Genomic DNA, 43,879 nt, shown 5'->3' on the forward strand with positions numbered 1-43,879 from the left:
GCCACCGGCACCTTGACCATTGGCACCTAAACCGTTACCCGCGCCACCGGCACCTTGACCGTTCGCACCTAATCCATTGCCAGCACCACCGGCGCCTTGACCATTGGCACCTAAACCGTTACCCGCACCACCGGCGCCTTGACCATTGGCACCTAAACCGTTACCCGCGCCACCAGCGCCTTGACCATTATTGCCTATGCCAATCCCTGCCCCATCACCTTGACCGTTTGCACCTAAACCATTACCCGCACCACCTGCACCTTGACCGTTTGCACCTAAACCATTACCCGCACCACCGGCACCTTGGCCATTGGCACCTAAGCCGTTAAACGCCCCGCCAGCACCTTGACCATTGGCACCTAAACCGTTCCCAGCACCGCCAGCGCCTTGACCATTCGTACCTAATCCATTGCCAGCATCAGCTGCATCTTGGAGATTTGCGTCTAATCCACTACCCATCCCTTGGTTTCTACCATTCCCATTTAAGGCTAAGCCATTATTTCCGCTCAAACCGCTGGTATTTAAACCAGATGAGGAATTTTTATCACCAGTGTTTGTTCCTTCGTTTAATCCTAATACTGATGGAGGTAAATAAGTGGATTGTAAAATGGTTGGAATGGAACTATGGCCTGTTTTTAGTGCCTTTTCGGCAGCTTGCTGATTTTGCAGTGTTTGCAGTTTGGTATATTCTTCGGAAGCATTCGTGCCACCCGGGATCGAGCGAATATTACCTGGCAACGTCGTGATGCTTGAACTACCCCCAGGCTGAGTTAAACCGCGGTTTAGCACGATGAAACCAATAACAGTTGTTACGGCCAACACCAAAAAGGTAAAAATAATCACCACGCGGGTGCGGGTATTTTTAAATAGTCCTTTAATATTGTCTAATCGATTACCCATCTCAAAATCCTGATAAATGAATGGAAATTAATTTACCGTGATCACTCAACAGTACTGTCGGGGTGCGTTGCAATTCATAAACATGCGTCCCATCGCCAGAATTGACTGTAGTGATCCAGCCCGGTGAAATCACATTGAGTTGTGTCCGTAAATATAATTTTTTCTGAATTAACCACGCTTGCGCATCGGCGCCAGTGACTTCGAGTTCTTTACTGCCAACAGGAGCCACGCCACTAATTAAATTCAGTAACAAAGAATCTCCAGCCGCAGGTAAACCATCGCCATTAGTGGCTGGTTTCGCATCGGGGCCAAATCCGGGTATACGTAAATCGACTCGATAATCGATCGCTTGCTGATCGGGCACTAAAGTTAGCATGACGGGTGTAGCGTTTCCTTGTAATTTCACCATGAGATTAGCGACAGTGGATACCGTTAATGCCTGGATCATCATCATATTGTTTTTCTTGTTCCAACTAATATTAAAGGCACGCGGATTGCCTAAATCGTAGGCTTGAATAGGCCAAGGGGCGCCAGTAGCATCTAAAAATACTAAGGTTGAAATAAATCCCGCGTATAAGCGGATGACGGGAGGCGTGGAACCGGGAGATAAACTCACGTCCATCATTCGCGAAACCGGTCTCGGCGGTACGCCAGGAATGGTAGAAGCCGCACGTTGCGTTGCATTAAATAAATTATGCAATGTAACAATTTCTCGCGGAGACATTGGCAACGATTGCGATACTAAATTAGAAAATGCCGTATTGTGCAATTCTTTCGGATCAATTTTCGCGACTGGAGGTTTTTGCGCGGTAGAAGCGTTATTTTGTTGTTGAGCTAATTGGTTTTCGATATTGGTCATATTATCGGCAGAAGTCGTATCGCCCGAGGATAATGCGGCTTCTCGTTGTTGCAAACGCTGGCTAAAATATGGGCTAACCGTTTGAGCCACGGTGGGTGGTGGCGATTGATTACCTGAAATCCAACTCGGTTGCGCCATTGCACTGAATGGCGTGAAAAATAAAACGCTGAGTAGCAATGACTGGATTGCTTGGAAAATAGTAATGTTATTCATCGCTTTCATCATTCAGTGAGTCATCCTTTATGCTGATGGCATTCCTTCGCGTTGACTTGCAACAAATTGCGCGACAGCGACTCCATCGGGGTAATTCAACCGTGATTCGCGCACGACTAATAAGGTTACATCGTAGGCTTGTTGGATTTGTTGTCCTGAGCCGCTGTGTAATAATACGAGCATAGGCAACGATACTTGCCATCCGTAATGATCGCCCAAAAGTCCTTGTTGCAAAATTTGCGGACTCCCCGTAGCCACCGCACTCATAATAAAGTGACGATCAATAATCGCTTTTAAATTGTTAGAGGCTTGTAATCCTGCAACAAATTGTTTCCAACCATAAGGCGTAAAATTATCGGATAAGCGCGTTAACGCATCGCGATAATCAACATAGTTATACGAATACGCTTGCATTGCAACTTTGGTTGCCCATTGTGCGATGGCAGAATCGCTCAAGACCGGATCGGTTAAAGGTTGGAGTTTTACTAAACGACCATCTGCCGTTGTGGCAAAATAAACGGGTTTTGGCGGATGGGTTAACACATAAAACAGTGTACCCACTAGGATAATCACAATAAGTAAGGTAATTAATAACGCCAACGCCAGCCGACGATAATTATCGCGATAAAAATGATTACGAAGTCTTACAATTTCGACTGCATCATCTGACATTGCCCCAATGCCCTCTCGTTACGTATAAAATAGAAATCGTTACTCTACAAGATCTTAGCGAATACCTTTTCCTACTATATCAGACTGTGTTCAACATACAAAGCACGATTAAATGCTCATCTGCAAAATTTAGTTTTAAGTGTTAGAGGTTGATATGAAACGCGAAATTTCAATTCCTTTCGGATTCTCTAAGGTGGACACTTGGATAATGAGCAGTGAAACAAGATAGCTGGCAACGCGAGTTTCACTGGCACTTGTAATCGTAACTAAAATTGGCATTTGCACATGCCAAGTATATTGCCCATCGGTATATTCCCGCATATCTAAAATTGGCACCCCGCTCACCACCGCGGATAAAACCAATTTTTTATCTTCAATTTGACCTAATACACCGGCATTGGTAAGTTGATCTAAAAACGAAGTCCATCCGCGATCGGTAAACGAGGTTTTTATATCATCTAATTGAGATTGGTAATTAGCAAAATTTAAACTGTAGGCGCGGATGACTTTATCGATAGCCCATTTTAGCACGGTTGGATTGGATTGATTGGGTTTTAATAATTCCGTTAATTCGACGGATTGCGTTTTACGCGAAGTTTGATCGTACATTAAAGCGTAACTCGGCGCTAAAGACTGATGGGTCACGTGATATAAAAGAATTAATGCTAAAATTAATACTGTTAATAAACCCCCAATCAATCCCCGTAAAAATAAACGCTGTTGGTAATAGCGATATAAATTACCGATTTTTTCTTGTTTTGTCGTTTGGGTAGAAGGATTGGTTTTAGCCATGTGACTTCCTTAGCCATTAACTGGCTGGCATTGCCAGTTGGCAACACGATGGGAGTAAACGCAAACTGATTTCGATACGACGATTTTTTGCCCGACCATAGGCAGTTTGATTGCTGGCAATGGGATGAGCATCGCCATAACCTACTGCATACATCATTCGCGTATCCGTACCTTGCGCCCATAAATAATCGACTATGGCTTGTGCTTGTTGCGTGGTTAACGCCAGTGCGCGCTGCGCGGAAGGCGAAGGTGCGGTAAACGCAGCGACTTTTACTTCAACTTTGCGATAGCCCCGCAATAACGCAGCAATATCATTTAACAGAGGATCCATTTCACGTCGGCGATTGGGTGAGTTTTCATAAAAGAATTTATTCGCAGGCAAGATTAAAACAACATTGTCGCCAACGGCAATCACCTGCACTCCATTCGACATTAATTTTTCCAGTGTGGTTTGATGGCGTTGTAAAAAATGCCCGACCGTGGTGCCAATAATTCCCCCAGCAATCACGCCGATGCCCGCACCAAAACCTCCTCCAGTATAAGCGCCAACTGCTGCGCCACTTGCGGCTCCCACTAATGCCAAACGTTGGGTTTTTGATAAATACGTGGGTTGACGAAAATAGGTGTGCTCGTTTAAACATGCCGTGATGCTAAACGACAAGCATATAATCACGACGATTTTTAAATAGCGCCATTTGAAAGGTGATAAGTCTATATCGTAGAGCATTTTTGCTTATCCTTGCGACTTCGGTTGCAGACACAAAATAAGCTTTCATATTAGCATCAGTTTGATAACAAATAAAATTTCAAATTTATTTATAGAGTATGTTATAGTTATTACAATAGTATGACTTTCTAATTAAGATTAATTATCCATGCCAACCGCTAAACCATTTCCTACTGTTAATTTATTCAATCTAATGCGCATGACGTATCAAAACAAGGCCGATTTTATTGAAAAAGTCACCCAGCGATTTGGCGATATTGTGCAATTTTCCAGTTTTTTTGATCAAAATTATATTGTTAACACGGAATCTGGTATTCGTCATGTTTTATTAGATAATCAAAATAATTATACAAAAGAAGAAACGCATTACCAACGTCTGCGTTATTTTTTTGGGCAAGGTTTATTGACTAATGAAGGTGAGTCTTGGAAATCGCAACGTCATCAATTACAACCTTACTTTCATTCTCAGCAAATTAATCATCATGCTGAACTAGTGGTGCAAGAAACCCGTGCGCATATGGAAAAATGGCAAGACCTTGCTAAAAAAAATAAATCTTTCGATATGGTGCCAGAAATGTTAACACTGGCGTTAGTCATCGCGGGAAAAGTTTTGTATCACGTGGACTTAAATCAACAAGCAGATTTTATTGTACGTAATATTATGATATTAAATCGACACATCGTAAACACAGCCCCCTTTATTCCTTGGTGGCTTCCCACTTATCGCAATATTCGTTTTCGAATCGCTTTATGTCATGTTCAACGCACTATTCGTGAGATTATTACCACACGACGTTCTCAGCCAAATTCACCTGCTACTGATTTATTACATCTCGCGTTAAATGCTAAACAGCCGGATCAAGTTTCCCCTATCAGCGAACAACATATTTTTGATGAAGTATTAACCTTATTAGTAACAGGCCACGAAAGTATTGGAACTCATTTAATCTGGACATGGTTATTGTTGTCACAATATCCACGAGTACGAATTCAACTGCAAGCAGAATTAAAAAATGTATTAAATGGACAGTTACCTACTATTACAGACTTACCCAATCTTGTCTATTTGAAAGCAGTCATTCAAGAATCTTTGAGAATGTATCCGCCGATTTGGCTTATTTCAAGAAAATCAATTCAAGCCGATGAGATTGATGGTTATTATTTACCGGCAAATTCAAATGTATTAATGTGCCCTTTTCTCATTCAAAAACATTCTCAATACTGGGAAAACCCCCGACAATTTATCCCTGAACGTTTCTTACCGGATGCTAAGCCAAAATTTTCTAAACATATTTATTTACCGTTTGGAGCAGGGCCTAGAATTTGTATTGCCAGTCAATTTTCGATTGCACAAATCCAATTAATTTTAGCCACGATCGCTCAGCACTTTGAATTTGAACATTTGCTCGATCACCCCATCGTTGCTGAAAGTTTAGTGACGTATAAACCGCGAGAATTAATCATGCGCGCGCATTATCGACATCATTAAGCGTGCTTATCAGCCTTATTTATCCTCATCTTCCTCACGTTTTTTATTTTCTTCAGCGGTATTATCGTTAGGCATTTTAAATAAATCATCATCTAATAATAAATCATCGAAATTAGGTTCTGGTAAATCATCAATACTGAGATCGTTTAAATCCATTTCGTCAAATTTAGTTAATGTATCGGATTTTTTCTCGCTCGATTCATTAAGGAAATCAGGAAAATCCGGTAAATCGGGCAAGTCCGGTAAATCCAATGGCTTGAATTGCGAACTGGATTGTCCGCCGCCACTTCCGCCACTGCTAACAATGTTGCGCTGTTCGATAATGTGGTTACACACGTCATTCACAATTTCAGCAAGCTCACTGGCCGTCGGCATATTGGGAATAGGAGGTGGATAATACGTGGCAGTTTGCATATCTTTGATTACTTCTTCCGCAATATTAGTCGCATGTTTAGCCGCTTTACCGGTTAAGCGCTCAATAAATTCAATTTGTTCTCGCGTGGGTATTTTATTAATGATGGGTTCGGAGAAAATATCATATTCATTGGTTAAAATATCCGATTTTTTGCGGTGTCCTAAACGCATTTGGGTGAAAATATTTAATTGTTCATCAGCAATATCTTCTGCTTCTTCAGGATGCTCTTCAGCAATCGTATTATTATGAAACGCAATTAACGCATTCACACCACGCTCAATTGGCGCGACATCGGGATTTTCATTTAATTTTTTAGCGACTAAATTAATTTCTACATTTTCCATTTGCGTAGAAACAAATGTGTCTAAATTTTTATAGGCTTCTTCAAAACGAATTAACCGGCGTTCAAAATCAACTAACTTTTTCTTATCGGGTTTTTCCACTTTTAAAAATTGATTTAATCGCATGCGTTTGGTAGTGGGAGGATTGGCATAAAATAAATTGGCGCGCACAATTTTGGATTTGAAAAATACATGACCTTCACCCAAGCCTTGATCTTTTAAATCCAATAAATCAATTCTTGCACGTTTTTCAAACGAAGAACTGCGCGTATCCATGTAGGTGTTGGTAATACTATCTTGCTTAGTTTGAAAAGCATCGACTTTGGTCACATAAGCTTCGCCCGCCGTTTTCGAGAAAAACTCCCAGGTTTCAATGGGATCTTCTAATTTCATCGCAATTTTTATATTGGTGTTTGCACCAATGGATGCCGCTTCTTCTTTTGAGGCTTTTTGGAAAGCAGGTAAATCTTGTCCGGCAAATATTGTGGAAAATCCCAACGAACGCGCCTGTGCTGGTACCACGGCAAAACCTGGCACAGCATAATAACCGTACTCATCTAAAATACATAAAAATGACGTGGGCGAATTCGTCGGCTTACGTTGCACAATACTGTGATAATCACCCTCCACTTCATCGCCTAAGCCTGCTGCCATCATCGCTTTTAATGTTGCAATAATCACTTTACCCAAATTCGATAATTCATCGGGTGATTTTTCCATTGCGGGTAGTAACACGACTAAAATACGTCGATTTAACACGACGTCTTTCATGTCGACTTCGGCTAAATTGGTTCTGATAATGTGACCGTAAGTATCGGCAAGCGAAGTAAATACCCGCGTTAATTGCATGGTAATAAATCCATGCTGTTCTAGTACTTGCGGGCCTTGTTTACCTTTTTTATTTTTATCGTATCCGGGTAAATTGATTAAATAGTTGGTGATAGGTTCTAATACCACACTCGGCAAATGTTCTAAGCTTACAGGTTCCAAGCCACCATCGCGCGGAAACGATTTATCCATGACGATTTGCTCAAGGCGTTCTAAACTAAAATAATTTCGCACCGCATTGGCATCGAGCAGTATGGCACCTTGATCGCGCATAACAACTAAGACTTTCATTAATGCTTCCACAAACGAAATCGCGCGACCTTTCCACATATCGCCATCCGGCGATTGCGAAGATTGATCCATTAAACTAACGACTAATTGCGATAACATACTGGAAGAACCCATCGCAAACGGGTTCATGGTATTAGATAAACGTTTTTCTTGGGGACCCACAATATCGCGCGCACCGGTCATGAAATTAACTAACAGTAAATCATCTTCGCGCCCCATGGCACGCGTCATGGCGAAAATTTTAGAGTAAAGCGTATTATCGCCTTTACCATCGACGTAAATAAAACCACTGCCTTGCACTAACGCGTTATAGGCTAGAGAAATTAGCGCTTCGGTTTTACCACTTCCGGTAGAACCAAAAATTAACATGTGAGTGCGCATATCATCATTGCTAAACCACAGCTCTAGCCCCGTATCTTTTTCATTGCCTAAAAATAATATGCCGCGGGATTTTAGCGGTTTACCATTGCCTGGATTTAAATCGTTGTAGTCAAGGGTATTGGCGTGTTGAGGCATGCGAAAAGGCAGTGAATATTTGCGCGTGACGGTAAAACAAAAAGAAAAAAGACCAAATACCACCACAATATCAATAGCGGCAGGATAGACAAATATGGCGGCAGCACAGCATGTTAAGAGCACGCCAACACCTAGCGGATCGTAAAAAAAATCTTTAAATTTGCGCCCGAGTGTGCGCGTATCTCGCATGAGTTCGCGTGGATTTAATTCATCTTTGGTTTTAATGCCGCGCAATGACATGGCTGTTATTTTTCCTCGTCTGGAATATAAATGACTTCTTTGATTGCCAACTCTAATGCATTTACCGCTTCTTCAACCATCGGAGTTTTTAAGGCATGGCCAATTTCTTTTTCATTTACCCAGTGGGAAAAAATTCCGGCGACTTCTGGCAACGGTGTTTGACGACCCACCATGTTTAACGCATACCACAAGGTGCGATCGATGGGCTTAAGCCAAAGAAAATCGGCAGAAGCAAACACCCCATCTTGTCGAGCAAATTCGAGCATACTCATCATCACGGTAAACACATATCCATGTTGTTCTAAAATTTTTTTGACGGGTTTGGTATCAGCATATTTAGCGAGAAGATGTTCAGTACCCTGATAATTTAATTTTCCGCCACGGGCTGTAGATTCGGCGATGGTTAATAATAATTTTCGAGCGACTTTATCATCTCCATTGCCTTTTGCCGCAAATGCTGCAAATAACGCTTTGATATGTTCGGGTAACGGTTTTAGACCTTGCCAAGGTTTACCTAATTGCAAGGCAAACACTCGAAAAGCCGCACCTTTAATCACGCTGACGGTAGGACGTTGATCGCGCAGTAACATCCCATCAGTAATCGATTTGCGTTCTTCTTTGAGTAACTGATGTTTTTTAGCAAATGCCATGGGTTGCAAGGACATAGCCCAAGGACCTTCGTCGATATCTTGTTTGACTAAATTTAAATTGGCGATGGGCGTGATTTGCGGCCAAATTTTTAATTCGGCGCGAAACAAAGTTTTCATGTTATACCGAGAACGAAAACGAAATGAATCTGAACGCAAAATTAACACAATACCCAAACCTAAAATCAGCGCAGCAAAAGGATAACGCAGATAATCGCCCACCACTTCACACACCGCTAATAATGTACTAAAACTTACGTTAGCGGGATTCACTTCGTGAATAAATTTTTGCAGCCTAAGCAGGGTTGGGGAGTTTTGTACGCCACCAATGACTTTGCCAATCAGATCAATTTGCCAAGCTTTATAATCAAAAATGGTTTTAATGATTTGGGCTGAGAAGAAATACCAAATCAATCCCAATACAATAAAAACCAAGATCATAATCCATAATGGTGCGAGTGAATTATCTGCTTGTTGCCCTTGGGATTGACCCGTCATAGTGTATTTGACTCTCTAAGATTAATGGGTTATGCCTGTTCTTAATTACACAAGCAATCGGTTATCTTATCGATGATCGATGCGCTTAGCCTTCGTTAAGGATAAAATACCACACTGCTCATTTTCAAGTGCGTTTTGTCTATCTAATTACCTCAATCTAGCATTATAACCATAAAATTGCTGAGGTATAAAAATATTTCATCTTGCTGTAAATAGCAGTGACTTATACTGCACGAAGGGATGATTTTTTCAGTCAATCATGCTATAAATAACCCAAATTTTCTTGATGTAGCTATACCCAAGAAAATTCATCCGTCTGTATTGTTTGACATTTTTATTCAACTCATTTTTTAAATTTAGTTGAACCATCTATTGAAGAGGTAATTTATGATGAAAAAATTATTTTCGCTAACACTCACTTCTACTTGTTTAATTGCCGCATCCTCACTGGCTTTGGCAAACGCTCCCGCGGCAAAAACGTTAAGCTTACACACCAACCCCGATGCCAAATCGGCTGTGGTAAGCCAAATCAAACCTACCCAGACCTTAGTTGAAATTTTTCAGAAGAATGGTTGGGTAAAAGTAGGTAATCCTGAGAATGGTGACACCGGTTGGATTAAAGCAAGCGATCTGAACGCCTCTACCCAACAACAAGTAACTCAACAAAAGCTCATCATTCCTCATTTTAGTCAAACCATTATTACCGCCGTAACAGATAAAAATGGTCATACCACGTATAAAGTCGAACAATCGAATGATCAGAAAAAAATCTCACAAAAAGAGGCGGCCGATTTATTTAAACATATCCAAGAACAACAAACGCAATTTCAAGCGCACATGCAACAACTGATGAATGAAAGTTTTGCCACGTTTAATGATCCGTTTTTTACCCAGGCGTTTCCTCATGTTTTCAATCCACAACCCGTGCAAATTGTTGTCGTGCCACCGAATAATCATGTGACGATCACGCCAGAAACTAAAAAAGCAGCGGATAAACAATAGGCTGCCAAATAAAATAACCGCGATTTTTAATCGCGGTTATTTTATTTGGGACATAGTTTATTTTTTTCAAACTTATAATGAGTGACGGTGACGCCATTGTTATGAATAAATTCGTGGATATTTTCGGGCTTAATCGCACCTTCGCGAATGGTTAAGAGCTGGTTGCCCGAGCGATCGCGCGGATGAATTCCGCCTAAGGGAGGGATAATATCTTCTTCACGCACGTACAGTGCCACATACGCATCGCGACGGGGTTCTGCTTTTGCGCGGATCACGGCTTGAATATCGCGTTCGCTTTCATACACCGGACGGCCTATGCTTAAGCGCGTAATATTGGTGAGCAAGGCTTGCCATTTATTAAAATTATTACCATCGGCTTGATACAAAGACACATAAACAATTTTCATTCCAGCGCGTAGTTGAGAAGACGCATTGTCTAGATTGGGATTTAAAAATTCGGTGGCTTCGTTTAAGGTTTGGCGAATTTCATCGCGCATGGCGCGAATACGATTGCCAATGCCTTGAAAAAATAAGCTTATCGACCAATCAGCACTGCGAAAACATTTTTCAACGACTTTTAGTAAATTGCGATAAATACGGATTTTTTCTTGTTCGATTTCTTCGGGTTTGGCTCGCATGCGATCGGCGAAATTCAATTGTTCTACGGCGATTTCGATCGCAACATAATAATCACGGGCACATACCACGCAGATTTTTCGTTGTCTCATTTCTTCTGGAGTATATTCTCGCATCTTTTGACCACGATGATGTTCGGCGTCTAACTTGCGTTGCCCGTTGATAATGCTAGCTTGACTGATGGTCACGATAGCCTCCGTGATTTTTATTCGCTAGAATTAGAAAGAGAAGGTGTTGAATAGGGACCAGCAGCATGTGAAGAATTTGGCATCGAGTGTTCTAACATATGACTTCTACTCGAATCATTGCCTAGATCACGAAGACCCGCAATAGTGCTCATTTGTGACAAAACACGAGGCGCTTCATCTCGAGCAATTGCTGCTAATTTTTCTTGTAAGTTAGATATTGACATAACCTCTGAACCCAAATTACCAATGTTTTATTGCCGCACATTTATATAGTAATGCGAGTTCCTTGGCAATTTAACTTGCTCACAGGTCCTTTCGTGAACGCCCATATCGACTGTTTGAGTGAGAATGAAATCGTTACCTTGCACTAAACTCAAACACATTGTCATTACTTGTATTCTATACTAACTTTACCAAAATGTCTCGCACTTTTTCTTATTTCTTAGTATAGATGATTTTCGTCGATTTGCTTGGATAATTATTCATTTTTCAATTAATTAAGTTTAATCATACATTAATTCGTCTAATGGAGTAACATCCATCGAAGCAGCCGACTTCATCAATTCATACAATACATCCGCAATACACAAATAACGTAAGACATTGGGAGTAACTTCATCGAAAATCACGCGCACACCCAAAACCGATTTATCAGCCTCTTCAAAACTAATTCCAATCCCATAGCCCAAACACAGCGAACAGAGTTGATCGGCGCGGCGGGCGATGGCTGGCAATAAGCCGGTATCGGCAAATACTTCACGATGGGAAATCGGTCTATCGTTTAAGGTGAATTTAGCATTCAACACTTTGGCGAGTTTGACTAATTTTGCCGACATATCCATGTTCAAATCCACCAAGGCCGTGATTGTTTGCGTGGACCGGCGATATAAGTGCGTAACACGCGGAAAAATACGGTTACCGTATAACCGCGCCGATTGAGCATAGTAAAAAAGAATGTCGCAACAATAGCCAAGCAAATCGTCCAGACAGCAATATGAAGCAATGCAAATAAAATAGGAAAGCACGCATTCGCATCGAAGACCCAAAATCGCGCACTGCGCGCGGAATCGCGCCAATGGGTATCTGCTTTAAAACCGCCTGCCATGGTGGGTTCCTTGATAAAGTGAATTATTGTTATTAGTTTACCTAACTTGACAAAAGCTTACCATTCCTGTTTCAATGGATTTTGCTTTATTAACTAACGCTTAGGTAAGGGTAATATGACCATTGGCAAATTGTGCCTTTGCATGGCATTCGTGCTGAACATTGCAGGTTGCGCAAGCGTACCACCACCCCCGCAACAAGGAACAGATCCGGCAGCGATTAAACTTGCCGAAGCGGCCAGTAATGTGAGTCATTCATTAGTCGATTTGGCCGCTATCGAGCAAGCCGCCAATCCTCAAGCTCGTTTAAAACCTCCACCAAATCCCAGCAGTTATGGAATGGGCGATTTAACTTCCATCGATTGGTCAGGGCCGATTGGCCCCTTAGTCGCGAGAATTGCGCGCGCCACCAATTATCGTTTGCAAATTTTAGGCACTGAACCCGCGATTCCGATTGTGGTCACCATTGCCGCTGAAAATACACCACTGGGTGATATTCTCAGCGATGCCGGTTATCAAGCGGGTAGTCGTGCGGATATTGCGGTGTTCCCAAGCCGTCGGATTATTCAGCTACGCTATACGCCGGCCTAGACATTTAGGATTCATGTATGAAAATTCGCATTGCCACGCGCAAAAGCAAACTGGCGATTGTTCAAACTCAATTAATTATACAAAAACTGCAACAAGCACATCCCTCTTTAACTTTCGAAATGCGCGAAGTTCAATCGGCAGGCGATCAAATTCTTGATCAGTCATTAGCCGAATTAGGTGGTAAGGGTTTATTTGTTAAAACCTTAGAAGAAGAATTACTCGCCAACCGCGCCGATATCGCCATGCATTCATTAAAAGATGTGCCCCCAGAATTAAATCCACAATTCACTCTCTGTGCGGTGTTAGCACGGCATTCTCCGCATGATGTGTTAGTGAGTCCACATTATTCCAGCCTTGCGGCACTTCCCGCAGGCGCAAGTGTGGGCACCTGTAGCGTGCGCCGCAAAGCCGCGCTATTACATCAACGACCCGATTTAACGGTAAAGATGATCCGCGGTAATGTGGATACGCGTCTTAACAAACTGCACGCCGGCGAATTTACCGCTTTAATCCTTGCGGAAGCCGGTTTGACACGCCTGGGTTTAGAGTCACATGTTCAAGAAGTGTTGCCTATTAACACTTTTACACCATCGGTGGGACAAGGTGTTATTGCCATTGAATGTTTAAGCGCACGCCAAGACCTGTTAGCCATTGTCGACAAAATTCATGATCCCGAAACTTTTACCCGAATTTGTGCTGAACGAGCACTGAATCGGACGTTACAAGCGTCTTGCACGTCTCCCGTCGGAAGTTTCGCTCAAATGATTGAAGGATCATTGCAGCTGATGGGGGTGGTGTGGAATGCCAATGGCACCCAACGCATCGAAGTGCAGCAAACGGGAAATAGTCATCACCCCGAAGCCCTCGGCATCGCCGTGGCTCAAGCGTTATTGCAAAAAGGCGCTGCTCGTTTATTGCAGGAATAGCTATTGACTTTAAAGTAACATCTTGTTTCAATGCAAAGTAATTGTTTAATCTAGGTTCACTCTTTGCAGTCGTTGCCAGCAATCAGCAACGGAATCTAAAGATTAAATCCATGCGCCGTTTCCTTGACCAAAGGTATAGCTTAAATCATGCGATTAGTCCTTTTCACATTGTTAATCGGTTTTATTCTCACTGGGTGCTCGCGCACTGAAACCATTGATACCCTGAACTTAAATCAACTCCAACAACTCAGTGAAAATACCGTGATCCCTGCGAGCGGATCGTTAAACGATATGCGTTATGCCATGGTACGGGATACCGCGTTAAGCGTGGGCGCTCGTTCAGGTCTTGCTTGGCGTTCACGACAAATCGATAGCATTCTTAATCAGCACCGTAACGAATTAGAACGCGCATTTAATTTTAATGGCTTATTACTACCCCATAATGTTTTACCACCGGTCTTAGCAGAAGGTCGCGATAGTTTGCATTTAGCCGATACTCAAACCATTCGTTTAGCTCAACGCACCTATAAAATTATTACTCAAGCACGCTTTGTGACCGCTGCCCCCAATTGGCGTGAATATATCTCCATGGATTATCAACGCCCACCCGTTCCCGATCGCAGCTTGCTACCCAAAAATCCTGCTGAGGTGCGCGTATGGAAATATTATATTCAACAAGGTTGACGCAAGGAATTAAGCAAGCCAATATGATTTATAACGATAATTTAAATCGCTTACAACGCGATTATCGCGGCATGGTGCTCTATCGCAAATTGCTCGCTGAAAATATGGTAAGCCTACCTTATGTCGCGCAAACGGATTTAGGTATTACTAATGAAAACGGTGAAATGCGAGTGAACGATCAAGTACTAAGAATCACCGCGTTGCCAAATTTACAAAGTAATAGTCAAACATGGAATCCGGTAATCGTAAAAAATTGGCAGGACGAGCACAACCGCGCGCAACGGTTTAATTTCTCGGATATCAAATGAGTGAACCGCATTTTTTATTGCCAGACGAACCAACGCGTTTTCGCGAACGGGATTTAGAGCGTTTACTGTTACATTGTTTTCGTTTCAACGCTTCCGATATTACATTGCAAACGAACGAACCCATATTTGCTGAAATATATGGTCGTTTAAAACGCATTACCAATAAAAAATTAACCAACACTGAAGTCAGTGAATTGTTAAATCATATTTATGGCCCTAATGGTACTACGCAAGTATTATCGGGTGTGGATGTGGATACTCATTATGAATTTCGTCCTAATCGCGCAGAACGTTATCGTTATCGGGTCAATGGGGTGGGCTGTGAAGTGGAAGGCCAAGAAGGAATTCAAATTACCATCCGCAGTATTCCAACCGATCCACCTCCCTTATCAACCATGCAATTACCGCAAAGCATTCTCGATGCTTACGCACCACATCAAGGTGTGGTGTATGTGACGGGTGCTACGGGTTCTGGTAAAAGTACCTTACTGGCCTCAATTATTCGTGAAATTGCCGAAGATCCCGATAGCGATCGCAAAATTTTAACCTATGAAGCTCCCATCGAATTTGTTTATGATTCCGTAGAAATGACTTCTGCCATTGTGAGTCAAAGCGAAATTCCACGCCATTTACCGTCCTTCGCGGCAGGTGTGCGCAATGCGTTACGGCGTAAACCGCGATTAATTTTAGTGGGGGAAGCGCGTGATCCAGAAACCATTAGTGCTGTCATCGATGCGGCATTAACGGGTCATCCGGTTTATACGACCTTGCACACTAATGGTGTTGCTGAAACGATTCGCCGCTTAGTGACGTCATTTCCTGCTGAAGAACGTCATGGACGTTTAATCGATATTATTGAAACGGTACGCCTGATTATTTGGCAACAATTAGTGCCCACGATCGATGGTAAACGCGTGGCTTTGCGCGAATATTTAGTATTCGATGAAGCCATCCGCGATGAATTGTTAGAATCCGATCTCGATAATATTACCGCCACCACTCGACGTTTAGTGCGCGAACGTGGCCAACCCATGATTATCGAAGCACAACAAAAATTAAAAGAAGGAATCATTTCCGAACGAACTTTCCGCATTATTTCGTCGGGGGCAAAAAATATGGATCGAGATGCCGGCCTTGCAGATTAATTCAAAAGCACGCTGGCTCGGGTTACTGGCCAATGCCCCCATCACGTTTTTAGCCCTTGCGCTTGCGGTATTTCAACCCGATATAGTGTTAAATGCTCAATATTTCGGTTTAATCGCCGTGATTATTTTGGCTATTTTATTAATATTTCGTCGCGCGCTGATTTTCCCCAGCTATCGCTCTTCAGCTTATTTTTGGTGGATAAGCATTGGCGCACAGTTAATGAGCTGGTTTTTTTTATTAAGTTTATTGCTGATCTTCCAGCATTATTTGTCCAACCCCGTCACATCAGAAAAAATAGATTATCATCAACTTTTTATGCAATTTAATTATTTGCAACCCTTTGCTATTACCACCTTATTAAGTTTAGTGATGTCTGAATGCGCATATTTACGAAAAAAAACACCCATCTTAAATAAGCTATTCCAACCCTTATTAAAAAAATACACTAATCAGGCTATTGGCTATGGGATTTCTAATTATTTTCCACTGTCGATTTTTTTTCTTATTACTTTTTTAGCCAGTTTAATTATTTTATTAATCTACTATTTTATAATACGGTTATTACCTATCCCTTTATTAACGGGCATTTCTTTACCGACCTTATTACTCTCCAGCTTGTTAATCGCCCCCATCACCTCGACTTATAGTCAACGCCTGATCCGCCATGCCAAACTTAAACATTGGCCAAAGAGCATCCTGATTTTATTATATGTTTTTTATAGTTGCCTGTTAGTTTCACTGTTTACTTTATTGATTTTTTGCATTCATCACTATGCTCTAACTCATTTTTTTCCACTGCATAGACTTGATTTTTCTCTATTCCATTCTGATAAAAATTTATTATTATTGAGTTGCTGCTGGTGGTTAATCATAACACCCTTACAAAGCAGTTTACTGGCAAACCACACTTTACAGCGTCGAGTGCAAGATATTATTGTTGCTCAATTCTTCATTCCTACCCTGCTCGCCTATGGTTATTTTTTTCTATTAGCGCAGTATCCCTTATTAAAAACAACGAATCACATTTTTTTAATCATCATCGCAACTCTCGGTTTTTTATTTTACTTTTTTTTACTCACGCGCCTAAAAACTCTGCGCGGATATTTCGTCGGTTTTTTTAACTCCCGAATTCAAACTTATTTTCGACCACAAGCAACCTCACTATCCGCAGAATTCACAGGCATTGGACTCATCACCAGCTTATGGCTATTTAATGGATTAAACTTGCTAAGTGTCTTACTCTATATTGTGGCATTGCCCCTACTCTTGATTTTAATCTTAGTTTATATTACTTCGATAATCCTTTTTTTCCGCAGGCAACAATAAATGAAAAATAATCAATCCACGCAGGAAAACCACGAAAATGATCGGTTTCTCGAAGAAATGAATACCGCTTTGCAAACAATCTGGCATTACTATGGGATCTTAGTTCAGCGTTTTTTTAGCGATCATCATGCACACCCTCAAACCGGCTTAATGGAACTTCAGCGCTTATGGCTGACTTTTCAAAAAGTGCTGTGGGCGAGTTATTGGGATATTTTTAACCATCCACAGCCCCTTATTCAACAAGGGATATTTTTTATTGAACAACAGCAATTATTATGTCGCGACATTATTCAGCAAGTATTAACGGGGAAAATCGCCAGTAACATTAAACCCGCGCCTGCGGATCGTCGATTCAAACATCGAGGATGGTCAGAGCAAGCCTTATTTAATTATCTTAAACAAACCTATTTATTAACAGAACAATGTTTAACAACAATTTATGATAATTTAGCTAGTCTCGACAAACTCGCGCTTAAACAAGCCCAATTTTATCTGCGTTTAACCTTAGAAACATTTTCTCCCAGTAATTTTTGGCTTACAAATCCTGACATCCAAGAATATACATTTGAACAACGCGGCTTAAATCTTTTAAAAGGCTTGGCTCATTATTTAGAAGATTTAAGTTTATGGCAGGGTTATGTGAATTTAAAGAAAACACCATTAAATGCTTTCAGAGTGGGAAAAACCTTAGCCTATACCAAAGGAGCGGTGATTTTTGAAAATGAATTAATTCAACTCATCCAATATCAAGCAACAACACCTCAAGTCTATCCCGAACCTTTATTATTTGTCACGTCGTGGATTAATAAATATTATATTTTAGATTTGCGTCGCTCGAATTCATTAATTCGTTGGGCTATCGATCAGGGTTATACCGTGTTTGCTATTTCTTGGGTTAATCCACAAGTCGAGCAAAATCATTTTAACTTCAGTGATTATGTGCAATTAGGCGTTTACCAAGCCTTAAAAGTCATTCGCCGTCGATGTCATAATGAAACAATTCACACCTTTGGATTTTGTTTAGGGGGAACGTTATTAGCTGCTACCTGCGCGTATCTTGCCGCGAAACAATTCGATTGGATTAAAACTTTGACGCTCGTGGGAGCCTTACTGGATTTTCAAGAAAGTGGATTTATTCAATATTATAGTGGCGACGATCAAATTGCTTTTTTTGAACAGAGCATGCAGTTTGATGGTTTGTGGGATGGTCGCAAAATGGCTACCGCGTTTAATACGCTAGAAAGCAATCAGTTTATTTGGCCTTATTATATCAATCAATATTTACGTGGTCGTCAACCGCTGGCTTTGGATTCTTTGTATTGGTCGATGGATATTACTCATACACCTCACGGATTATTTTTATTTTATTTACGCGAATTATTACAAAAAAATTCATTAAGTAACCCTAATACTATTATTATCGATGATTGTGATTTGGATTTAACGAAAATAAGCGTGCCTTGCTATACGGTGGCTATGAGAGATGATACGATTTCGCCGTGGCAGGGATGTTATCGCAATACCCAATTATTAAGCGGTCATCATCACTTTATTTTAGTGGAAGCAGGACATGTGGCAGGCGCAATTAATTCTCCTTATAAACAAAAATACGGTTATTTAAAAAACACTCATCTCACATTGGATGCCAATGAATGGGAAAAAACCGCGCAACGTTATTCAGGATCGTGGTGGCCAGATTGGATGGAGATGCTAATCAAGGCCAGCGGTGATATCATCCCCGCACGCGAAATTTGCGACGCACTCACCACAGCACCCGGGCGTTATGCTTTAACTCAATTAATTCCACCGAGCGAATATGGAGATGATTCATGCTGATTTTTTCGCATTAGTGAGGAATAGTATTTATGGCCACTCGAAAATTAAAAAATATTCATCCAGGCGAGATTTTACTCGAAGAATTTTTGATCCCAATGCAAATAAGTCAAAATAAAATTGCCCGTGAAATGGGTGTATCGCCACGGCGGATCAATGAAATAGTTCATGGGTTACGCGCCGTGACTGCAGATATTGTTATATTTAAAAAGCAACTTTGAAAAACCAGTGATTTACTCTTTTTTATCGTCTCCAGTAACATTAATGTTAGCACCTTTACCTTTTTTCGCATCCCAGGCTTTACGAATTTTTTGTCCTTGTTCGGTACCCGCTTCATAAGCACCTTTGGATGCTTCGCCGCCAATTTGTGAAGCTTCACCACCCATTTTGCCAACACTGCCCGAAACAGCGCCTTTGACTTCTTCCATCGGTGCGCTGGAATCGCCTAATTGTTCTTGTCCGCCTATCCAACGTAAGACTTTGTTGGGAACTTCAGTAATTAATGAAAAGGCTTTATTAATAATTAACATCACTAGCGCGCAATAAATAACAACCATCGCCACGTTTTTAAAAGCATCCGACCAACCACTACTACCGGATTCACTGATGTACTTAACCGCATTAGAAAATCCTAAATTTAAAATTTCTACGCCAATATACGACAATAAAATGCCGCAAATAAACCCAATAATCATTAAACTAGGACGCAAGAAAATATTCACAATTAACATGACCGCAGGCTCAGCACGGCCAAATATTTCGTGTTGTCCTTCGGGGTGTGCCACGCCTAAAGCAACCAGCGGTGCCGCTACCATGGATTCAATCACGCCTAAAAACCATCCTAACGCGCCAAATAAAAAGAGAATATACGGCACTAAGGGCACGTAATACGCTAGCACGGCACCAGCCGCAAACATTAAGGTCATGATCGTGGTGGCGAGCGGAATAAACCACATAATAAACGCACTGAATGCCCAAAATCCTGGATTCATAGACGAACAAATCCCGGCCACTAACGATATGAAAAATACCACAAAACTTAATGACACCCATAGCCAGGCGACGGTCGTAATAATGCGATTGCCTAAATAAACCAGAGAAGCAATCGGATCGACCCAATGTTGGCCGTTATTCTCAAATACATTCGCCCATAAATCGATGCCAATTTGGCCTAAACCACCGGTAAAAATATTGACTACACCCATGGCTGCGCCCGAACTAGAGCTTCTAGGGAAGGTTTCGAGATTGGCATTATTAAACTGATCTTGAGGGCCTGTGAGTAAGCCATTACCGGCAGCCGTCACTAAATCTGGAGTCACGGTACTCATCATCGCGGCGACTTGTAACCAATGATCATGACTGATGCCTCGATCTTTATAATTGCCTACATCATTAAGCGGAGCGTAATTTTGAAATAAATTGGATGCAATAGTTTTACGTTCCGAACTAGTACCCGCAATGGCTTCGTAATAACTGCCCGCACTCATCCAACCTTGTTTAGACGTATCCGCAAATTGACCTTGTAAATTTTGTTCGGCCAGTTGATTTATATCGTGGATGGTGGGATCCATGATGGCAATATAATCTAGAGTAGCATCTTGAATGGCCAGCACGGCTTGTTTATAAGTACTGTCGTCAGTAAATGCACTTACACCTGCGTGTTGAACAACTTGCGTAGCATACGGTTGCAAATCATTTAAGACTTGCCACACAGCGCTGCTTTGTGCATTATCCCACGTTCCCGATTTATCCCGCGTATTGGGTTGAAATACCAGATATCCGCAATCAGTAGGCGTGATATTATGAAGATTGTTTGTGGGGATAGTATTGGGATCGGGAAAAAAAGTCATGTAATTTTTATTAGTTGATCCGGTTAATTTAGGATAAGAAGGTTGTAAATTCACCGTATTATTAGGATATTCTATATTATAAAAATGATTTTCGCCGGCTAGGCAAATTTGACTTTGAAATGCACTCCCTACTTGTGTAACTAAGGGGCGTAAATTTTGCGCATTAATGGTAGCTGGTAAAAATGTACCTGCCTGTGTAATATATTGCAAAGTTGCATTCCATAAAGAATCGGCCGCTGCCACGCCTTGGATCACGACCCACATAATAAAAATTTGGATCATGGAATAACCCGAGGCTTTGGGAATTAATAATGCCGTACCAATTGCCGTGCGCACCGGGATCCAAATAGAACTCCATTTACGACCTAAATATTCGCCTTCATTCGCGGTATTCAAGGTAGCCACCACCACCGTGTAAATAATGACTATGCCACCCACGCCAATGACTGCCGCATTAAAAATAGTAAACATAGCGCCTAACACTTGACTGCCATAGCCATGCAATACGCCATCCACGCCACCAAACATTTGCCCAAGAAATAGTATCGAAACATCGGTGCCATCGGTAATCGCCTGTGGTGCAAAAATATCCCACACATTGCCTTGGGCATTTTGCGCAAACGCTACACTTTTAAAAAGTGTTAACACGGTGGCGAGGAGTAAGAGAATTTTCCACTTGAACGAGATTTTATTCATACGTTTTACCTTGAATATCGGCGCTAAACCATTCACGAAACGATTGGCCAAGCCGTCGAGTTTTAATTTGAAAATAGCGAAAACGTGCGCGAAAGGCATTCGCTAACATATAAGCGCTGATCACCACGGCTAATAAGCCACTAAAAAAAGCCAAGGAAATAAAAAGATAAATGGCATAGCCTAAAACGATTAAGGCTAAAACAAAATAAACATGGGCTAGACGATAGAGGGATTGCATTTGGGAATGAAGCATTTCATCGGTTAAGCCGAGGCGCCTGACTGCTTGGTCAAAGGTTTCGCGGCGACTGGATTTTTGAATGGAAAATAAATTTTTTGCCGCACGGGCGATATATTTAGTGTTATCGGCAATACCGCGATAATCAAGCCAACGTGGCACATCGACAAATGGTTTTACTACACGACCAAAGCCTCGCCAAAAACCCATCGCATTACTCTCGTTAGTTAGGCAGTTTATCGTTCAGCTTACGTCTTACAACAGACTTAGCTGTTTGGACGTGATGATTGATAAACTCACCGTGTTCGTTACTTTCCCACCGTTCAAGAATACTGAAAATTCTTGTAAAAGCAAACGCTATCCGTCGTTTGTAGTAATAAAAAATGAATCGTTACGTTTTTCGCTTAATGATTATCAAAAATAATGCTTGATCATTAACCTTATTTAGAGTACACATATTGTATCGCGAATAAGATAAAAAACCAAGCCCTGAGTATATTTTAATCGCAAGCTAATCAGGAATAAATTCATTTGATTTTGACTTAGGCAGCAGATTAAAGTGTAATGAGTATTTTAACCGAAGAGTAAGCGTATATGCCTGATTTAAGTCGCAAAGGATCGCTGCAATTTTGGAAAGACTATCAAGACCCGATGATTTATCGAGTCATTGCTTTTATGGAAGGGGTTGAAGAATGGGCTTTAGCCGATGACAAAGAACTTGAAGCCAGCATGGAAAAACTCGGCAACGAATTAGAGGATGTGAGCAATATCGAACTCGGGCGCGAGGACCAACTCATTCGCATCGCCGCCTATATTCACTCCAGCCGCACCCTACGTTTGTTACAAGCCATCGATACCGCTCATCCTGGCTCTGCTTCAAAATTATTAATTCACGCCGAAGAAGTCAGCCAACATGAAGACGATCCGGCGGGCATTTTTTTAAGACGAAATATTGTCTTTGAACGCCTGCGTTTATTAGGGCGTGTTTTTTCCGCAGAACGTATTTCACTGGCATTAAAAGCGTTGGAGGAAGATGATCATGAATAAATTTTTGCGTTATTGTGCGATAGTATTTTTAATGATTCCTGGGTTAAGTCTGGCTGATACTCCGCCATCGGCACAATCACTAGCGTGTAATATTATTTTTAGCGAATGTTGTCCTTCAGCTTGTGTTCAGCATTATCAACACGATATCGATAATAAATATTCCGCCACAGAAAGTGTGGCGTATAAAAAACTCATGCGAACTTTAAACGCACAGATCCCGATTTATCGATCACCTCATAAAAACAATGATGATACGTTAGGCGTTGATTCATTTCCGGCATTTTCACAACCCATCACCAATAAAAATACTCAGCCAGCACCGGGGAACACGATAAATAATCATTTCAATACCCAACGTTATCCCAATCCACAACCCGTCACCGCGCCTCCACCGTCTGGCGGATTTAACGTCGATAACGACAATAATTTTAGCAATCCGCCACAACCTGGCACGTATCAATAACCCCGATTTTTAACTAAGGAGTATTCAGATGATTCCTAGAAAATTATTATTACCCGCGCTCTTAACGACCAGTTTAATCACTCTCCCACTGCTCGCTAACGCCCAAGATATTTTAACCTATTTAAAAAATACGGCGCATGCTGTTACTTATTTAGCCAAACAATTAAATCCCACGTTAAAATTTATCCAAAGCCAAAATTATCAAGCCCCTAAAGATGCGGGTAAAGTGATTTCTGCTAATATGGGTATGATAAATGCGCAAACCTTGGTGAATCAAAATGTGCAAAATAGTTTGAATCAACAAGTCAAAAACACCTTGAATAATGCCAGTTTTTATACAAAATTACGCGACTATATGGCAAACATTCCCGATGTGGATAGTCCTCCAAAAACCATAAGTGATGCTGACCAACAAAATTCGTATAATACTGCAGCACCTACCAATAATTTCAGTGTTTCTTCATTATTAGGCACCACTTATTATAATTATTTTGGTAAAGATACTACGTTAGGTCAATTTCCAACCTCAAAAGACGGTTTTCCTGATACTAAAGACCAAGCCATGACATTTATTATGTCATTGAGTGGGCTTAGTAATCCGTTTCAAACGGTCGACTATAATAGTTTATATCAAAGCATTCCTCAACAAAATGGCACTAATCCCAATTTAGCGATTACCCAGTTGCAAAATAGTGACGCGATGAAAAATTATTTATTAACCATGCGCTCTTATGCTGCGATGAGAAGCATTGCGTTGGATAATTTACTCCACATGTATTATCAACGCGTACCCATTCAAAATTTAGGCCAGCAAGCGGGGATCCCTGAAAGTGCTAATCCCATTGCTCCTAATGCGAGTTTATTACAAGTTGATGAATATCGCGCCAGTCGCCGCCTAACCCCAGAATGGTATCAAGAAGTCAATCAGGAACCGCCAGCCACCGTCGATCGTCAAATTTTATTGGTATTAGCAGAAATGCGTTATGAACAATACGAACAACGCTTAGCGACTGAACGTTTAAATGCCACAATGTCGGCGTTATTATTAAGCTTAACGCAAACCGCCACCGGTAATACCGATTCATTGCGTGAATTACGCAATCAGTTGAGTACTACTCTTAATCCCAATTCTAATCCCACTAACGTGGGTGGCGCGCAAAACATGCCAACTATGAATATGAATTGAAGATCAGTTTAATACGTCAACACGACTGCGGGTGAATTTCATGCGCTCGCAGTGGTATCCAAAGCCCGTTAGAGTGTCTTACTTTCTTCAGTATTGATTGATAAAATAGGTATAACAATAATAATAGTGGGGACGTGTTTAATAATGCTTGGGGATAATGGTTCAGATTCTACAAATTCCATAGCGTCACTGATTAAACAAATTAGTGAACTAAATTTAAGTACAGATACTGATTTAACTGATCAAACTACAAAAAATAAAATCACAACTTTATTTGAACGTTTAAAACCTAACCTAACTCATGAATTCATAGAAAAACTTACGGATGAACAGTTTCAAATTTTCTTACCCTTTTTTAAAGCGCAAATTCTTATCGATAGGATTGATTCTAGTGGTGTTATTACGGATGCTTCACCCCTTTCAGCAGGAGATTTAAATACTGGATCCGCCCCTAATGATGAAAACAATATTAAAGGGCTTGAACAACGCCGTTCTTCACGTTCGAAAAGCATAATACATTGCAGAGGCACGAAGCCAGCAAGCTTAGAATCATTACTTGCATTAATCAATTCTGAAACGTTAAAAAATAAAATTTCTGCTTTTATAGCAACAGAAATTGACGCAGAAGATCATAATATTAATTACACTAAATTAAACCCTATTTCTTTAATGACTTTTAAGCAATTTTATAAGGATAAGCAAATTTCAGAGAATAGCGTTAATAATTTTATTAATATTCAAGTTGATTATTATAAACAAAAAATCGCTTCAATTCTTGAGTTATTTAAGAGTTATTTAAATGATTTATCCACAAGACAACTTGATATATTGTTGGTATACCTCGAAACAAATACGACAACCTGCGAAGATTTTTTTAATCTGCAATTAGAACACCATCAAAATGATGCGTCGCTCACTCAGCTTCAAATGGTGTATAACCAATTTTCCTATATCTTTTTTAATCGCATCATCAATCCTTCCCTAAGCAATAATCAGGATAGTGCTAAATCTTCAACTTGCCTTATCCTGTCACAGATTATAATGGCTCTAGCGGCATGCACAATCCCTCACTCTATAAAAGATCAATATTATATCAATATATGTCAGCATCTGGGAGTTGAGAAGTTTCAAGAAACTTATAATCATTTCCTATTAGAAAACTTTAGTGATTTTTTCGAGGGATTGATTAAACTGAGTAGTAGCATAAAAACATCAAACGATACAAACCAAATAACTATCGATTCAGATAATGCGTTAACATTATTTAAAAAAAAATATACTGAAACCTTAATTGAAATACAACTTGCTCCATTATTAATTGAGAGTTTAAAACACTATATTTTTAAATTAGCCATCGAAGTGGGTTTTATTGCGCAATCAGACCAATCGACCTTTCTCAAAATATTTTTACATTTCAATATTGGATTTAGCCAATTCATTGAAATACCACACCAAGGAGCAAAAAAACCCGTCGCCGCTCCGAATTATATTATTAATATAATCGATACCTTATTGAAGAACGAAGCACCTGCAACTATGCTTTCAAGTATTCAGCAATTCTTATTAAAAAGAGCGGCTAGCAAATCAAATAGCCATAGCTCCACAAATCTATTACACGATCGATTAAAAGGCGCGCTGGGTGTTGCTGATAATGCAAGTAATTTAACGCTCGATCAAATAGCCAAGGCTATCAATGATCTTGATCAGTGGTCACAATTTCAGCGACAGTCGGATCAAAATGCTATTGAATTTTATGGCGCTCACTTCAGTGCTGCGCATCCGTAATTGTAGCCAGAAATTCCTGTTACTAAATATTGTCAATTTTCCAAGTTTTTTTATTCGCTTTTAGACGATCAGTAGATGAAATTCTGGTTTATTTAGTGAACTTAGAAAAACAGCCCTAGCGGGTGTTAATACCGGCTAAAGCCACCCATACTCACATGATGAGAACAAGCCTTACCCTCAACTTCCCTTTTGCTCGCACTCTCAAAGCAAAACTCGTGGCACTGGTTTGTAACTCGCCGCTAAACCCAGCGAACTGCTGTGGCTTGCAACGCGATTGCAAACAAAATTCTTGTTTTTTGTCAGCCCTAACCTTGACAGCCCTCCAAGAAATCGCCAAAATGGCCGACTCTGTGGCTATGTAGCTCAGCCGGTTAGAGCGCGGCACTCATAATGCTGAGGTCGGTGGTTCGAGTCCACCCATAGCCACCAGGTTCCTCCACTCTAAAAATATCAATAAATTTTCGCACTAGTTTAATCTCAAGCATTATTTGGTAGAATTTGCATAAGTTCACAGCTACCAAAATCGTGATGATCAAAATAGATCTACTCTTAAAAATACCTTGTGTCATTGTAGGCTCTGCACTTGCCTATTATTTTTCATCGGGCTTTGGTGCCATTTGGTATTTAAGTTGGGTTGCGCCCATTTTAGTACTGGCATATGGCTATCGCGAAAATCTTTTCAAACTATTTATAGTGGCGCTTATTGTGGGTTTAGCGCCAGGTTTAAATCAAATTATTGGTTATTGGCCAACGCATATCCCTCATTCTGCATTTATCTTTGATGGAATTTTGCAAAGTGTAGAGTGGAGTATTGTCGTATTATTAAGTTGCTATTTCGTCCAAAAAATAAAATATCCTATCAGCATACTCGCTTATCCGACGTTTCTATGTTTATTGGAATGGTTACAATCATTCACCATCACCGGAAATTACAATACGCTCGCTTATAGTCAATTGCATTTTTTACCGATAATGCAATTAGCATCGATAGCCGGATGTTACGGGGTGACATTTTGTGTGTCATTATTTTCGTCTGCTGTCGCGTATTTTATTATTTTTAGCAAAACCGATAAAAAAACCTGGCTAGGTTTTTGCGTGAGCATGGTGTTTATTATCACTTGTTTAATTTTCGGTTATTGGCGCATTCATGCATTTCAAACTAAACACTCATCCCGATTCACCATTGGAATCGCTTCGATTAATTTGCCGATTAAAATCATAAGCGATCCCAAAAACGCGTTACTATTGATAAACCAATATCGTGTTTTAATATCACAATTAACACAACAAGGTGCAACTATAATCCTGTTGCCAGAAGAATCAATCAGTGTAAATGATGAGAATATATCTGCTATAAAAAATAAAATTTCCAACATCGCAAGCGATAATCATCTTACTTTAATTATGGGAGTTAGCGAACAATTATCACAAGGTCGATTTAACAGTGCATGGATTTATGATCCCACTGGAAAATTAATTGGTTATTATAAAAAACAACATCTCGTTCCCGGATTGGAAAATTCAATTATTCCAGGCCAAGGAATATTGCAACCATTTTCACTCTCTAATCTGCAAGCAGGAATTGCAATTTGTAGAGATCTAGATTATCCCAATCCCGCGCATGCTTACGGAAAACTAAATACGAATATGTTATTTGTTCCGGCTTGGGATTTTGATGTGGATGCTTATGTTCATGCCACAGGCGCTTATACACGCGCGATCGAAAATGGATATACGCTCATCCGTGCGGCTCGAAATGGTTTTCTCAGTGCTGTTTCACCGACGGGTGAAATTCTTGGTTCATTGCTGGCCATAACCCCAGGAAATTTTAAGCTCCTCGTTCACGTGCCTGTATGGAAGGGCAATAGTTTTTATGCAACACACGGAGATTGGTTTATTGTTGGATTATGGGGTGAGTTATTCATTTTATTTTTAATTGATATTTTTTACGAATAAAAAAGTAGTCACACGCGTCGATCTGCTTTATCAAAGCTCTTAAATGATCTTTTTTATTGGTGATAGAAGACAGTAATTCCAGACATTCTATTTGCCCAAGTATATCCGCTTGTGTCATATAAGCTTGCTAAGCGTTCAATTGATATCATTTTACTCACCCTCTTAACATTGTTTATCACCATTAATAATTTTCCCATTAATAGCACTGCTGTTATCACAACAAACATGACCGGGATTACCACTAAAAATAACATTTCCAGTAATTTTGGATTGCTTAGTCAATATTAAGCTGGGTGATTTGCCTTTATCGGTATAGAGTATTGTTAAATTGCCATTGATTTTTGATGCTATAAAACTTGAGTCTTCTGCATTTAAATTAAGATCACTATTAAAATTTGTGTAACTAAATTTATCTTTCCCCGCTGTTAAGTCAACGACACCATTGAAACTTGAATTGGAAAATTGTATATAACCTGCCTCAAATGTTACTTGCTCTTTAAATACGGTTGATTTGCCATTTATGCTACCTGCTACTAAATTATTTACCTTGGATAAAACGGTAGTACCATTCAGTGATACCGCGCCATAATTTCCTTCAGGTAAATTAGCGATACTTCCTTTACCACATAACAATACTCCGGGAAATATATTACATACTGTCTTATTCGATGCATAAAGTAAATTAGATAATGTTAATAGGGTGATTAATAATGACCATTTTGCATACATGATAATATCCTTTAGGTTTGCTTAATGCTAAGCAGATACTGTATTGCAGTAAAAACAATTATTCAATGCTTTTATATTAGTTATTGATATATTTTTATTCTTTTCGGCATTATCTTGGTTTATTATTTCATCGCATATCTCAACTGTCTCTTGGCGAGGAGCAATCAAAATTGGGGTCAAACCGGATGCACGTATCGAATGGTTAATAAATGCTTCGTTTTCAAGATCCAAATGACTTGTTGCTTCATCTAAAAATAATATCAATGGATTTGAATATAATGCTCGAGCTAACAAAACATGTTGTTTCTGCCCTCCTGATAAAAACGTTCCCATGTCACCTATCAAGGTATTAAACTGCACAGCAATTCTAGGTGAATGTTAACTGTTTGATAATTAAACCTAATTCTAACCTTAGAAACATATTTTTTCGTATAAAGAGAACAAAAAAATACCTAAATTGTGTATAAAAATTGGTATTAATATTTTGCTGAAATATTGAAGTCACAAAGGGTTGCACTCAGAGTTGTGCAAATAATATTCACCGTGAATTGCCGATCCTCGCGGCTTCCTCGCGCCATTTCCAAAATTAAATTGTCTTTATTTGGTTAAAAATTTTAATTTACTTTCAAACATGAATATATTGATCACTATTAACAAGCCAACGCTGAATTAAATATTCAATATCAATGGTAGTGTCCTGCATTAATTTTTGCGCGAGTTGTTGTACTGTTGGTAACAACGCTTGATCGCGTTGTAAATCGGCGAGGCGAAATTTTACTTCGCCAGTTTGGCGGGTACCTAAGACTTCGCCAGCGCCACGTAACGTTAAATCGTGTTGAGCAATCGCAAAACCATCGTGACTATCGCGTAATACTTGTAAACGGGTTTGCGCGGTAGCTGATAACGGTGATTGATATAAAAGCACGCAATAACTTTCTACTGCCCCACGCCCGACGCGACCACGCAATTGATGTAATTGAGATAACCCTAAACGTTCTGGATTTTCGATAATCATTAAAGATGCATTAGGCACATCGACGCCGACTTCAATCACGGTTGTCGCCACTAGAATTTGAATATGGCCTGCTTTAAATTCTTGCATGATGGCATCTTTTTCGTGTGGTTTCATCCGCCCATGGATCAAACCGATTTTTAAATTAGGTAATGCTTGTTGTAAATCGTCTGCGGTTTTTTCGGCGGCTTGACATTGCAGTAACTCCGATTCTGCAATTAAGGTACAAACCCAATACGCTTGACGTTGTTGCTCACAAACTTCTTTTACACGAGCAATCACCTGATCACGTTTTAAATTTGGCACCACCACCGTTTGCACAGGTTTACGACCCGGTGGTAATTCATCAATAATCGAACAATCTAAATCTGCATAAACTAACATCGCCAACGTACGAGGAATTGGCGTTGCCGACATGACTAATTGATGAGGATGAAAATCGGCAAATTGCCCTTTTTCGCGCAAGGCTAACCGTTGATGAACACCAAAACGATGTTGTTCATCGATGACTAATAATCCCAAGCGTTGAAAATTAACGTGTTCTTGAAATAAGGCGTGTGTGCCAATAATCAATTGCGCTTGCCCCGTTGCTATAGCAGTTAATACTGCTGTGCGCGCTTTTCCTTTAATTTTTCCGCTAAGCCAGGCCATGGAAATGCCTAAAGGCGCTAACCATTTTTGAAAATTATGATAATGTTGTTCTGCTAAAATTTCGGTGGGTGCCATCAATGCCGTTTGAAAACCACTTTCTATTCCTTGCAACAGTGCAATTGCCGCCACTACTGTTTTTCCACAGCCCACATCGCCTTGCACTAAACGCAACATGGGCAATGATTTTTGTAGATCTAATAATATTTCTTCGCTGACGCGTTGTTGTGCCGTCGTTAATTTAAAGGGTAATTGAGCTAAAAATTGTTGACGTAATTGTCCTTTCGATACCATGGGCGCACTATGATGCGTTTGCAACAATTGACGCAGCCGTAATAAACTTAATTGATGAACTAATAATTCTTCAAAAATTAAACGTACTTGCGCTGGGTGTTTTCCTTGATTGAGCAATTCAATTGACTGATCAATTGCAGGAGCATGAATAACGTTAAGGGCAGAAATTAAATCAATAAGTTGAAATTCATCGCGAATGCTTTGCGGCAATAATTCAGTTAATGAATTATCTTTGGCTAAAATTGATAAGGCCTGTCGCATTAATTCTCGCCATCGAGCTTGCGAAATACCTTCTGTGCTGGGATAGATAGGAGTGAGGGCATTATCCAATTTAAGCTCGCGATTAGGCATTATTTTTTGCCATTCAGGATGGATCATTTCTAATCCCATTGCGCCATATTTAATTTCACCATAACATCGTATTTTAAGATCTTCACGCAATTGTTGTGTTAGATTAGGATAAAAATGAATAAAACGTAAAATAATAATTCCGCTATCATCTTTCACGTAGCATAATAAATTTTTACGTCCACGTTGTTTAATTTCTGTTTTAAGTATGGTTCCCTCTATCACGCAATGATCGCCTACCAAGGTATTGGCAATGGCGGTTATGCGTGTGCGATCCTCATAGCGATAGGGCAAGTGAAATAATATATCTTTAATCGTAACAATATTTAACTTTGCTAATCGTTGCGATAATTGCGCCCCCACTCCCGTTAACACTGAGCATGCGCTAGATAAATGAGTGGATGCCATATTGATTTTCACCGTTACTCCTAGTTTTTATGAGAATAAATGACGACAACCGATTTAAAAAAATATTATGAGCAGTCAGCTTTCTGATAAAAATACTTCCGAGCTGGCCTGTGCTTATCTTTGATAATTTCAATGATAAATCCTGTTTAATTTTACAAATTTAACAACTTGATGAGAATTTCGTAATGCTTTTACTCTGCAAAAAACTCTGAAGTTACTTTACAAAAATTGCTTCAGAGTAAATTGCAGACCTCTTAATCTCTCCCCCGAACAATACAAACCATTTCAATAGTTGACTTTATTTCTCAAGTGATAAAAACTTGGTAATCTCTGCTTAATTACAATTTGAAATCATCTTTACAGATGAAACACACTCACCACTAACCCAATCAATCCACCAAATACACCACCCCACACCACCAACCAGCCTAAATGTTTACGGATCATGTCTTGAACGATAATTTTAATCATTTGTGGTGTTAATTCTGCTAAACGCCTCTCGACAATTTGTTCAACCTTATCGCGGATTTTTTCGGCATCGACTTGGCTGATATGAGTGGCAATGGCTTTTTTAAAGGGTTCGCCTTCTGCAACGTGTAAAATTACTTTTTTTAAACGTTCGATAATCGGTTCTTTTAAGGGAATTAAGGCCTCGCGTCCACCGAGCATACTGAGCATAGAACCAAATTTAGATTCCATAATCGCATCGATGAGGGAATGATAAATTTGCTCAAAATCAAAACTTTCTAATAGCGGTTGAATATTAACAGCCACACTTTCGCTGACATTGCTTTCCATAAAAAAACGATCAATATTTTCTGTCGTGAAAAATTGATCCATAATTAAATTTTTAATCCCGAGTTTAAATTCACGGAATCGACTGGGAATGACGCCTGAGCCGTATAAAAATGGCACTTTTTCAAATAACATGAAAATAGCAATCCAATTAGTAATTGCGCCTGACAAGGCATAATAACCAATTTCTTTTAAATATTCTTGATTAAAAACCAAGCCTAATACCGCGATTAATACGGAAATAAAGTTGGTTAAAAAACTTTTATTTAACATTGAATTCATTATTGTCTTCCTAAACGTTGCCATTGCCAATTGCAGTTTTCAAAATTGGAGCGAAATGGATTAATGTCTAAACCACCACGGCGGGTATAACGCGCAAATACCGTTAATTTTTCTGGTTGACATTGCCGTGAGATATCCATAAAAATTCTTTCGACACATTGTTCATGGAATTCGTTGTGTTCGCGCAAGGAAATAATGTATTTTAATAATCCAGCGTGATCAATTTGTTGGCCTTGGTAATGTATCCACACACTTCCCCAATCCGGCTGGTTGGTGACTAAACAATTCGATTTTAATAAATCGGAATAGAGTGTTTCAGTCACATTGTTCTGTCGTACCTGCAAATATTGAGGTTGGGGTTGATAGGTATCAATTTCGATGTCTAACTCATCCAAACAAATTCCTGAAAATTGGGTTAATTCACATTGTAAAAATTGTTGTGGTGAAAATAACTCAACGTGAATATCCATGCCAACGGCCAAAGAGATATCTCGTTCCAAAATATTTTTCACACTGTCCCATTGATCAAATTGAGTTTGATTAAATGAATTTAAATATAATTTAAATGACTTTGATTCAATCATGCATTCAGAATCGCTATCTATTGTAAAAAATCCGATGGCAATTTGCGGTTTGCCTTTGGAATTAAGCCAAGAAATTTCATACGCTGTCCAAAGATCACAACCATGAAATGGCGCATTGCCGACAATTTCAATTTCTTGTCGTTTACGATAACGTGGAATAGGAAATAATAAATCGGCATCATATTGCGTTTTATAGTGGCTTTTTTTTCCAAGCTCTGTTTGCTGCAGTTCTTTCATCGGTGTTGACCTCGTGTATTTGGAAATTTTAAACAGGCTCTCAGAAAGTTAATATGTTTCCGACAGTTTACTCTGTGGAATTTTATTCAACTGGGTGTGATTTTTTGTAGTTGACGACCCACGGCAAAAAACGCGCCGCCTAGTCCTAGCAACGTGCTTATTACTAATAAAATAATGACATTATGTTGAGTTAATCCAACCAATTCAAATTGACTGGCATATAACGTTGCTAAATGATGAACCGGACCTCGCAATGTCCAGAGAAATAAATCCGTGAGTAGCCACGCCAGTAAACCACCGCATAATCCATATAACATGCCAGCATGTAAAAATGGACGACGAATAAAACTATCGGTGCCGCCAACTAATTTCATCACTTCAATTTCATGATGACGGTTTTGAATAATTAAGCGAATGGTATTGCCAATAATCAGTAATACCGCTAGTGCTAATAAAATACCAAGCGCATAAATCGCTTGTTTACCCAAATTTAAAATGCCAAATAAACGTTTCACCCACGCCATGTCCGCTTGCACGGTATCTACATTGGGAATGGTTTTGAGTGAAACAATCAGAGCAGATAAATTTGCGGGTGTTTGCTGGGCGACGCGAGGCTCCACTTCAATCACCCCAGGTAAAGGATTATTCGGCAATTCTTTTAGCATATTGCTAAAACCAGAACGCTGCTCAAATTCTTGTAGGCCTTGCTCGGGTGAAATATAAGTTACCTGTTCAATGCGAGGATCTTGGCGCAACTGTCCAACAACAGCGAGTGCTTGTTGATTAGTAAGCGAGGGATTTAAAAACAAAGAAATTCGTGATCCCATATCCCAGGCTGAACTCATCACTTGCACATTTTGCAACATTACGATCAAACTGGCAGGTAAAGCTAGAGCAACGGCAATGACCATGATGGTTAAAAATGTCGATAACGGCGTGCGTAATAAGTGTGAAAAGCTAGCAAGGCCAGCGTAACGATGCCGCGCAAAATAATGCAAAAAGCGTGAGCCGCTTTGTTGGGTGGCATGTTGTTTAGAGCGCATGCATGACCTCCTGCTCAGCATTTGTAATAATTCTACCGCTACTGAGTTTAATAATGCGTTTATCAAATTGTGAAATTAGCGCAATATCGTGTGTTGCAATTAATACTGTGGTACCCACTTGTTGAAATTCGCTGAATAATGTCATGATTTCTAGCGATAATTCCGGATCTAAATTTCCCGTAGGTTCATCGGCTAATAAAATAATGGGTTTATTAACCACCGCACGCGCAATCCCCACGCGTTGCTGCTCGCCACCCGATAAAGCATCTGAATAATATTTTTCTTTGTGGAGTAAGCCAACTTTATCTAACGCTGCGCGCACGCGCCGTTTCATTTCGGTTTGACGTAGTTGACCGGCAATAATTAAGGGTAAGGCGACATTATCGAAGACGGTTTGATCGGGTAATAAATGGGGATTTTGAAACACAATGCCAATTTGTCGACGCAAATAGGGAATTTTTTTCGCCGCTAACCGCGTGATATTCTGATGATTAATAATAACCTGTCCGCTTGAGGGACGTTCGATGCCATTCATTAGTTTTAATAAGGTGGTTTTACCAGCTCCTGAATGGCCTGTTAAAAAAACCATTTCACCCGCTTGCACCGCAAGGTTAATTCCACTTAATCCAACGTGGCCATTGGGATAACGTTTCGATACATTTTGCAAATGAATAATTACATCCATCATCCAACTTCATCCTGAGTAAATAACGCATCGACAAAATCGTGGGCATTAAATTCGCGCAAATCATCGATACTTTCGCCCACGCCAATAAAACGTAATGGTAAACCTAATGCTTCGGCGATAGCAAATATTATCCCGCCTTTGGCGGTGCCATCTAATTTAGTGAGTGTGATACCGGTTACCCCAATTGCTTCGTGAAACTGACGAGCTTGCACTAAGGCATTTTGACCAATGCCGGCATCCAACACTAACATCACTTCATGGGGAATTGCTGCGTCGAATTTTGCCATGACTCGTTTTATTTTTTGCAATTCTGCCATTAAATGATGTTGAGTGTGTAAACGTCCTGCCGTATCAGCAATAACAACATCCATCTTGCGCGCGTGCGCAGCTTGAATTGCATCGTAAATAACCGAAGCACTATCACTACCTGAATGCTGTGCAATCACCGCGATTTGATTACGCTCTCCCCAGATTTGTAATTGTTCTACGGCGGCGGCGCGAAAGGTATCGCCAGCGGCAAGTAATACCCGTTTCCCTTGTTCTTGGAATTTTTTTGCCAATTTGCCAATGGTGGTAGTTTTTCCTGCACCATTAATTCCAACCATTAAAATGACATAGGGTTTGGCGCGGGTTACCTCTAGATTAACTTGGCAAGGTTGTAAAATTTCTAATAGAATTTCTTTCAAGGTTGATAATAACACGCTGGAATCGTTTAATTGTTTACGCCCTAAACGTTCCGTCAATTGTTGAATGATTTTTTGCGAAGCATTAACACCAATGTCCGCTGCCAGCAAATGCGTTTCAAGTTCTTCGAGCAAATCGTCATCGATAGATTTTTTGCCTAACACTAAATTAGCTAAACCCTTCGTCAATCCTTGTCGCGTACGTTGCAAACCTTGGGTTAACCGTTTAAAAAAACCATTTTTTTTAGGCTCTTCCTCAGATGAAGGAGCTGGAATGTTGTTTTGCTGTGGATCAACTACCACCACCTCTTCTTGATTTTTTCGCTTTAAGAATTTCAACATAATAGGAATTACTCTTCAAAGATGACGCTGTCATTAAAATCAGTTATTCTATCACTCTTTTTCATTAAAAGGACATGCCATTCATGCGTTTTTGTCGCTCTCTGTGTTTATTCATGGGTTTATTCTTGCTAAATCTAGCCATTGCCGATCATGCTGTTAAGCATTACCAATTAAAAAACGGGTTACAAATTTTTGTCAAGCAAGACACTCGCGCTCCAGTCGTCGTTGCGATGGTTTGGTATAAAGTCGGTGGCGCCTATGAATATCGTGGCCTCACTGGAATTTCGCATGCTCTTGAACACATGATGTTTAAAGGCACTCAAAAATATGGTCCAGGCGTCGTATCACGAATGATTGCTGAAAAAGGTGGACAAGAAAATGCATTTACTGCTCAGGATTACACGGCTTATTTTCAGGAATTAAGCGCCGATCAATTACCCTTTAGCTTTGAAATTGAAGCCGATCGCATGCAACATTTAACCCTGGCGGCGAATGAATTTGTCAAAGAAATTCAAGTCGTTAAAGAAGAACGCTACATGCGCACGGACGATAATCCACAAGCGCTCACCCTCGAGCGCTTCTATGCCGCAGCCTATTTAGATAATCCTTATCACAATCCTGTGGTAGGTTGGCAAAACGATTTGGATAATTTGACCGTGGAAAATCTACGTGATTGGTATCACGCTTATTACGGACCTAATAATGCCATCATTGTAGTAGTGGGGAATGTAAAACCCGATGATGTTTTTGCTCTCGCCAAAAAATATTATTCTTCTCTAAAACCCATTCAAGTTCCAACATTAAAACCCGTGGTCACTCCACCAAATTTAGGTTCACGCACGGTTAATGTCGAAGCACCAGCAAAATTACCTTGGGTCATCCTTGGATTTAATGTGCCTGTAGTAAAAAATGCCAAAACCACTTGGGAGCCTTATGCCTTGGATGTGTTAACTGGCATTTTAGACGGTGGTGATAGCGCACGCTTACAAACAATGTTAGTGCGCAAAAATCAAGTGGCTAGCGATGCGGGCGCTGCGTATTCACCCTTTAGTTTATTTCCCAATTTATTTATTCTAGAAGGCACACCCGCCGAAGGACACACCATCCCCGACGTAAAAAACGCCTTATTGGATCAAATTAAGCAATTACAAACTCAGCAAGTTTCTCAGGCAGAATTAGATCGAGTGAAAGCGCAAGTCATTGCACAAAAAACCTTTGATAAAGATTCGATTATGGGGCAAGCCATGCAAATTGGCGCGCTGGAAGCAGTGGGATTATCTTACCAACTGGGAGATGATTATGTAAAAAATATTCAAGCGGTCACACCGCAGCAAATTCAAGCGGTTGCTAAAAAATATTTAATCAGTACTCGTGAAACTACAGCGATATTGCATCCATTGCCATTAAATTCATCACCTAAATCATCGCTTATTCCCGCTGTCGAAGGAGCTGCTCATGTTCGTTAAAAAAAGTTTTATTCTTTTAAGCTGCGTTCTTTTTTCTTTAACGAGTTTTGCCAATAAAGTATTAGATATCCAGCATTGGACAACTAAAAACGGAGCACAGGTTTATTTTGTGCAAGCGAAACAAATTCCAATATTGGATATTCGAGTGGTGTTTAATGCCGGATCGGCGCGCGATGACAAATTTCCAGGAATTGCCTCATTAACTAATAATTTATTAAATCAAGGAGCAAGCGACTTATCTGCCGATGAAATCGCTAACGGTTTTGATAGGCATGGCGCTATTTTTTCTAGCGACGTGTCGCGCGACATGTCGATTTTAAGTTTGCGCAGCTTAACTCAAACGGATTTACTTAGCCCCACCTTAAGTTTGTTTGCAAAAATCATTAATCATCCAACATTTCCCCAAAATGCGTTTTTACGCCTACAACGCAATACCATTTCTGCTATCAATGCTCAACAACAAAATCCTAATGCCGTTGCCAATGATTTATTTTTTGCAAAATTATACGGTAATCACCCCTATGGTCATCCGGTATTGGGTACTATGGCAAGTATAAAAGCGTTGAAATTAACTAATATCAAAGCGTTTTATCAACATTATTTTGTGGGCAATAATGTCACCGTGGCCTTAGTGGGTGATATTGATCTTGCAAAAGCACATGCCATTGTCGATGAAATAGTAGGCCAACTACCACCAGGAAAAGCGGCCGGTGATTTACCAAAAGTAGCAAGTCTGGCACAGAGTGAAGAAAAAACTTACTCATTTCCTTCGAAGCAAACCCAAATTATCATGGGTCAAATCGCTATTAAACGCAGCGATCCGAGTTATTTTCCATTAATGGTTGGTAATTTTATTTTAGGTGGTAATCCATTAACGTCGCGCTTATTTGAAAATGTCCGCGAAAAACATGGTTATGTATATACCATATATAGTTATTTTAATCCGTTATTGGATAATGGCACGTTTGCCATTGCTCTGCAAACCCAGCACTCACAAACGAAGCCTGCATTGAATATTACACGCAAAACGTTAGCGGAATTTATTCAATCTGGAATTTCCACAAGTGAATTAACGACTGCAAAAAATAGTATCGTGGGTGGATTTCCTCTACGCTTAGACAGTAATCGTGCTATTGCAGATGCTATCGCGGGTATGGGTTTTTATCATTTACCGTTAAATTATTTGGATACTTATTGCGATAAAATAAAAGCGATTTCTCGCGAGGATATTATTCATGCATTTCAACACCACATTTATCCCGAGCGCATGCTCACCGTATTAGTGGGCAAGGTGAATGACCCAACATAATAATCAACAAGTCAGAATTATTGGTGGCAAATGGCGTGGCAGAAAATTGAATTTTCCTGCAGATAAAGCCATTCGCCCTACCAGCGATCGCATTCGTGAAACTGTGTTTAATTGGTTGCAATCTACTATTGTCGATGCTAATTGTTTAGATGCATTTGCCGGAAGTGGCGCGCTGGGTTTTGAAGCATTATCACGGGGTGCAAAACAGGTAACGTTTATTGACAGCAATATTCAGACCATCCGATATTTGCAACAAGTCGCCCAACAATTAGGCGCTGAACACAGTCAATTCTTTCATGCGCAATTGCCAAATGGATCCTTACATTTAAATAAGCCCTTTGATATTATTTTTCTCGATCCTCCTTTTGCCAGCCCACTACTAATGCAAGTGCTCGCTTGGATCCTTAAAGAAGATCTACTTGACACCTCTGGTATGCTTTACCTCGAGTCCTCAATCGACATCCAGTTAGATGATTTTATTGAATACCGTGCGAAAAAATCGGGACAAGTGTATTATAAGTTATTAACATTGAAATAAGTGAGTGATGGTATTATGTTATTTTTTTTAGCAGCATTAATTATTTTTTCGATTACATTAATCGCCGGTTGGTATCCGCTGTATCGAAAAAAACGCGATAACCATCACCCAGAATTACCATTTGCAGAAGCTTTCGCAGCCGGCGTATTTTTAGGTGCCGGTTTAATTCATATGCTAAGTGATGCGCAAAGTGATTTTACTCAGTTAGGCGCGCACTACCCCTGGGCATTTTTAATTAGTGGTATCACGTTTTTATTTTTGTTATGGCTAGAACATTTAGGCCAAGAATATTATGAACACTTAGGTTCAAACAGCAATCATTTTGCTCTGCTCGCCACAGGATTATTGTGCTTTCACGCCTTATTTTTAGGCGCTGCCTTAGGCTTAGCCCTCGACACCTCCATGTTTATTTTAATTTTAATCGCAATTCTTGGTCACAAATGGGCAGAAAGTTTTTCACTTGCCGTACAAATTAGTAAGAGCCAATTTTCATCGCGATCATGTAATTATTTATTTTTATTTTTTTCATTGATGACACCATTAGGCATTCTGATTGGTCAAGTAATTTCTCATTCACATTCTTATCTAAGCGCCTTAAGCCCGATCGTCAACGCCATTTCCGCCGGAACTTTTATTTATTTAGGGACTTTACACGGCTTAGAGCGTGCCACAATGATTTCTCGTTGTTGTAACCTAAAACAATTTAGTTTAACCATTTTTGGATTCATGCTGATGGCACTGATTGCTGTATGGACTTAATTAATCACCCATGAAAAATTGTTACATCTTTACCAGGAATAATTATTGTAGCGCTTTTATTATTTATTTGGCGTCTCAATAAAATTATTCACAACCGCTCACTATGTAAACGTAACCATTGTAAGGCAATAATCGCAGGAGAGTTTTTAAATTCATTATTGTCTAATTTAGCAAACGCTTCTTGCAGTGGGATTACGTGAATTTTAATATCTTCAACTTCATGCGTGTTGCCAGCATAAGCAGCCACGCGAGTGGCATCGATTATTCCTAAAAATAAATGGATGCATTCAGACGTACAACCTGGTGATGGCCAGTACGATAATATCGGCTGGAGGGATTGGATGGGCAAATGGGTTTCTTCTAAAGTTTCACGGATGGCCACGGTGGATGGGGTTTCATCGGGCTCAATCATGCCAGCGACAATTTCGAGTAACCACGGATTCTCGGCGCCATCGGCATAAGCACCAATGCGAAATTGTTCAACCAATACGACTTGGCGCTGCACCTTATCGAATAATAGTACGGCCACTGCTCCACCATGCTCAAGTACTTCACGAGTAATGGTTGCCCCCATTTCGCCATTGAATAAGCGATGGCGCAATTGATAGCGTGCTAACTGATAAAATTTTTGATGGCAATACGTTTTCTCAATCACTTCGACATCGTCACGGTGCATAGTATTTCCCCAATTTCAAATCGCCAAAACTATGATACTATGCGTAGTTGCGCTGAGACTCAAGTTTCTGCTGACGTTTCACCCCCAATTCGGGTACAATAGCGATTTTTAGTGATTAGGGTTTTCAAAATAGGGTTACCATGGATATCGAACACGCTCGTGATAATATGATTAAAAACCAAATTAATACTTGGAATGTTTTTGATGAAAAAATTCTTGATTTATTTTATCAAACTCCCCGCGAACTGTTTGTGCCGGTGTCTCAACGTCATTTAGCGTTTACCGATACGCAAATTGATTTAGGTCATGGCCAAGCCATGTTCACTCCTAAAGAAGAAGCGCGCATGCTGCAAGAATTAGCGATTAAGCAAAGCGATCATATTCTAGAAATTGGTACTGGCTCGGGTTTTTGCACAGCCTTGTTCGCCCGTTTAGCCATGAAGGTAGTTAGTGTCGATATTTTCAAAGAATTTACTCAAGATGCGCAACACAAGTTACATCAGTTGCATTTAAATAATGTAGAATTGATCACTGCCGATGCGAGCCACGGATTGAATTATCCTGCATCCTTCGATGTGATTGCCATTACTGGCTCTTTATTAAAATTACCACCACGTTTTCAAGAAAGTTTAAAAATTGGTGGCCGTATTTTTTGTATTTTAGGTGATGGCGTTGCGATGAACGCTACTTTATTAACTCGCATCAGTAAACAAGAATGGCAACGGGAAAGTCTTTATGAAACCGTCACCCCACGTTTGTTGAATGCGCTTGAACCTCAACGTTTTGTTTTCTAAAGGGATGCAAGGCCAATGAAAAAATATTTACTGGCATGTTTGGTAATGTTCAGCACCTATTCGGTATCAGCTGAAAATTTAATGCAAGTTTATCAACAAGCATTGCAAAGCGATCCGGTTTATCAAAATGCTTTGGCGAGTTTCAAAGATCAAAGCGAACAAGTGCCGCAAGCCTTAGCTGCTTTGTTGTTGCAATCCAACGTTGTATTAAATACCACCTATAATCGCACGAAGCCGCGTATTGAAACACCCACTGTCTACGCACAAAAATTCAATACTCATGGCTATCAACTCAACTTAAATCAACCGATTTTTAATTTTACTAACTGGGCACGCTTAGCCTCTGCGCAATATTCCGTACGCGCCGCTTACGCCGATTTATTAGCTGCTAAACAAAACTTAATGACTCGTGTGGCTCAAGCTTATTTTAGCGTGCTTTTAGCCCAAGATAATTTGCGTTTCACCTTGGCAGAAAAACGCTTTATCGCGCAACAGTTAGAACAAACTCAACAACGTTTTCGCGTCGGTTTAGATGCGATTACCGCCGTCTATGATTCTCGCGCTTCCTACGACGATATCATTGCGACAGAAATTAAAGCTCGCAACGATTTGCGTAACTCTCGCGAAGCCCTGCGCGCCATCACTGGCGTTCTCTATACACAGTTATCTGGATTAAAACGTCATATTCCTCTAGTAACCCCCATTCCCGATGATCGCGATAGCTGGGTTAGCAATGCCGAACGACACAGTTACCAAATCTTAGCCGCCCATTATTTAGCACTTTCAGCAAGAAATAATATTAAAGCCGCTTTCGGTGGACATTTACCCAGCCTTGCCGCGGTGGGCACGTATACGTATAGCGACAACGATAATATTACCAGTTTTGCTGGCGGTGGCGGTGGTCGTACAACCACAGCAAGCTTGCAATTAAATATTCCCGTGTTCAGTGGCGGCTTAGTAACATCACAAACACGTCAAGCCAATGCGCAATATGTAGAAGCCGAAACCTCATTGGAAAAAACACGACGCGATGTTACCACCAATTTGCGTCAAACCTATAACAGCATTATTTCAGGCATTAGCCAAATCCGCGCCGATCGCCAAGCGATTATTTCGCGTGGCGCGTCACTTGAAGGTACACAAGCTGCTTTTAAAGTGGGAACGCGCACGATTGTGGATGTATTAAACGACCAACAAGAATTAACTCAAGCGCAACAACAATACGCTCAAGATCAATATAACTATATTAATAATACCTTGGCACTAAAAGAATTAACGGGAATTTTAAACGAAGACGATTTAGCGACGATCAATTCTTGGTTAAACGATAAAGAAATTCGTGTGGATGCGCCGCAACGCGATTATCACCAACTCACGAATTCACATTCATTAAAAGTTCCCGAGGAAGAGTTGGAAAAGCATTCCGTAGTTCCCGAAAAAAAGGAATCTGTGCAACCACAGACGCCAGAACAAAAACCTAAAGCTAACACTGCAACGCCACCTGCTGCGCCGGAAAATAAAGCTACACAAGGATCAAGTGCCAATACTGCTCCCGCAAAAATTACTCCTTCAAAAATCATTCCCGTACAACAGACAACCCAAGCACCAAAATACACCATTCAACTTTTAGCTGCGCAAACCCAAAAAGAAGCGCAAGATTTTATTGAGCATTATCAACTGCAAAATCAAGCCTCTTATTATAAAGCTCAACGAGGTGCTCGCACTTGGTATGAAGTGGTGATGGGAACATATATTAATCCTAAAGAAGCCCAAGCCGCCATTACCCAACTCCCGAACGCATTACAAAAATTAAATCCATGGGTAAAAAATATTCGCTCGTAAGATATCAGGTAGG

At 40.3% G+C, this 43,879-nt stretch carries 43 protein-coding genes and 1 tRNA gene; 22 read left to right on the forward strand and 22 right to left on the reverse strand.

Annotated features, from left to right (window positions below; all coding sequences use genetic code 11):
• The 5 genes from KIT27_08085 to KIT27_08105 all read right to left on the reverse strand — a co-directional run.
• The coding region (locus KIT27_08085; GenBank protein MCW5589603.1) for a hypothetical protein at positions 1 to 900 on the reverse strand (900 nt) is incomplete at its 3' end.
• Position 901: 1 nt separating this feature from the next.
• Positions 902 to 1,984, reverse strand: a complete 1,083-nt coding sequence (locus KIT27_08090; GenBank protein MCW5589604.1) for a DotH/IcmK family type IV secretion protein — start codon at positions 1,982 to 1,984, stop codon at positions 902 to 904.
• A 15-nt stretch (positions 1,985 to 1,999) separates the two neighbouring features.
• A complete protein-coding gene (locus KIT27_08095; GenBank protein MCW5589605.1) occupies positions 2,000 to 2,644 on the reverse strand; it encodes a type IVB secretion system apparatus protein IcmL/DotI in 645 nt (214 codons plus the stop codon).
• Positions 2,645 to 2,779: 135 nt separating this feature from the next.
• Positions 2,780 to 3,436, reverse strand: coding sequence for a DotI/IcmL/TraM family protein (locus tag KIT27_08100; protein MCW5589606.1), 657 nt, complete (start codon positions 3,434 to 3,436; stop codon positions 2,780 to 2,782).
• 16 nt (positions 3,437 to 3,452) lie between these two features.
• Positions 3,453 to 4,163, reverse strand: a complete 711-nt coding sequence (locus KIT27_08105) for an OmpA family protein (GenBank protein ID MCW5589607.1) — start codon at positions 4,161 to 4,163, stop codon at positions 3,453 to 3,455.
• 148 nt (positions 4,164 to 4,311) lie between these two features.
• On the opposite strand from KIT27_08105, the gene KIT27_08110 reads away from it, so the two are divergent.
• On the forward strand, positions 4,312 to 5,652 hold the full coding sequence (locus KIT27_08110) for a cytochrome P450 (protein ID MCW5589608.1): 1,341 nt from the start codon (positions 4,312 to 4,314) through the stop codon (positions 5,650 to 5,652).
• A 15-nt stretch (positions 5,653 to 5,667) separates the two neighbouring features.
• On the opposite strand, the gene KIT27_08115 is transcribed toward KIT27_08110, so the two are convergent.
• Both KIT27_08115 and icmP read right to left on the reverse strand, forming a co-directional pair.
• Entirely contained in the window at positions 5,668 to 8,283 is a 2,616-nt protein-coding gene (locus KIT27_08115; GenBank protein ID MCW5589609.1) for a TraM recognition domain-containing protein, read from the reverse strand.
• Between the two features lie 5 nt (positions 8,284 to 8,288).
• Positions 8,289 to 9,428, reverse strand: a complete 1,140-nt coding sequence (icmP, locus tag KIT27_08120) for a type IVB secretion system coupling complex protein DotM/IcmP (GenBank protein ID MCW5589610.1) — start codon at positions 9,426 to 9,428, stop codon at positions 8,289 to 8,291.
• A gap of 387 nt (positions 9,429 to 9,815) precedes the next feature.
• Between icmP and KIT27_08125 the strand changes: the two genes are divergently transcribed.
• The gene (locus KIT27_08125; protein MCW5589611.1) at positions 9,816 to 10,430 is read left to right on the forward strand and encodes an SH3 domain-containing protein; all 615 of its coding nucleotides are present in this window, start codon (positions 9,816 to 9,818) and stop codon (positions 10,428 to 10,430) included.
• A gap of 41 nt (positions 10,431 to 10,471) precedes the next feature.
• Here KIT27_08125 and icmQ read toward each other — a convergent pair whose 3' ends face one another.
• The 4 genes from icmQ to icmT all read right to left on the reverse strand — a co-directional run bounded on the left by icmQ (position 10,472) and on the right by icmT (position 12,359).
• Entirely contained in the window at positions 10,472 to 11,254 is a 783-nt protein-coding gene (gene icmQ, locus KIT27_08130; protein MCW5589612.1) for a Dot/Icm secretion system protein IcmQ, read from the reverse strand.
• Positions 11,255 to 11,271: 17 nt separating this feature from the next.
• Positions 11,272 to 11,478, reverse strand: coding sequence for a hypothetical protein (locus KIT27_08135; protein MCW5589613.1), 207 nt, complete (start codon positions 11,476 to 11,478; stop codon positions 11,272 to 11,274).
• A 279-nt stretch (positions 11,479 to 11,757) separates the two neighbouring features.
• On the reverse strand, positions 11,758 to 12,102 hold the full coding sequence (locus tag KIT27_08140) for a type IV secretion protein IcmS (protein MCW5589614.1): 345 nt from the start codon (positions 12,100 to 12,102) through the stop codon (positions 11,758 to 11,760).
• On the reverse strand, positions 12,099 to 12,359 hold the full coding sequence (gene icmT / locus KIT27_08145) for an IcmT/TraK family protein (protein ID MCW5589615.1): 261 nt from the start codon (positions 12,357 to 12,359) through the stop codon (positions 12,099 to 12,101). The genes KIT27_08140 and icmT overlap by 4 nt, the downstream gene beginning before the upstream one ends.
• Before the next feature lie 115 nt (positions 12,360 to 12,474).
• On the opposite strand from icmT, the gene dotD reads away from it, so the two are divergent.
• The 8 genes from dotD (at position 12,475) to KIT27_08185 (ending at position 19,392) form a co-directional block, all read left to right on the forward strand.
• Positions 12,475 to 12,948, forward strand: coding sequence for a type IVB secretion system lipoprotein DotD (gene dotD, locus KIT27_08150; GenBank protein ID MCW5589616.1), 474 nt, complete (start codon positions 12,475 to 12,477; stop codon positions 12,946 to 12,948).
• A gap of 17 nt (positions 12,949 to 12,965) precedes the next feature.
• On the forward strand, positions 12,966 to 13,874 hold the full coding sequence (gene hemC / locus KIT27_08155) for a hydroxymethylbilane synthase (protein ID MCW5589617.1): 909 nt from the start codon (positions 12,966 to 12,968) through the stop codon (positions 13,872 to 13,874).
• A 147-nt stretch (positions 13,875 to 14,021) separates the two neighbouring features.
• Entirely contained in the window at positions 14,022 to 14,558 is a 537-nt protein-coding gene (locus tag KIT27_08160; protein MCW5589618.1) for a type IV secretory system conjugative DNA transfer family protein, read from the forward strand.
• Complete coding sequence (locus KIT27_08165; protein ID MCW5589619.1) at positions 14,531 to 14,866, forward strand: type IV secretory system conjugative DNA transfer family protein; 336 nt, start codon at positions 14,531 to 14,533, stop codon at positions 14,864 to 14,866. Before KIT27_08160 ends, KIT27_08165 begins: the two co-directional genes overlap by 28 nt.
• Positions 14,863 to 16,011, forward strand: a complete 1,149-nt coding sequence (dotB, locus tag KIT27_08170) for a Dot/Icm type IV secretion system ATPase DotB (protein MCW5589620.1) — start codon at positions 14,863 to 14,865, stop codon at positions 16,009 to 16,011. Before KIT27_08165 ends, dotB begins: the two co-directional genes overlap by 4 nt.
• The gene (locus KIT27_08175) at positions 15,992 to 17,338 is read left to right on the forward strand and encodes a hypothetical protein (GenBank protein ID MCW5589621.1); all 1,347 of its coding nucleotides are present in this window, start codon (positions 15,992 to 15,994) and stop codon (positions 17,336 to 17,338) included. Before dotB ends, KIT27_08175 begins: the two co-directional genes overlap by 20 nt.
• Entirely contained in the window at positions 17,339 to 19,174 is a 1,836-nt protein-coding gene (locus KIT27_08180; GenBank protein MCW5589622.1) for an alpha/beta fold hydrolase, read from the forward strand.
• A gap of 29 nt (positions 19,175 to 19,203) precedes the next feature.
• Positions 19,204 to 19,392 (forward strand): HigA family addiction module antidote protein, encoded by a 189-nt coding sequence (locus KIT27_08185; protein MCW5589623.1) that lies wholly within the window; start codon positions 19,204 to 19,206, stop codon positions 19,390 to 19,392.
• A 12-nt stretch (positions 19,393 to 19,404) separates the two neighbouring features.
• On the opposite strand, the gene KIT27_08190 is transcribed toward KIT27_08185, so the two are convergent.
• Complete coding sequence (locus tag KIT27_08190; protein ID MCW5589624.1) at positions 19,405 to 21,717, reverse strand: DotA/TraY family protein; 2,313 nt, start codon at positions 21,715 to 21,717, stop codon at positions 19,405 to 19,407.
• Positions 21,710 to 22,162 (reverse strand): type IVB secretion system protein IcmV, encoded by a 453-nt coding sequence (gene icmV, locus KIT27_08195; protein ID MCW5589625.1) that lies wholly within the window; start codon positions 22,160 to 22,162, stop codon positions 21,710 to 21,712. The genes KIT27_08190 and icmV overlap by 8 nt, the downstream gene beginning before the upstream one ends.
• Before the next feature lie 384 nt (positions 22,163 to 22,546).
• Between icmV and icmW the strand changes: the two genes are divergently transcribed.
• From icmW to KIT27_08225, 6 genes are all read left to right on the forward strand, one after another.
• A complete protein-coding gene (gene icmW, locus KIT27_08200; protein ID MCW5589626.1) occupies positions 22,547 to 22,999 on the forward strand; it encodes a type IVB secretion system protein IcmW in 453 nt (150 codons plus the stop codon).
• Positions 22,992 to 23,462, forward strand: coding sequence for a hypothetical protein (locus tag KIT27_08205; protein ID MCW5589627.1), 471 nt, complete (start codon positions 22,992 to 22,994; stop codon positions 23,460 to 23,462). Before icmW ends, KIT27_08205 begins: the two co-directional genes overlap by 8 nt.
• 28 nt (positions 23,463 to 23,490) lie before the next feature.
• Positions 23,491 to 24,648, forward strand: coding sequence for a hypothetical protein (locus KIT27_08210; GenBank protein MCW5589628.1), 1,158 nt, complete (start codon positions 23,491 to 23,493; stop codon positions 24,646 to 24,648).
• A gap of 144 nt (positions 24,649 to 24,792) precedes the next feature.
• Positions 24,793 to 26,433, forward strand: a complete 1,641-nt coding sequence (locus tag KIT27_08215; protein ID MCW5589629.1) for a hypothetical protein — start codon at positions 24,793 to 24,795, stop codon at positions 26,431 to 26,433.
• 352 nt (positions 26,434 to 26,785) lie between these two features.
• Positions 26,786 to 26,862: transfer RNA gene (locus KIT27_08220), tRNA-Met, on the forward strand.
• Between the two features lie 96 nt (positions 26,863 to 26,958).
• The gene (locus tag KIT27_08225) at positions 26,959 to 28,389 is read left to right on the forward strand and encodes a hypothetical protein (GenBank protein ID MCW5589630.1); all 1,431 of its coding nucleotides are present in this window, start codon (positions 26,959 to 26,961) and stop codon (positions 28,387 to 28,389) included.
• Between the two features lie 162 nt (positions 28,390 to 28,551).
• On the opposite strand, the gene KIT27_08230 is transcribed toward KIT27_08225, so the two are convergent.
• The 8 genes from KIT27_08230 to ftsY form a co-directional block, all read right to left on the reverse strand.
• Entirely contained in the window at positions 28,552 to 29,118 is a 567-nt protein-coding gene (locus tag KIT27_08230) for a hypothetical protein (GenBank protein MCW5589631.1), read from the reverse strand.
• Between the two features lie 27 nt (positions 29,119 to 29,145).
• Positions 29,146 to 29,478 carry an ATP-binding cassette domain-containing protein gene (locus KIT27_08235; protein ID MCW5589632.1) on the reverse strand — a complete coding sequence of 111 codons (333 nt, stop codon included), beginning with the start codon at positions 29,476 to 29,478 and terminating at the stop codon, positions 29,146 to 29,148.
• A 265-nt stretch (positions 29,479 to 29,743) separates the two neighbouring features.
• Complete coding sequence (recG, locus tag KIT27_08240; protein MCW5589633.1) at positions 29,744 to 31,828, reverse strand: ATP-dependent DNA helicase RecG; 2,085 nt, start codon at positions 31,826 to 31,828, stop codon at positions 29,744 to 29,746.
• Between the two features lie 357 nt (positions 31,829 to 32,185).
• Positions 32,186 to 32,905 (reverse strand): DUF445 family protein, encoded by a 720-nt coding sequence (locus KIT27_08245; protein MCW5589634.1) that lies wholly within the window; start codon positions 32,903 to 32,905, stop codon positions 32,186 to 32,188.
• Complete coding sequence (queF, locus tag KIT27_08250) at positions 32,905 to 33,726, reverse strand: NADPH-dependent 7-cyano-7-deazaguanine reductase QueF (protein ID MCW5589635.1); 822 nt, start codon at positions 33,724 to 33,726, stop codon at positions 32,905 to 32,907. Before queF ends, KIT27_08245 begins: the two co-directional genes overlap by 1 nt.
• 86 nt (positions 33,727 to 33,812) lie before the next feature.
• Positions 33,813 to 34,769: a permease-like cell division protein FtsX gene (gene ftsX / locus KIT27_08255; GenBank protein MCW5589636.1), complete on the reverse strand. Its 957-nt coding sequence runs from the start codon at positions 34,767 to 34,769 to the stop codon at positions 33,813 to 33,815.
• On the reverse strand, positions 34,759 to 35,454 hold the full coding sequence (gene ftsE / locus KIT27_08260; protein MCW5589637.1) for a cell division ATP-binding protein FtsE: 696 nt from the start codon (positions 35,452 to 35,454) through the stop codon (positions 34,759 to 34,761). Before ftsE ends, ftsX begins: the two co-directional genes overlap by 11 nt.
• Positions 35,454 to 36,482, reverse strand: a complete 1,029-nt coding sequence (ftsY, locus tag KIT27_08265; GenBank protein ID MCW5589638.1) for a signal recognition particle-docking protein FtsY — start codon at positions 36,480 to 36,482, stop codon at positions 35,454 to 35,456. Before ftsY ends, ftsE begins: the two co-directional genes overlap by 1 nt.
• Before the next feature lie 113 nt (positions 36,483 to 36,595).
• Between ftsY and KIT27_08270 the strand changes: the two genes are divergently transcribed.
• The 4 genes from KIT27_08270 to KIT27_08285 are packed head-to-tail and all read left to right on the forward strand — an operon-like array spanning position 36,596 to position 40,554.
• Positions 36,596 to 37,948: an insulinase family protein gene (locus KIT27_08270; protein ID MCW5589639.1), complete on the forward strand. Its 1,353-nt coding sequence runs from the start codon at positions 36,596 to 36,598 to the stop codon at positions 37,946 to 37,948.
• Positions 37,938 to 39,257, forward strand: a complete 1,320-nt coding sequence (locus KIT27_08275; protein ID MCW5589640.1) for an insulinase family protein — start codon at positions 37,938 to 37,940, stop codon at positions 39,255 to 39,257. Before KIT27_08270 ends, KIT27_08275 begins: the two co-directional genes overlap by 11 nt.
• Positions 39,244 to 39,795 carry a 16S rRNA (guanine(966)-N(2))-methyltransferase RsmD gene (gene rsmD / locus KIT27_08280; protein MCW5589641.1) on the forward strand — a complete coding sequence of 184 codons (552 nt, stop codon included), beginning with the start codon at positions 39,244 to 39,246 and terminating at the stop codon, positions 39,793 to 39,795. The genes KIT27_08275 and rsmD overlap by 14 nt, the downstream gene beginning before the upstream one ends.
• Positions 39,796 to 39,810: 15 nt before the next feature.
• Entirely contained in the window at positions 39,811 to 40,554 is a 744-nt protein-coding gene (locus KIT27_08285; GenBank protein ID MCW5589642.1) for a ZIP family metal transporter, read from the forward strand.
• Between the two features lie 88 nt (positions 40,555 to 40,642).
• Here the strand turns inward: KIT27_08285 and KIT27_08290 are convergent, their stop codons facing one another.
• Positions 40,643 to 41,230 carry an NUDIX domain-containing protein gene (locus KIT27_08290; protein ID MCW5589643.1) on the reverse strand — a complete coding sequence of 196 codons (588 nt, stop codon included), beginning with the start codon at positions 41,228 to 41,230 and terminating at the stop codon, positions 40,643 to 40,645.
• A gap of 140 nt (positions 41,231 to 41,370) precedes the next feature.
• Between KIT27_08290 and KIT27_08295 the strand changes: the two genes are divergently transcribed.
• Together KIT27_08295 and KIT27_08300 are read left to right on the forward strand one after the other, a co-directional pair.
• A complete protein-coding gene (locus KIT27_08295) occupies positions 41,371 to 42,024 on the forward strand; it encodes a protein-L-isoaspartate O-methyltransferase (protein MCW5589644.1) in 654 nt (217 codons plus the stop codon).
• Between the two features lie 15 nt (positions 42,025 to 42,039).
• Positions 42,040 to 43,866, forward strand: a complete 1,827-nt coding sequence (locus KIT27_08300) for a TolC family outer membrane protein (protein ID MCW5589645.1) — start codon at positions 42,040 to 42,042, stop codon at positions 43,864 to 43,866.
• Positions 43,867 to 43,879 lie beyond the last annotated feature (13 nt).

This window comes from Legionellales bacterium, assembly GCA_026125385.1.
Classification (GTDB): domain Bacteria; phylum Pseudomonadota; class Gammaproteobacteria; order JAHCLG01; family JAHCLG01; genus JAHCLG01.

Coding starts and splice junctions, on each gene's coding strand:
- icmT (MCW5589615.1), bottom strand. CDS start 12,359: ATGGCAGGCGGTTTTAAAGCAGATACCCATTGGCGCGATTCCGCGCGC.
- KIT27_08215 (MCW5589629.1), top strand. CDS start 24,793: ATGCTTGGGGATAATGGTTCAGATTCTACAAATTCCATAGCGTCACTG.
- dotD (MCW5589616.1), top strand. CDS start 12,475: ATGACCATTGGCAAATTGTGCCTTTGCATGGCATTCGTGCTGAACATT.
- icmV (MCW5589625.1), bottom strand. CDS start 22,162: ATGGGTTTTTGGCGAGGCTTTGGTCGTGTAGTAAAACCATTTGTCGAT.
- rsmD (MCW5589641.1), top strand. CDS start 39,244: ATGACCCAACATAATAATCAACAAGTCAGAATTATTGGTGGCAAATGG.
- KIT27_08205 (MCW5589627.1), top strand. CDS start 22,992: ATGAATAAATTTTTGCGTTATTGTGCGATAGTATTTTTAATGATTCCT.
- icmP (MCW5589610.1), bottom strand. CDS start 9,428: ATGACGGGTCAATCCCAAGGGCAACAAGCAGATAATTCACTCGCACCA.
- recG (MCW5589633.1), bottom strand. CDS start 31,828: ATGGCATCCACTCATTTATCTAGCGCATGCTCAGTGTTAACGGGAGTG.
- KIT27_08230 (MCW5589631.1), bottom strand. CDS start 29,118: ATGTATGCAAAATGGTCATTATTAATCACCCTATTAACATTATCTAAT.
- KIT27_08185 (MCW5589623.1), top strand. CDS start 19,204: ATGGCCACTCGAAAATTAAAAAATATTCATCCAGGCGAGATTTTACTC.
- KIT27_08210 (MCW5589628.1), top strand. CDS start 23,491: ATGATTCCTAGAAAATTATTATTACCCGCGCTCTTAACGACCAGTTTA.
- KIT27_08270 (MCW5589639.1), top strand. CDS start 36,596: ATGGGTTTATTCTTGCTAAATCTAGCCATTGCCGATCATGCTGTTAAG.
- KIT27_08190 (MCW5589624.1), bottom strand. CDS start 21,717: ATGAATAAAATCTCGTTCAAGTGGAAAATTCTCTTACTCCTCGCCACC.
- KIT27_08285 (MCW5589642.1), top strand. CDS start 39,811: ATGTTATTTTTTTTAGCAGCATTAATTATTTTTTCGATTACATTAATC.
- KIT27_08295 (MCW5589644.1), top strand. CDS start 41,371: ATGGATATCGAACACGCTCGTGATAATATGATTAAAAACCAAATTAAT.
- ftsY (MCW5589638.1), bottom strand. CDS start 36,482: ATGTTGAAATTCTTAAAGCGAAAAAATCAAGAAGAGGTGGTGGTAGTT.
- KIT27_08175 (MCW5589621.1), top strand. CDS start 15,992: ATGCCGGCCTTGCAGATTAATTCAAAAGCACGCTGGCTCGGGTTACTG.
- KIT27_08095 (MCW5589605.1), bottom strand. CDS start 2,644: ATGTCAGATGATGCAGTCGAAATTGTAAGACTTCGTAATCATTTTTAT.
- KIT27_08115 (MCW5589609.1), bottom strand. CDS start 8,283: ATGTCATTGCGCGGCATTAAAACCAAAGATGAATTAAATCCACGCGAA.
- KIT27_08180 (MCW5589622.1), top strand. CDS start 17,339: ATGAAAAATAATCAATCCACGCAGGAAAACCACGAAAATGATCGGTTT.
- KIT27_08300 (MCW5589645.1), top strand. CDS start 42,040: ATGAAAAAATATTTACTGGCATGTTTGGTAATGTTCAGCACCTATTCG.
- KIT27_08125 (MCW5589611.1), top strand. CDS start 9,816: ATGATGAAAAAATTATTTTCGCTAACACTCACTTCTACTTGTTTAATT.
- KIT27_08105 (MCW5589607.1), bottom strand. CDS start 4,163: ATGCTCTACGATATAGACTTATCACCTTTCAAATGGCGCTATTTAAAA.
- KIT27_08160 (MCW5589618.1), top strand. CDS start 14,022: ATGCGATTAGTCCTTTTCACATTGTTAATCGGTTTTATTCTCACTGGG.
- KIT27_08165 (MCW5589619.1), top strand. CDS start 14,531: ATGGAAATATTATATTCAACAAGGTTGACGCAAGGAATTAAGCAAGCC.
- ftsE (MCW5589637.1), bottom strand. CDS start 35,454: ATGGATGTAATTATTCATTTGCAAAATGTATCGAAACGTTATCCCAAT.
- dotB (MCW5589620.1), top strand. CDS start 14,863: ATGAGTGAACCGCATTTTTTATTGCCAGACGAACCAACGCGTTTTCGC.
- KIT27_08090 (MCW5589604.1), bottom strand. CDS start 1,984: ATGATGAAAGCGATGAATAACATTACTATTTTCCAAGCAATCCAGTCA.
- ftsX (MCW5589636.1), bottom strand. CDS start 34,769: ATGCGCTCTAAACAACATGCCACCCAACAAAGCGGCTCACGCTTTTTG.
- KIT27_08275 (MCW5589640.1), top strand. CDS start 37,938: ATGTTCGTTAAAAAAAGTTTTATTCTTTTAAGCTGCGTTCTTTTTTCT.
- KIT27_08110 (MCW5589608.1), top strand. CDS start 4,312: ATGCCAACCGCTAAACCATTTCCTACTGTTAATTTATTCAATCTAATG.
- hemC (MCW5589617.1), top strand. CDS start 12,966: ATGAAAATTCGCATTGCCACGCGCAAAAGCAAACTGGCGATTGTTCAA.
- KIT27_08135 (MCW5589613.1), bottom strand. CDS start 11,478: ATGTCAATATCTAACTTACAAGAAAAATTAGCAGCAATTGCTCGAGAT.
- icmW (MCW5589626.1), top strand. CDS start 22,547: ATGCCTGATTTAAGTCGCAAAGGATCGCTGCAATTTTGGAAAGACTAT.
- queF (MCW5589635.1), bottom strand. CDS start 33,726: ATGAAAGAACTGCAGCAAACAGAGCTTGGAAAAAAAAGCCACTATAAA.
- KIT27_08100 (MCW5589606.1), bottom strand. CDS start 3,436: ATGGCTAAAACCAATCCTTCTACCCAAACGACAAAACAAGAAAAAATC.
- KIT27_08245 (MCW5589634.1), bottom strand. CDS start 32,905: ATGAATTCAATGTTAAATAAAAGTTTTTTAACCAACTTTATTTCCGTA.
- KIT27_08290 (MCW5589643.1), bottom strand. CDS start 41,230: ATGCACCGTGACGATGTCGAAGTGATTGAGAAAACGTATTGCCATCAA.